General features: G+C 34.8%; 61 protein-coding genes (1 of these 61 cut by a window edge). 33 read left to right on the top strand and 28 right to left on the bottom strand.

Annotated features, from left to right (window positions below; genetic code table 11):
- A protein-coding gene (locus UH1x_RS00305) for a S41 family peptidase (RefSeq protein ID WP_482624192.1) crosses the window boundary here: on the bottom strand, nt 1–271 show its 5' end (the start). Its footprint begins 1,199 nt before the window's first position; the window shows 271 of its 1,470 coding nt (coding positions 1–271); the start codon lies at nt 269–271; the stop codon falls past the left edge of the window.
- Nucleotides 272–298: 27 nt separating this feature from the next.
- Complete coding sequence (locus UH1x_RS00300) at nt 299–1,816, bottom strand: S41 family peptidase (RefSeq protein WP_482624190.1); 1,518 nt, start codon at nt 1,814–1,816, stop codon at nt 299–301.
- 221 nt (nt 1,817–2,037) lie between these two features.
- Between UH1x_RS00300 and UH1x_RS00295 the strand changes: the two genes are divergently transcribed.
- The 6 genes from UH1x_RS00295 to UH1x_RS00270 all read left to right on the top strand — a co-directional run bounded on the left by UH1x_RS00295 (nt 2,038) and on the right by UH1x_RS00270 (nt 5,751).
- Complete coding sequence (locus UH1x_RS00295; RefSeq protein ID WP_036155039.1) at nt 2,038–2,547, top strand: RNA polymerase sigma factor; 510 nt, start codon at nt 2,038–2,040, stop codon at nt 2,545–2,547.
- Complete coding sequence (locus UH1x_RS00290) at nt 2,534–2,968, top strand: hypothetical protein (protein ID WP_482624188.1); 435 nt, start codon at nt 2,534–2,536, stop codon at nt 2,966–2,968. Before UH1x_RS00295 ends, UH1x_RS00290 begins: the two co-directional genes overlap by 14 nt.
- Nucleotides 2,969–2,973: 5 nt before the next feature.
- A complete protein-coding gene (locus UH1x_RS00285) occupies nt 2,974–3,528 on the top strand; it encodes a DUF4252 domain-containing protein (protein WP_036155035.1) in 555 nt (184 codons plus the stop codon).
- A 107-nt stretch (nt 3,529–3,635) separates the two neighbouring features.
- Entirely contained in the window at nt 3,636–4,178 is a 543-nt protein-coding gene (locus tag UH1x_RS00280) for a DUF4252 domain-containing protein (protein WP_482624186.1), read from the top strand.
- A 61-nt stretch (nt 4,179–4,239) separates the two neighbouring features.
- Entirely contained in the window at nt 4,240–4,779 is a 540-nt protein-coding gene (locus UH1x_RS00275; protein ID WP_482624184.1) for a DUF4252 domain-containing protein, read from the top strand.
- A gap of 162 nt (nt 4,780–4,941) precedes the next feature.
- A complete protein-coding gene (locus UH1x_RS00270) occupies nt 4,942–5,751 on the top strand; it encodes a mechanosensitive ion channel family protein (protein ID WP_482624182.1) in 810 nt (269 codons plus the stop codon).
- A gap of 76 nt (nt 5,752–5,827) precedes the next feature.
- Here the strand turns inward: UH1x_RS00270 and UH1x_RS00265 are convergent, their stop codons facing one another.
- The 3 genes from UH1x_RS00265 to UH1x_RS00255 all read right to left on the bottom strand — a co-directional run bounded on the left by UH1x_RS00265 (nt 5,828) and on the right by UH1x_RS00255 (nt 8,873).
- Nucleotides 5,828–6,709, bottom strand: coding sequence for a mechanosensitive ion channel family protein (locus UH1x_RS00265; protein ID WP_482624180.1), 882 nt, complete (start codon nt 6,707–6,709; stop codon nt 5,828–5,830).
- A 126-nt stretch (nt 6,710–6,835) separates the two neighbouring features.
- A complete protein-coding gene (purB, locus tag UH1x_RS00260; protein ID WP_482624178.1) occupies nt 6,836–8,179 on the bottom strand; it encodes an adenylosuccinate lyase in 1,344 nt (447 codons plus the stop codon).
- Nucleotides 8,180–8,309: 130 nt separating this feature from the next.
- Nucleotides 8,310–8,873 (bottom strand): adenylosuccinate lyase, encoded by a 564-nt coding sequence (locus tag UH1x_RS00255; RefSeq protein WP_482624176.1) that lies wholly within the window; start codon nt 8,871–8,873, stop codon nt 8,310–8,312.
- A 34-nt stretch (nt 8,874–8,907) separates the two neighbouring features.
- Here UH1x_RS00255 and UH1x_RS00250 point away from each other — a divergent pair, with 34 nt between their 5' ends.
- A complete protein-coding gene (locus UH1x_RS00250) occupies nt 8,908–9,381 on the top strand; it encodes a heme-binding domain-containing protein (RefSeq protein WP_482624174.1) in 474 nt (157 codons plus the stop codon).
- Here UH1x_RS00250 and UH1x_RS00245 read toward each other — a convergent pair.
- Nucleotides 9,350–10,036, bottom strand: coding sequence for an SIR2 family NAD-dependent protein deacylase (locus tag UH1x_RS00245; RefSeq protein WP_482624172.1), 687 nt, complete (start codon nt 10,034–10,036; stop codon nt 9,350–9,352). The two genes, UH1x_RS00250 and UH1x_RS00245, sit on opposite strands and share 32 nt — an antisense overlap.
- A gap of 49 nt (nt 10,037–10,085) precedes the next feature.
- Here UH1x_RS00245 and UH1x_RS00240 point away from each other — a divergent pair, with 49 nt between their 5' ends.
- From UH1x_RS00240 to UH1x_RS00230, 3 genes are read left to right on the top strand one after another with little or no spacing between them, the layout of a single operon-like run.
- Entirely contained in the window at nt 10,086–10,742 is a 657-nt protein-coding gene (locus tag UH1x_RS00240) for a TrmH family RNA methyltransferase (RefSeq protein WP_482624170.1), read from the top strand.
- 41 nt (nt 10,743–10,783) lie between these two features.
- Entirely contained in the window at nt 10,784–11,311 is a 528-nt protein-coding gene (locus UH1x_RS00235; protein ID WP_482624168.1) for an SRPBCC family protein, read from the top strand.
- Nucleotides 11,312–11,313: 2 nt separating this feature from the next.
- A complete protein-coding gene (locus UH1x_RS00230) occupies nt 11,314–11,679 on the top strand; it encodes a VOC family protein (protein WP_482624166.1) in 366 nt (121 codons plus the stop codon).
- 10 nt (nt 11,680–11,689) lie between these two features.
- Here UH1x_RS00230 and UH1x_RS00225 read toward each other — a convergent pair whose 3' ends face one another.
- The 5 genes from UH1x_RS00225 to UH1x_RS00205 form a co-directional block, all read right to left on the bottom strand.
- Nucleotides 11,690–13,381, bottom strand: coding sequence for an alpha-amylase family glycosyl hydrolase (locus tag UH1x_RS00225; RefSeq protein ID WP_482624165.1), 1,692 nt, complete (start codon nt 13,379–13,381; stop codon nt 11,690–11,692).
- A 51-nt stretch (nt 13,382–13,432) separates the two neighbouring features.
- Nucleotides 13,433–14,203 (bottom strand): carboxypeptidase-like regulatory domain-containing protein, encoded by a 771-nt coding sequence (locus tag UH1x_RS00220; RefSeq protein WP_482624163.1) that lies wholly within the window; start codon nt 14,201–14,203, stop codon nt 13,433–13,435.
- A 74-nt stretch (nt 14,204–14,277) separates the two neighbouring features.
- Nucleotides 14,278–16,092: a DEAD/DEAH box helicase gene (locus UH1x_RS00215; RefSeq protein ID WP_396634218.1), complete on the bottom strand. Its 1,815-nt coding sequence runs from the start codon at nt 16,090–16,092 to the stop codon at nt 14,278–14,280.
- Between the two features lie 160 nt (nt 16,093–16,252).
- Entirely contained in the window at nt 16,253–16,900 is a 648-nt protein-coding gene (locus UH1x_RS00210) for a DUF4337 domain-containing protein (RefSeq protein ID WP_482624162.1), read from the bottom strand.
- A complete protein-coding gene (locus tag UH1x_RS00205; protein WP_482624160.1) occupies nt 16,887–17,474 on the bottom strand; it encodes a non-canonical purine NTP diphosphatase in 588 nt (195 codons plus the stop codon). Before UH1x_RS00205 ends, UH1x_RS00210 begins: the two co-directional genes overlap by 14 nt.
- A 59-nt stretch (nt 17,475–17,533) precedes the next feature.
- Between UH1x_RS00205 and UH1x_RS00200 the strand changes: the two genes are divergently transcribed.
- The 6 genes from UH1x_RS00200 (at nt 17,534) to UH1x_RS00175 (ending at nt 23,206) form a co-directional block, all read left to right on the top strand.
- Complete coding sequence (locus UH1x_RS00200) at nt 17,534–17,986, top strand: methyltransferase family protein (protein WP_405414282.1); 453 nt, start codon at nt 17,534–17,536, stop codon at nt 17,984–17,986.
- 98 nt (nt 17,987–18,084) lie between these two features.
- Complete coding sequence (locus tag UH1x_RS00195; RefSeq protein WP_405414283.1) at nt 18,085–18,690, top strand: SatD family protein; 606 nt, start codon at nt 18,085–18,087, stop codon at nt 18,688–18,690.
- A gap of 2 nt (nt 18,691–18,692) precedes the next feature.
- Complete coding sequence (locus UH1x_RS00190; RefSeq protein ID WP_482624158.1) at nt 18,693–19,388, top strand: DUF3307 domain-containing protein; 696 nt, start codon at nt 18,693–18,695, stop codon at nt 19,386–19,388.
- Nucleotides 19,389–19,398: 10 nt separating this feature from the next.
- On the top strand, nt 19,399–20,187 hold the full coding sequence (locus tag UH1x_RS00185) for an alpha/beta fold hydrolase (RefSeq protein WP_482624157.1): 789 nt from the start codon (nt 19,399–19,401) through the stop codon (nt 20,185–20,187).
- A 140-nt stretch (nt 20,188–20,327) separates the two neighbouring features.
- A complete protein-coding gene (gene serA, locus UH1x_RS00180; protein WP_482624155.1) occupies nt 20,328–22,220 on the top strand; it encodes a phosphoglycerate dehydrogenase in 1,893 nt (630 codons plus the stop codon).
- 167 nt (nt 22,221–22,387) lie between these two features.
- Nucleotides 22,388–23,206 (top strand): type IV pili methyl-accepting chemotaxis transducer N-terminal domain-containing protein, encoded by an 819-nt coding sequence (locus tag UH1x_RS00175; protein WP_482624153.1) that lies wholly within the window; start codon nt 22,388–22,390, stop codon nt 23,204–23,206.
- 25 nt (nt 23,207–23,231) lie between these two features.
- On the opposite strand, the gene rlmH is transcribed toward UH1x_RS00175, so the two are convergent.
- Complete coding sequence (gene rlmH / locus UH1x_RS00170; protein ID WP_482624151.1) at nt 23,232–23,705, bottom strand: 23S rRNA (pseudouridine(1915)-N(3))-methyltransferase RlmH; 474 nt, start codon at nt 23,703–23,705, stop codon at nt 23,232–23,234.
- 65 nt (nt 23,706–23,770) lie between these two features.
- Between rlmH and nadC the strand changes: the two genes are divergently transcribed.
- From nadC to priA, 4 genes are read left to right on the top strand one after another with little or no spacing between them, the layout of a single operon-like run.
- A complete protein-coding gene (gene nadC / locus UH1x_RS00165) occupies nt 23,771–24,628 on the top strand; it encodes a carboxylating nicotinate-nucleotide diphosphorylase (protein ID WP_482624150.1) in 858 nt (285 codons plus the stop codon).
- Complete coding sequence (locus tag UH1x_RS00160; RefSeq protein WP_482624148.1) at nt 24,628–25,602, top strand: YihY/virulence factor BrkB family protein; 975 nt, start codon at nt 24,628–24,630, stop codon at nt 25,600–25,602. The genes nadC and UH1x_RS00160 overlap by 1 nt, the downstream gene beginning before the upstream one ends.
- The gene (locus UH1x_RS00155) at nt 25,592–26,032 is read left to right on the top strand and encodes a DUF2147 domain-containing protein (protein ID WP_482624146.1); all 441 of its coding nucleotides are present in this window, start codon (nt 25,592–25,594) and stop codon (nt 26,030–26,032) included. Before UH1x_RS00160 ends, UH1x_RS00155 begins: the two co-directional genes overlap by 11 nt.
- A 2-nt stretch (nt 26,033–26,034) precedes the next feature.
- The gene (priA, locus tag UH1x_RS00150; protein WP_482624144.1) at nt 26,035–28,491 is read left to right on the top strand and encodes a replication restart helicase PriA; all 2,457 of its coding nucleotides are present in this window, start codon (nt 26,035–26,037) and stop codon (nt 28,489–28,491) included.
- Between the two features lie 55 nt (nt 28,492–28,546).
- Here the strand turns inward: priA and UH1x_RS00145 are convergent, their stop codons facing one another.
- Nucleotides 28,547–29,239 (bottom strand): LytR/AlgR family response regulator transcription factor, encoded by a 693-nt coding sequence (locus UH1x_RS00145; protein WP_027067302.1) that lies wholly within the window; start codon nt 29,237–29,239, stop codon nt 28,547–28,549.
- A gap of 230 nt (nt 29,240–29,469) precedes the next feature.
- On the opposite strand from UH1x_RS00145, the gene rpsF reads away from it, so the two are divergent.
- The 8 genes from rpsF (at nt 29,470) to UH1x_RS00105 (ending at nt 37,204) form a co-directional block, all read left to right on the top strand.
- Nucleotides 29,470–29,811 (top strand): 30S ribosomal protein S6, encoded by a 342-nt coding sequence (rpsF, locus tag UH1x_RS00140; protein ID WP_036154980.1) that lies wholly within the window; start codon nt 29,470–29,472, stop codon nt 29,809–29,811.
- A 5-nt stretch (nt 29,812–29,816) separates the two neighbouring features.
- A complete protein-coding gene (gene rpsR, locus UH1x_RS00135; protein ID WP_027067300.1) occupies nt 29,817–30,113 on the top strand; it encodes a 30S ribosomal protein S18 in 297 nt (98 codons plus the stop codon).
- A 13-nt stretch (nt 30,114–30,126) separates the two neighbouring features.
- A complete protein-coding gene (gene rplI, locus UH1x_RS00130) occupies nt 30,127–30,579 on the top strand; it encodes a 50S ribosomal protein L9 (protein ID WP_036154978.1) in 453 nt (150 codons plus the stop codon).
- A 103-nt stretch (nt 30,580–30,682) separates the two neighbouring features.
- Nucleotides 30,683–33,784, top strand: a complete 3,102-nt coding sequence (locus UH1x_RS00125; RefSeq protein ID WP_482624141.1) for a TonB-dependent receptor — start codon at nt 30,683–30,685, stop codon at nt 33,782–33,784.
- A gap of 61 nt (nt 33,785–33,845) precedes the next feature.
- Nucleotides 33,846–34,322 carry a DUF6495 family protein gene (locus tag UH1x_RS00120; RefSeq protein ID WP_405414295.1) on the top strand — a complete coding sequence of 159 codons (477 nt, stop codon included), beginning with the start codon at nt 33,846–33,848 and terminating at the stop codon, nt 34,320–34,322.
- 82 nt (nt 34,323–34,404) lie between these two features.
- A complete protein-coding gene (hisS, locus tag UH1x_RS00115) occupies nt 34,405–35,784 on the top strand; it encodes a histidine--tRNA ligase (protein WP_036154974.1) in 1,380 nt (459 codons plus the stop codon).
- A gap of 137 nt (nt 35,785–35,921) precedes the next feature.
- Nucleotides 35,922–36,692, top strand: a complete 771-nt coding sequence (locus tag UH1x_RS00110) for an SDR family NAD(P)-dependent oxidoreductase (protein ID WP_482624139.1) — start codon at nt 35,922–35,924, stop codon at nt 36,690–36,692.
- A 77-nt stretch (nt 36,693–36,769) separates the two neighbouring features.
- The gene (locus tag UH1x_RS00105) at nt 36,770–37,204 is read left to right on the top strand and encodes an RbsD/FucU domain-containing protein (RefSeq protein WP_430425464.1); all 435 of its coding nucleotides are present in this window, start codon (nt 36,770–36,772) and stop codon (nt 37,202–37,204) included.
- Between the two features lie 28 nt (nt 37,205–37,232).
- Here the strand turns inward: UH1x_RS00105 and UH1x_RS00100 are convergent, their stop codons facing one another.
- Together UH1x_RS00100 and UH1x_RS00095 are read right to left on the bottom strand one after the other, a co-directional pair.
- Nucleotides 37,233–37,787, bottom strand: coding sequence for an NUDIX hydrolase (locus UH1x_RS00100; RefSeq protein WP_482624137.1), 555 nt, complete (start codon nt 37,785–37,787; stop codon nt 37,233–37,235).
- A gap of 42 nt (nt 37,788–37,829) precedes the next feature.
- Nucleotides 37,830–38,918: a M42 family metallopeptidase gene (locus UH1x_RS00095; RefSeq protein ID WP_482624135.1), complete on the bottom strand. Its 1,089-nt coding sequence runs from the start codon at nt 38,916–38,918 to the stop codon at nt 37,830–37,832.
- Between the two features lie 104 nt (nt 38,919–39,022).
- Here UH1x_RS00095 and UH1x_RS00090 point away from each other — a divergent pair, with 104 nt between their 5' ends.
- Nucleotides 39,023–39,715 (top strand): DUF4294 domain-containing protein, encoded by a 693-nt coding sequence (locus UH1x_RS00090; RefSeq protein WP_482624133.1) that lies wholly within the window; start codon nt 39,023–39,025, stop codon nt 39,713–39,715.
- Here UH1x_RS00090 and UH1x_RS00085 read toward each other — a convergent pair.
- From UH1x_RS00085 to UH1x_RS00040, 10 genes are all read right to left on the bottom strand, one after another.
- Complete coding sequence (locus tag UH1x_RS00085) at nt 39,712–39,951, bottom strand: DUF6095 family protein (protein WP_482624132.1); 240 nt, start codon at nt 39,949–39,951, stop codon at nt 39,712–39,714. The genes UH1x_RS00090 and UH1x_RS00085 overlap by 4 nt on opposite strands.
- The gene (locus UH1x_RS00080; RefSeq protein ID WP_482624130.1) at nt 39,938–40,858 is read right to left on the bottom strand and encodes a DUF4249 domain-containing protein; all 921 of its coding nucleotides are present in this window, start codon (nt 40,856–40,858) and stop codon (nt 39,938–39,940) included. Before UH1x_RS00080 ends, UH1x_RS00085 begins: the two co-directional genes overlap by 14 nt.
- A gap of 3 nt (nt 40,859–40,861) precedes the next feature.
- Nucleotides 40,862–43,261 (bottom strand): TonB-dependent receptor, encoded by a 2,400-nt coding sequence (locus UH1x_RS00075; RefSeq protein WP_482624128.1) that lies wholly within the window; start codon nt 43,259–43,261, stop codon nt 40,862–40,864.
- A gap of 113 nt (nt 43,262–43,374) precedes the next feature.
- Nucleotides 43,375–45,591 carry an NADP-dependent isocitrate dehydrogenase gene (locus UH1x_RS00070; protein WP_482624126.1) on the bottom strand — a complete coding sequence of 739 codons (2,217 nt, stop codon included), beginning with the start codon at nt 45,589–45,591 and terminating at the stop codon, nt 43,375–43,377.
- A 647-nt stretch (nt 45,592–46,238) separates the two neighbouring features.
- On the bottom strand, nt 46,239–46,589 hold the full coding sequence (gene rplS, locus UH1x_RS00065; RefSeq protein ID WP_036154956.1) for a 50S ribosomal protein L19: 351 nt from the start codon (nt 46,587–46,589) through the stop codon (nt 46,239–46,241).
- Between the two features lie 135 nt (nt 46,590–46,724).
- On the bottom strand, nt 46,725–47,399 hold the full coding sequence (gene trmD / locus UH1x_RS00060; protein ID WP_482624124.1) for a tRNA (guanosine(37)-N1)-methyltransferase TrmD: 675 nt from the start codon (nt 47,397–47,399) through the stop codon (nt 46,725–46,727).
- A 17-nt stretch (nt 47,400–47,416) separates the two neighbouring features.
- Nucleotides 47,417–47,878 carry a GNAT family N-acetyltransferase gene (locus tag UH1x_RS00055; protein ID WP_482624122.1) on the bottom strand — a complete coding sequence of 154 codons (462 nt, stop codon included), beginning with the start codon at nt 47,876–47,878 and terminating at the stop codon, nt 47,417–47,419.
- Between the two features lie 14 nt (nt 47,879–47,892).
- The gene (locus tag UH1x_RS00050; protein ID WP_036154953.1) at nt 47,893–48,516 is read right to left on the bottom strand and encodes a hypothetical protein; all 624 of its coding nucleotides are present in this window, start codon (nt 48,514–48,516) and stop codon (nt 47,893–47,895) included.
- A gap of 146 nt (nt 48,517–48,662) precedes the next feature.
- Complete coding sequence (locus UH1x_RS00045) at nt 48,663–50,111, bottom strand: glyceraldehyde-3-phosphate dehydrogenase (RefSeq protein ID WP_482624120.1); 1,449 nt, start codon at nt 50,109–50,111, stop codon at nt 48,663–48,665.
- 116 nt (nt 50,112–50,227) lie between these two features.
- Nucleotides 50,228–51,619 carry a S1C family serine protease gene (locus UH1x_RS00040; RefSeq protein ID WP_482624118.1) on the bottom strand — a complete coding sequence of 464 codons (1,392 nt, stop codon included), beginning with the start codon at nt 51,617–51,619 and terminating at the stop codon, nt 50,228–50,230.
- A 127-nt stretch (nt 51,620–51,746) separates the two neighbouring features.
- On the opposite strand from UH1x_RS00040, the gene dapF reads away from it, so the two are divergent.
- From dapF to UH1x_RS00020, 4 genes are all read left to right on the top strand, one after another.
- Entirely contained in the window at nt 51,747–52,523 is a 777-nt protein-coding gene (dapF, locus tag UH1x_RS00035) for a diaminopimelate epimerase (protein ID WP_482624116.1), read from the top strand.
- On the top strand, nt 52,517–53,041 hold the full coding sequence (locus UH1x_RS00030; RefSeq protein ID WP_482624114.1) for a GNAT family N-acetyltransferase: 525 nt from the start codon (nt 52,517–52,519) through the stop codon (nt 53,039–53,041). Before dapF ends, UH1x_RS00030 begins: the two co-directional genes overlap by 7 nt.
- Entirely contained in the window at nt 53,041–54,084 is a 1,044-nt protein-coding gene (gene mltG, locus UH1x_RS00025) for an endolytic transglycosylase MltG (protein ID WP_482624112.1), read from the top strand. The genes UH1x_RS00030 and mltG overlap by 1 nt, the downstream gene beginning before the upstream one ends.
- 147 nt (nt 54,085–54,231) lie before the next feature.
- Nucleotides 54,232–54,861 carry a hypothetical protein gene (locus UH1x_RS00020; protein WP_482624110.1) on the top strand — a complete coding sequence of 210 codons (630 nt, stop codon included), beginning with the start codon at nt 54,232–54,234 and terminating at the stop codon, nt 54,859–54,861.
- A gap of 55 nt (nt 54,862–54,916) precedes the next feature.
- Here UH1x_RS00020 and UH1x_RS00015 read toward each other — a convergent pair whose 3' ends face one another.
- From UH1x_RS00015 to dnaA, 3 genes are read right to left on the bottom strand one after another with little or no spacing between them, the layout of a single operon-like run.
- Entirely contained in the window at nt 54,917–55,639 is a 723-nt protein-coding gene (locus UH1x_RS00015) for an SAM-dependent methyltransferase (protein ID WP_482624108.1), read from the bottom strand.
- Nucleotides 55,640–56,092: a low molecular weight protein-tyrosine-phosphatase gene (locus UH1x_RS00010; protein ID WP_482624107.1), complete on the bottom strand. Its 453-nt coding sequence runs from the start codon at nt 56,090–56,092 to the stop codon at nt 55,640–55,642.
- A gap of 12 nt (nt 56,093–56,104) precedes the next feature.
- Entirely contained in the window at nt 56,105–57,529 is a 1,425-nt protein-coding gene (gene dnaA, locus UH1x_RS00005; RefSeq protein ID WP_036154940.1) for a chromosomal replication initiator protein DnaA, read from the bottom strand.

Below are 57,529 nucleotides of genomic sequence, written 5' to 3'. Positions count from 1 at the left end.
TATTATCAAAGAAAGCGGCAGGGTCATCTTCGGAATCAAGAAATGCGGTATATTCAGCTTTACCTTCATCTGTACTTTCAAAACGGTCATCTGCTAAATCATCAACACTTGTTTGCCAGAAATACCAAAAGTTCATGGCTTTCCACATAAAATCTTGTACTTCAACATCAACAGACCCATCAGGATCTACGGTGTTAGGTAAAGATAAATCATCATCTTTAGAACATGAAAATGCAATTGCAGCGACTAATAATACTAATATCTTCTTCATAGTTAGGGAAACTGAAATGTTTTAAATTTATTTCTCTTCAGTTACAGGAATTTTAGAAACAGGTACGCTGTTATTTAAAAGTAATGAAGTATTTCTTGGGTCGAAAAGCTTAGAACTGGAAACTAAGTTCGCAGGAATGACTACTTCAAAATTCCTTTTTGCGCCATTTCCATTTATTTCTTGAATAGCTCTAGCCAGCAATGGTTCGTTTTCATCTCCAAGTACACCTAAGTTAGTAACATCTTCACCTAGTTCAATATCTGGTACTAAACCATCTACATAATCAGAGAAACCAGCACTATTTTCAACTTGACTTATAATTGGCTGCAAGCCCCATTGAACATTTGGGTTGATATTTTCTACTCTCTCAGGGTCATAAACATTACCACCTTCTGGGTCGTCAACAAATAGAACTGAACCTTGGTTTTTGCCAACAGTAGTACCGCCAATATGAATAACATTCATGTAGGGTGCTAAACCTACCATTACCAATTCACTCGCTGAAGCAGAACTTTCTGTGGCAATGATGTAAACAGTACTAAGGTTTAATGTGTTTAGAGGTGCATCAGAATTTCCATCAAAAGTTCCTGTGGTATTAACAAAGTAATTCTCTGTAGAACTGGCGTCGAACTGCGCCTGTAATTTTGCGTTATAAACTGTTTTATACAATAAGTCTGAGGTATTAGTCCCTTTTATTAAACTTGCCAAAACAGCAGCCGTTGAACCTCTACCGCCAGGGTTGTATCTTAAATCTAACACCATTTCATTAACACCTTGTGATAAAAAGTCAGCGAAAATAGCGTTCATAGCATCTTCAGAGCCTGATACAAATTGGTTATACATTAAATAACCAATTTTTTTATCTCCAGAGGTTATAACATTACTTACGTGAATGGGGTCTTCAACCAAGCCTTCAGATTTGGTCAAAGTAACTTTTCTGTCACTCGGGCTAATGCCACCGTCAACAATTTCAGCCATATTCAAGGCATAGGTGTCATTGTCGCCAAAAAGTAATTCAATATAATTATCTACCGTTATTGTTTGGCCGTCAACACCAATAAACAAGTCACCTCTTTCAATGTCTTGATTAGATGCATCAGAATTTTTTACGATATATTCCACAAAGCCAAATAAATCATCAGTACCGCTTATACGACCTAAGCCAAATTGTAATCCGTTACTTTTAGATACCCCCGCAGAACTATTAACTAATTCGGTATAGTCATCACTATAAAAGGTAAATCGGTCTTCAGAAAACAATAGTTTATTCTCTAAAAAGGCTTCGGGGTCTTCATTTTCTGATAAATATTCTTCATACGCCGTCTGTGTATCAAAACGATCGTCTGCCAAATCTGGCACATCACCCTGCCAGAAATAATATAAATTTAAGGTTTGCCAAAAAAAGTTTTGGACTTCGATATCTACTTCTGCGATTTCTTCTTCGGGAATTTCAATTTCTTCTTCTTCAATATTAGTGTCATCATCATTATTACAAGAGGTAACAATAAATCCTAAACAAAGGAGGGACAAGAAAATTTTTTTCATAGCTTCTTTTTAAATTACATTTCAAGGTTATAAATACTCAAATAGTGGAGTATCAATTATTATGCTGAAAATAAACGTTTAAGTAAGTACGTAAATAATTAGTATAAGGATGTTAAATTTACTTACAAGTCGTTTAAATAAAAATTAATTGTAACAAAAATCGTTCAGTATCGTCTTCTTTTTGTAAACCGATAAGAAAGTTTACGAACAGCCAAACCAAAATGAAACAAGCGGAGTTTTTAAATACTGTATTACCATTTAAGGATAAGTTGTTCCGTATGGCCAAAAGATTGTTGGTTTCTACGGAAGAAGCCGAAGATGCTACACAAGAGATATTAATTAAGTTGTGGTCCAAGAAGAATAAGATGGAGAGCTACAAAAATGTAGAAGCGTTTGCCATGACCATGACCAAGAATTTTTGTTTGGATAGATTAAAATCTAAGCAAGCCGGTAATTTGAAATTGGTACATACAAATTATACGGATGCAAATACATCTCTTCAAGGTCAGTTAGAAGCAAAAGATAGCATCAATTGGGTAGAACGAATTATGGAAGAATTACCTGAACAACAAAAAATGGTATTGCAATTGAGAGATGTAGAACAGTATGAATATGAAGAAATAGAAAAATTGTTGGATATGAAACCAACGGCCATACGGGTAGCTTTATCAAGAGCTCGAAAAACCGTTAGGGAAAAATTAATGGAAAAGCATAATTATGGAATTGCATAAAATAGAAAAATTAATAGAAAAGTATTTTGAAGCAACTACAACAGTTGCTGAAGAAGAAACGCTTAGAGCGTATTTTTCAGGGGATGATATTGCTCCTCATTTAGAGCAACACGCACCTTTGTTCAATTACTTTACAAAAGCAAAAGAAGAACGCTTTACAAAGCAGGTGCCATTAAAACCTAGAAGAAATTATTTGAAATGGGTATCCGTTGCAGCAATAGCAGTCTTTATGGTAGGGCTTTATTTTTATCAGCCTACACCGGCTCCAGTTACTTTAGCAGATGAGTATACACCAGAGGAAATAGAATCTGCAAAAGAGGCATTAGCCTTATTAGCAATGAATTTCAATAAGGGTACGGAGCAACTAAACCATTTAGAGGAATTTGAAAAAACAACGAATAAATTTTTAACGAAAAAATAATTAAAATGAAAAAGATACTAGTATTAACACTTTTGGTGTTAGCCCCTGTAATAATTAATGCTCAAGACATATTTGAGAAATATGAGGATAATGATAAGGTAACCTTTGTTGCCATGCAACCAAAAATGTTTCAAATGTTAGGCAAAATGAGCGTAAGTTCAGATGATCCAGAGGCAAAAGAATTTTTTGAGCTTGTAAACTCAATTACCAGTTTTAAAGTAATTACTACAGAAGACGCAGCAATATCTAAAGATGTAGATGGTTGGGTGACGAATAGGCTTAAAAGCTCATCTTTTGAAGAGTTGATGAGAGTTCGTGACGGTAGTTCTAATGTAAAGTTCTACGTAAAGGAAGGTAAGGATAGTGATCATGTAAAAGAACTTTTAATGTTCGTTACCGGTCTAAAAGATATGGATATAGATGTCAATGGTAAAAAATTAGAAACAGTGTTACTGTCTTTGACCGGTGATATCAATTTAAGATCAGTATCTAAGTTGACCGACAAAATGGATTTACCAGGTGGTGATCAATTAGGTAAGGCGGCACAAAAGGGAAATTAAAAACAAAAGAGTGTTGTGTTTTATAAATTCTACACTCATATTAAAATAAATATCAATTCATCAATCGCCAAAACCAAAATTAGGTAGCGGCACTAAAATCAACAATCATGAGAAAAGTAGCAGTAGTATTTTTAATGGCAATTTTACCCGCACTGGGTTTTTCACAATCTGTATTTGATAAATATGAAGATATGGATAATGTTGGGTCTGTAATCGTCAACAAAAGTATGATAGACCTCGTTTCCAAATTTGGCGGAATGAGTGACGACGCCGAGGCTAAAGAATTTATGGAGGTAGCCAGCGGATTAAGAAACGTAAAGGTTTTTATGACCGAAGATTCATCAGTTTCTGCTGATATGTCTTCAACGGTTAAAAAATATCTTAAGTCTTCTAAGTTAGAGGAGTTAATGCGTGTTAAAGATGAAGATGTCAACGTAAAATTTTATGTTAAAGACGGTAAAAAGAAAGATCATGTATCAGAACTATTAATGTTTGTTAGTGGTTTGGAAAATGTAGAAGTTGGGCATAACGGAAGAAAATTGGAAACAGTCTTAGTAAGCCTTACCGGTGATATCGATTTAAATAAAATAGGAACGCTGACCAGTAAAATGGATTTGCCTAAAGATTTGAACAAGGCATCAGGAAAGTAATACAAAATTATAAAGGTCTTCTGTGAATAGGAGGCCTTTTTTCTAATTTTAAAAACATAGTATGAAAAATGTATATTGGGCAATAATGGTGGTAATTGGTTTAGCGATTACATCATGCTCATCAGAACAGAGTTTACAGCAATATTATATTGCAAATGCAGAAAACCCAAATTTTATGTCTTTTGATTTGCCTTCCAGTCTATTGGATTTGGAGACTGCAAATTTGACCGAGTCTGAGAGAGAAGCCGCTTCTTCTTTAAAAAAGTTGAATGTATTGGCATTTCAGAAAAAACCTGAAAACGAGGCAGATTATTTAGTTCAAAAAAAAGCGATCAAAGCCATATTAAAAAGTGATGATTTCAGTGAGTTAATGAAAATGAATACGCCATTTGGAAAAGCCACTATACAATTAAAAGGCGATGATGACTATATTGATGAACTCGTTATATATGGAGACAATGATGAAAAAGGTTTGGTATTAGTTAGGGTTTTGGGCGATAATATGAACCCGGCGAGTTTAATGCAATTAATTAAGGCAGTAGAAAAATCAGATTACAAAGGAAAAGGATTGGAGCAGCTTGAAGATTTAATTAAAAGTTAGATATAAGGTCTATTTAATTTAAATTCAACCCGTTACGTAAATGTAACGGGTTTTTTGTTTACTAAAATTATAATATACATCTGTTTTTATGTGACCAATCAATAAAATTGGTGTCATAATAAATGAGAATAATATACAAACAACCTAAACAAACATTAAAAAATGGAAAACGCAGAAGTATGGATTGACAAAGGAATCGATTTTATTGTAGAATTTGGACCTAAAGTTATTGGTGCAATAGTAATTTACATTATCGGTTCGTGGATTATCAAAAAATTGATTGGAGTTGTAAATAAAGGCATGACCAAGCAAAATTACGATGAGTCACTTAAAAAGTTTTTGCTTAACCTAGCAAAATGGGCACTTACAATCTTCTTGATTATAACAGTTATTTCAACATTGGGTGTTGAAACTACCAGTTTTGCAGCAGTTATAGCAGCAGCAGGTTTGGCAATTGGTCTTGCATTGCAAGGGTCTTTATCTAATTTTGCTGGTGGTGTTTTACTTATCATCTTTAAGCCTTATAAAATTGGAGATTTAATTGAAGCACAAGGTGTTTTAGGTAACGTAAAAGAAATTGAAATTTTTACTACTAAGTTAGTAACGCCAGAAAATAAGTTAGCAATCGTTCCTAATGGTGCAATGGCAAATGGTAACATTGTAAATTATACTGCAGAAGGTAAGATTAGAGTTGATACTACAGTTGGTGTAGATTATGGTTCTGATTTGCAAAAAACAAAAGATGTTTTATTGGCTATGTTGAAGGCAAATCCTCAAGTATTACAAGATCCTGCTCCATCAGTTAATGTTTCTGAATTGGCAGATAGCTCTGTAAACCTAGCTGTACGTCCTTTCTGTAAGCCAGAAGATTACTGGGATGTATACTTTGCAACTATTGAAGGAACTAAGAATGCATTGGATAGTGCAGGTATTGAAATTCCTTACCCACACGAAGTTAATATTAGTAAATAAATTAGTCTAGTTAGTTGATTAAAAGCCCGTTGAACTTGCTCAACGGGCTTTTTTAATTTAGCTCTATAATAGATGTTTAATCTTTAGCAATCTGTAGATTGTTTTTTCCAAAGTCCAATGTTCTGATTGGGAATGGAATATTGACATTGCGCTCATCAAAATGTTTCTTAATGATTTTAATGGCTTTGTGTCTTGCCGCATGTTCTTGTTTTATATTAATACAGTCTGCCCAAAAACGTACCATAAAGTTAATTGAACTATCACCAAATTCGGTAAAAAAGAATTCTACCTCTTCGTCATCGTTCTGTTTAAAATTATCCTTAATGATTTTTACGGTCAAGTCTTCTACCATTTGTAAATCGCTTTCATAACCAACACCACAATTCACAAAAATCCTGTTTCTTTTATTCATAGAGTAGTTGGTGAACGAGCCATCTATGAATTTAGAATTAGGTATGACCACTACATTGTTATCTGGTTGTTTTAATATAATGTTTCGTAGACTTATTTCGGTAACAAAGCCAGAAACGCCATCGGCATTAATAAAATCATTGATTTTAAGCTGCGGCATAAAGGAAAGTATTAGTCCGCCAAAAGTATTACTAAGTGTTCCTTGAAGAGCCAAACCAACGGCAAGACCTACTACACCTGCACCTGCTAATATACTTGTTAATACTTTATCTAAGTCTAGGACGCCAAGGGCAATGAAGAACCCTATTAAGATAATGGTAACGAATACCACCTTAGCTATGATTTCTTGAATGGAAACCTGATGTATTTTTTTTAATATCGTTCTTTTAAGAACTTTGCGTATCCCTCTTGCTAGAAAATAGAAAAGAATCATTACCAAAATCGCCATAGCGAGATTTGGTAATTTTAAAACAATAGATTCTAACCAACCATCTAGTTTTTCCCATAGATTACTAACTGATTCTTCAACTGAGAAATTTGTTTGCATGCAATTTTAGTTTTGTGTTCACTTGTAATATATATGATGAGTAGCACAATCTAAAATGCATATCGCCCAAAACGGGCGATATGAAGTATATGGACTAAAGAAAAGTTTTAATGCATTAAAACAGGCTTAAATACCAGTATAGTTACTAGGGGATATTTGTTTTAGCTCATTCTTTATTTCGTCAGAAACTTCTAATGTATCTATGAAGTTTGCTATAGAATTTTTATTGATTTTCTCGTTGGTACGTGTAAGACCTTTTAAAGCCTCATAAGGGTTAGGGTAGCTTTCACGTCTTAATATCGTTTGAATGGCTTCTGCTACAACAGCCCAATTATTCTCTAAATCTTGTTCAAATTTCTCTTTGTTCAAGAGTAGCTTGTTCAAGCCCTTTAAAGTAGATTGAAAAGCGATAATTGTATGTGCAAAAGGAACACCTACGTTTCTTAATACCGTACTATCGGTTAAATCTCGTTGCAATCTAGAAACCGGAAGTTTAGCGGATAAGTGCTCAAAAATAGCATTTGCTATACCCAGGTTACCTTCAGAATTTTCAAAATCTATTGGGTTAACCTTATGTGGCATTGCCGATGATCCAACTTCACCTGCTTTAATTTTTTGCTTGAAGTAATCCATTGACACGTATGTCCAAAAATCTCGATCTAAATCTAAGATAATGGTGTTGATACGCTTAAGACCGTCAAATAAAGCAGCCAAATGATCGTAATGTTCTATTTGAGTAGTTGGGAACGAATGTTGAAGTCCTAATTTTTCTTGAACGAATTCTTGTCCAAATGCTTTCCAATCTATAGATGGATATGCAACTAAATGAGCATTGAAATTACCTGTAGCTCCACCAAATTTAGCAGCACTAGGAATATCGTTCAATAAATTAAACTGCTCTTTTAAACGCGCAACAAAAACCATAACTTCTTTTCCTAGGCGAGTAGGTGAAGCTGGTTGGCCGTGTGTTCTTGCCAACATTGGTATATCTGACCATTCTAAAGTTAATACATCTAGTTTTTCAACTAGCTCGAAATATTGAGGGACATAAACATCATTCATTGCTTCTTTGATAGAAAGGGGAATAGCGGTATTGTTTATGTCTTGAGAAGTTAATCCGAAATGGATAAACTCTTTAAATTCAGAAATGCCTAATGTGTCAAACGCCTTCTTTATAAAGTACTCAACAGCCTTAACATCATGATTGGTGGTTTTTTCTATTTCTTTGATTTCTTGGGCCTCGGCAGTAGAGAAATCGGTATATATTTTTCTAAGTGTTTCGAACTTTGAAGTATCGAAATTAGAAAGTTGTGGTAATGGAATCTCGCAAAGCGCAATAAAGTATTCTATTTCTACTCTAACCCTATATTTTATTAAAGCTTCTTCAGAAAAGTAAGCAGATAATGATTTGGTTTTAGAGCTATAACGACCGTCAATAGGTGAAATGGCATTTAATGCATTTAGAGACATAGTCAATGGTTAAATTATTAAGGGGCAAATATACCTAAACGCATTAAAGTTTAAAACCTTATTTGCTTTAAGTTATGGTCAAAATATGGCATTTAATGAACAATGAGAGCTGGCTTTTTAATTCCTTTACTTATTTCTCTAAAACCTTTAAAGTCATTCTGGCGCGTGCCTTATATGCGGCACTACCACATTCGTAACTTTGTTTGAGTATTTGACTAAGTTCTGGGTGAATCCACTTTATCCTTTTTCCTATTAAAAGTAACGTAGTCATAGAATAAGCTTTTGGTGCAACTTTGTGCTCCCCAATAAGCCAATCGAAGGCAGATTCTGTAATTATATTTAATTGACTAACAGATAAAGTTTGTAGAGTTGTTTTAGATTTTTTGGGAAACTCATTTAAAGTAAGAAGTTGACAAATTTTTGAAGCGGGACGAATAGAAGATTCTAAAGAAATATGTTTTAGGGAATTAAGGAAAGGATCAATATGTGTATATATGAGCTGCAAATCTTTTTTAGCTACATATTCTAGCACCCATGCGGCTTTACATGAAATTGGCTCTATATCATCTTTGATAATCTCAATGAGAATAGGAATTAGCTTTAAATTTTCTTCAATTTTAGATGCCATTTTACTACGGTTTTCTCTAGAAGCACTAACATAATTCAGTGCTTCTTTAAGCTCTTCCTTTGTCATAAAATTGTATCTTTATTTTTCATTTCCCCCAAATATGAAATTACTAAAAAAAATTAGCCTAGGTGTAGTTGTTGTGTTTATTGCCATGCAATTTTTCAGTCCTACCAAAAATATTGCTACCGGTAACCATACAGAGGCTTTTGTAAAGCAAACAAACCCTACGCCAGAACTTAAAAACCTATTTGAAACTTCCTGTTATGATTGTCATAGCAATAATACAGAGTACCCGTGGTACAACAATATAGCGCCTATTTCATTTTTGTTAGCGGATCATGTTAAAGAAGGTAAAGAACACTTAAATTTTTCTGAGTGGGAAAATTATTCTATAGATAAGAAAGATCATTTGTTGGAAGAGATAGAGGAAGAAGTAGTCAATGGTAATATGCCGTTATCTCAATATACCCTATTCCATAAAGATTCTGAACTTACCGCCAACGAAGAAGTCAAATTAGTTGAATGGGTAAGGCAGACTAGAATCATCTATCAATTAGGGAAGCAACCAAATTAGGAGTTCCTGCTACTGCAGTTTCAGGTATAATGGTCAAATTGTTTTTATGGGTTTTTGATATGGCAGGTTTTGGGTCAATAAAATAAATGGGCGTTGCGCTGTCAACAAAATCTATTAAACTTGCTGCGGGATATACTTGCATAGATGTACCTATAATAATCAAATAATCTGCTTTTTCGGTGATAGAGATTGCGTCTTCTAAAAGAGGTACGGCTTCACCAAACCAGACAATGTGTGGTCTTAATTGATATCCGTTTTTACAGGTATCGCCTAATAATAAATCATTTTTTTGTTCAAAGATTTCACTGGTAGAATTCATACTTCTAGCTTTCAATAATTCTCCATGTAAATGAAGTACCTGTGAACTACCTGCGCGTTCATGTAGATCATCTACATTTTGGGTGATAATATGTACATTAAATTTTTCTTCTAGTTTAACTAAAGCCTTGTGTGCGGCATTAGGTTCAACGGTAAGTAATTGTCTTCTTCTTTGATTGTAAAATTCTAAAACCAGTTCCGGATTTTTTTGAAAACCTTCAGGTGTGGCAACTTCCATAACATCATGGCCTTCCCATAAACCGTTGGCATCCCTAAATGTTTTTAATCCGCTTTCGGCAGAAATTCCTGCTCCTGTTAATATGACAATGTTTTTCATGGCAAAGTTCTAAATATGTATAAAAATATACTTTTCTTATCTTGGGCGTATGATTGATGTGAAGCTTTTAGAGTATTTAGAAGAATTTATTTCTGAAAACAGAAAACAACGGTTTGTTGATATATTGGCAGAACGAACAAATTATTTAACCGTTGCTGTTGAAGATGTGTTTCAAATGCACAATACCAGTGCGGTGGTAAGGAGTTGTGAATCTTTTGGTGTGCAAACCGCTCATTTAATAGAAGATAGAAACGGTCAACATTTAGATGAAGAAATTGCTATGGGAGCTCAGAAATGGGTAGATATAAAACGGTATCAAAATTCAAAACAAACAATTAATTCGTTACGGGAAACGGGATATAAAATCGTCGCTACTAGTCCGCATGCAGATAGTTCATTATTACAAGATTTTAAGTTAGATGGTAAAACAGCATTGTTTTTTGGTACCGAGAAAAGCGGGTTAAGCGATTATGTGCTAGAAAATGCAGATGCTTATTTAAAAATACCGATGGTAGGTTTTACAGAGAGTCTTAATATATCTGTTTCTGCGGCTATTATTCTACAACATTTAACCTCTCAATTAAAAGCATCAGATGTAGCATGGAGACTAACAGAAGAAGAAATGTTGGAGAGGCGGTTGGATTGGACAAAAAAGTCAATTAAAAGTATTGATGACATTTTAGAAAGATATAAGTCTGATAATTAATTTTTGTTTAACTTGTTCATCAACAACTAATTAACTAAAATATGTATACTGTAGTCATAATTCTAGGAGTAATTGTGGTATTGATTATTTTACTGGCATTAATAGCTCCCAAAAGTTATCATGTCTCTAGAAGTATAGAATTAGAACATCCACCGGAACAAGTATGGAGTCATTTAAAGTATTTAAAGAAACAGCAAGAATGGTCGCCATGGGCTAGAAAAGACCCAAATATGGAGCTTAGTTTTACCGGAGTTGATGGAGAGGTAGGAGCTACCAGCCATTGGAACGGTAATAAGGATGTAGGTGAAGGGGAGCAAGAAATTACTAGAATAGTGGAAGGTGAGCGCATTGAACAAGATTTACGATTTTTAAAGCCCTATAAGTCTCAATCTGATTGTTACATGAATCTTGAAAAACTTGAAGCCAACAGAAGTAAGGTGACTTGGGGATTCACAGGAAAAAATAAGTTTCCTATGAGTATTATGATGTTGTTCATGTCAATGGATAAAATGGTAGGCAAGGATTTTGAAGCAGGACTGGAGAATCTAAAAACTAATTTAAATAAATAGATATGATAGCATGGTTTGAAATTCCCGTAGCAAATATGGAACGAGCTCAAAAGTTCTATGAATCCATCTTAGATGTTTCCATTACGGTAAATAATTTTGGGGAATTTGTAATGGGATTGTTCCCGGATAAACAAACTATTGGTCAGGCAAACGGGGCTTTGGTACAGCATGAGCAGTATGTGCCTAGTTTAACTGATGGCGTGCTAGTATATTTGGCATGTGAAGATGCTGCAACTGTTTTGGGCAAGGTTGAAAAAGCAGGCGGACAAGTATTACAGCCCAAAACCGAAATAGGCGAAGGACACGGATTTATGGGTCTATTAAAAGACACGGAAGGAAATAAAATTGCCGTACATTCAAATTCCTAGTAAGTGACCCTTAGTTTTTTAGCTCCAGTAAGGCAACTTCAGAATCGTTATCTAAAACAACTTTAGAATTTTCTACTGTAACTTCGGTATTAGAGTAGCGGTCATATAGCTTTGTGCCATCGCCAAAAGTACCTTTTACTAAAATTGTCTTTTTCCCTTTTGGAAGGTCTAAACCAATAACCACCTTATCAACATATTCATCTTTAGCGAAATACCTGCTAAAAACGTATGGGGATTTTGAGATTCTTTTGTGAGTACCTGCGCCTATTGCTGGGTGGTCATTTCTAAAAGTTCCAAGTTTTTGCCAATAGGTAAGCGTTTCCTTTACTTTGGGTATACTGTCTAATTCTTCCCAATTCATGAAAGAGCGTAATGTTGCATCACCTTCTGTGCCTTCAATGATTAAACTACGGGCAGTTTCATCGCCATAATAGATTTGTGATGCACCAGGAGTAAGTAACAGTACATTAGCAGCCCTTTTTGGGTTGGCTCTTTCTTGGTCAAATGGCTGACCGTCGTCATGAGAGGTAAGGTAATTTAATACACTTTTGTCTTTAAACTTAGTATGTAGTAGTTTGCTATATTTTGTGAAAATAGTTTCATAATCTTTTTTAGCATCGATCTTTAGTTCAAAGTTGATAAGACTTTTGAAGCCGTTATCAAAGTAGTTTACTTTTTTGTCGCCAAGGTCAAATTCCTGTCCGCCAGAAATCCCATAATTATAAACTTCGCCAACCATATAAAAAGGGTTGTTGTCCAAAACCTTGTCTTTATTCTTCTTTTTCCAAAGTTCAAATGCCAGTGAAGCTTCTTTGTACAGCTCTGCCCATGAGTTTTCATTAGCGTGCTTTACGGTGTCTACTCTAAAACCGTCTACACCGTATTTATTAACGTAATCGGTAAGCCATTTAATAATATAAAAACGAGGAGCTCTAGGGTAATCAGTCCGGTCAAAAAATAATTCAAGTTCATCTAGCTCTTCGCTTAATCTACCTTCAGATTTCCATTTGGCAAGTAAGGCATCCGGTAAATTTACGGCAGCATCAGATTCGGTCCGTATATCTGGTAAGTTTGCTACCAATGTGCAGGCTGTAGTATTTTCATAAGTAGTGAATTCACAAGTAGGAGAGGTGCGTACCCATTCATCTGGCCAAACGGGATCTTCTTCAGTAACAGGACCAGTGTGATTCAAAACAACATCCAATAAAATTCTGATTCCGTTTTCGTGAGCTGTTTTTATTAGTGTGTCTAAATCTTTGTTAGTTCCAAAATTGGGATCTAGGGCTGTCCAATCTTTTGCCCAATAGCCATGATACCCATAAGTGTTTCCAGTGCCTTCATCAGTCGCGCCATGAATTTGTTCTACTACGGGAGTAAACCAAATAGCATTAACACCAAGATTTGTGAAATATCCCTCTTTGATTTTATTGGTAATCCCTTGAATATCTCCACCTAAAAAACCTCTTAGTTTTCCGGTTTCTTCATCACGTTCAAAATTTAAATCGTTTGCTGTATTTGCATTATTGAAACGGTCTGTAAGAAGAAAGTAAACGGTAGCGGCTTCCCATTGAAAATTGGGATTTTTTTTGGGGACTTCAACGGAATCTTTAGCTACGGCAATTGTTTCTGATTTTTCCTTGCTCTTGGGTTGGCAAGAAACCAATGCTATAAAAAATAGCCCTAGTAAGAATACGTTTTTCATTTCCCTATTATTTGCAATAAAGCTATAACAAGGAATTCACTTTAAAAAATATTATTTCTTTCTATTGAGAACTTTGTATTCCTCATAGCAACTACTTATAGCGTCAAGTATCTGAAGATCATTGGCTGTAGTGATAAAAGATTTAGAATAATTACAGTTATTTAGTATATCTTGAATATCTACTTTTTCCAATTGAAGGAACTCGGTAAGTGTTTCTCTGTCAAATTTAGAGGCGAGAAGGTTTCTAATGTCTTCATCTTCCCTCATTTGTCTCAGTTTACGCATTTGAGCAGGTTTTTTTCCAAAGAGATTTCGCAATAAATCCGCCGGGTTTAGTATGGCCCCCAAAACCTTTGTAACTGCACTTGGGTTTTTATTACCACCTTCATAGCTCACTCCTAAGCCAGAAATGCTATACTGATAAGCATTATTTATAGGCAAGTTCTTAACATCAATTTCAAGATACCCGGTAAGCTGATATGGTCTAACAATAACCTCTTCAAGAGCATAAGCAAGCTCTGTCAATGCTATTTCGGTATTTTCAAATTTGAACATATCATTCGTTACCCTGATTTTTTGAGACTTAAAGCCCAAAAAGGAAAAATATAACGTATCGTTTACTGCTGCTGTAATTGAAAATTCACCTTTCTCGTTGGTAATTGTTCCAAAAACTTGGTTAAGATTTACAACGTGAACACTCTCTAGTGGTTCGTTAGATTGTGCGTTTATAACAACGGCATTAAGACGTTGACCTTCTTCGGTTTCTTGTGAGAACCCTACAAAAGATAACATTATAAATGTGAGCGATAATAAGTATTTCATTGTACTAACTGCGTAATTAGGTTGCAAACAAAACAAAAAAAATACGCCGAAGCGTATTTTTAATATACAATTAACTAAAAGAAATCTCCCTTTCTTTTGTTGCTACGTCTTTTTCCGGAGTTAGGACTGCTAGATTCGCTGCGGTCACGTCTTCTTCCTTTAGACTCGCCGCCACCATCTCTTCTGCCTCTTCCGCCACGGTCGTCATCTCTTCTGCCGCCACTTCTTTTTCCTCTAAAGCCACCGCCACCGCCGCTTCTTCGTCGGTTACCGCCACCACCAGGGTTTTTAGAAACTTCAACGTTTACGAATCTACCGTCAACTTTAAAGTCCGTGAATTTATCTAGAATTTTTTGAGTTACTTCAGCCTCTGTATTAAAGAAAGAAAAACTCTCTTTTACGTCAACTTTGAAAACATCTTCTTGACCCAGGCCTACAGTATCTCTAATGAAGTCTTTTAAGGACATCCAATCATAACCATCTCTTTCACCAACATTAACAAAGTAACGAACAGCACCGCTAGTAGGTATTTCTGCTCTACCATTGTCACGGTCTCTACCGTTATCTGAAGAATTTAAGTCTTTAGATTTGTTGTAATAGTTGAAGAATCTTGTAAACTCAACAGAAACTATTTTTTTAATCAGTTCTTCACGATCAATACCTTCTAAGACATCATTGATTGCAGGTAGGTAGGCATCAACATCATCGTTAATTTTTGTATCCTTGATCTTATTTGCTAAATGATATAATTGAATCTCGCAGATTTCCATTCCCGTAGGAATCTTTTTAACTAGAAATTTCTGATTGATTTTATTCTCAATTGCTCTGATCTTACGTTGCTCGCTACGTGTAACGATAACCATAGAGATACCAGATTTACCAGCTCTACCGGTTCTACCACTACGGTGAGTGTATGTTTCAATCTCATCTGGTAATTGATAGTTTATAACGTGTGTAATATCATCAACATCAATACCACGTGCGGCAACATCAGTTGCAACAAGCATTTGAATCTGCTTTTTACGGAAAGAGTTCATTACCAAATCTCTTTGGTTTTGACTTAAATCTCCGTGTAATGCACCGGCATTGTAACCGTCTTCTATTAATTTTTCAGCAACTTTTTGAGTATCGCGTTTTGTTCTACAGAAAATTACAGAAAAAATATCTGGGTTGGTATCTGCCAATCTTTTTAATGCAGGGTAACGATCTCTACCACCAACAACATAATATTCATGTTGTACAGTAGATGCACCAGAATTTTTAGCTCCCACTGTAATTTCTTGCGGCGAGTGCATAAATTTCTTTGCAATGGTAGCAACCTCTCTAGGCATTGTTGCAGAGAACAACCATGTAGATTTATCATTAGGTGTGCCAGAAAGAATTTCTTTAATATCTTCCATAAAGCCCATGTTAAGCATTTCATCTGCCTCATCAAGAACACAATAGTCGATTTTAGAGATATCAACAAGACGTCTGCTGATCATATCTTTCATTCTACCTGGGGTAGCTACAATAATTTGAGCACCTCTTTTAATTTGTCTTGCTTGTTCTGTAATACTTGCACCACCATAAATGGCAACTACATTGACATTACGTTCGTATTTAGAATACGCTTGCATTTCTTTGGTGATCTGTAAGCAAAGCTCACGAGTAGGGGATAGTATTAAACCTTGTGTGGTTCTACTATTACTATCAATTTTTTGAATTAATGGAAAACCAAATGCTGCGGTTTTTCCCGTTCCTGTTTGCGCTAGCGCAACTAGATCGGTTTCACTTTCCAATAAAATTGGGATTGCTTTTTCTTGTACTTCTGATGGGGTTTCAAAACCCATATCAGTAATAGCATCTAATAAGGACTTTTCTAGTCCCAGTGCTTCAAACTTTGTCATAAATATGTTATACTAAATCGCAAATATGAATGTTGCATAGAGCGATTATCGTATATAACCTATTTAGACTCAGGGCAACACATGCTATACCAGCGGCGTTAATTAAGCTGCAAAGGTACTGCTAATAATTGAATCAGTATAATTTAATTGAAAAGTAATCTTATGACGGGGCCAGTGTATAGCCATATATAGAAAGAAAAGTACCTGTAATGCCAAAAATGATCATTAAGACTATAAGTCCCTTTTGTAATACAGGGCTGTCGTATATGATAATACATACGGCACCAAGAACGATGCAGATTTGATAAAACAGTAGTGCGTAGTCAAATTTTTTAGTGGCGTAATCATAGGTTTGTGTCAATTTTTCCCATTGTTTTACTCCGGTAATCTTCCCCATTTTGCCTTCTATATCTTGTACCCAGTTTTCTTCGCCTACTTCAGAAGATCCTAATAAAATTTCTGTTTTCTCAGATTCATATTTAGATATCTTTTTTTCAACATTGACCATTTTAAGTTCAATTGCGGCAATTTTGTCACCAGTGACAATACCACTTTCAATTAAAGCCTTTAGATAGTCAAGTTCACTTTCCTTAAGACTTTCTTTTATACTTTTAGATTGGTACCAACTAGAATAGCTTACAACATTGTTGTGCGCGATCATCATTTCTTCTTCTAGCTCTCCATTTACCATTTGTGATATTGCCATAAGAGCGGCAAATAGTGCTATAAGTACACCGCCAATTGCTTCTGCTCGTTCAGACGCAACCGATACTTCTACCGTTTCGTTATTTTTTTTACCCTGTAACATGAATACTGTTTAAATATGCAATCAGTTTTTTAAATGCTTGTGCCCTATGGCTTATTTCATTTTTAATGGATAACGGTAATTCTGCAAATGTTGCTGAATAGCCGTTTGGTTGAAAAATGGGGTCATATCCAAAACCGTTTTCACCTCTTCTGGTTTCTGTTATTATACCCTCTATTTTACCCTCAAATATATGTGTTTTACCATTTAGGTTTAATGCAATTACGGTTTTGAAGTGAGCGGACCTATCTTTTTTACCATTTAGATTAGTCAACAGCTTGTCCATATTGGCATTAGAATCATTGGTGGGGCCTGCATAACGTGCAGAGTACACGCCAGGTTCTCCGTTAAGCGATTTCACTAGAAGTCCTGTGTCATCTGCAAAACAAGATAGTTCATAGTTATTGGTTACAAAATCCGCTTTAAGTTTGGCGTTGCCCTCAAGGGTTGTTGCGGTTTCCGGTATATCGGTAGTACAACCTATAGTTTCTAAATTTATGAGTTCTATTTGGGAAGGGACCAAAGGTTGAACTTCTTTTAATTTGTTGGGATTGTGAGTAGCAAAAACTAGCTTCATGGGAACAATTTGGAATCTGGTTTGTGAATTTACAGCAGCAAAAGTAGTAATTTTATAAAATGGAGTTAAAAGTACCACCTGCTTTAGTTTTTTTATGTTTTGGATTAATGATGTATTTGTTGGCAAAATTTTTACCGATTGGTTATTTCGATTTTTTTGGTAGGTTATTACTAACAAAGATTTTAATTGGTTTGGGAATAGTAATCGCACTTTTTGCTTTAGTTCAATTTAGAAAGGCAAGTACAACCATAGATCCAACAAAACCAGATAAAGCATCTAACTTAGTGGTTAACGGCATCTTTAAATTTTCTAGAAATCCTATGTATTTAGCGCTACTTCTTTTGTTATTAGCTTTAGGAGTATTTTTGGGTAATGCTTTTAATACCTTGATAGCTGCGGGGTTTGTAAGCTATATGAATCGTTTTCAGATTATACCGGAAGAACGAATTCTATTAGATAAATTTGGGCGTTCCTTCAAAGATTATTGTATATTAACCAGGCGCTGGTTTTAATTTAAGTTTTGTTGGTTCACATTATCGACTACGCTTATAATTATAAATATTATCTATTTTGCTTATAATTTAATATATTAGCGTTTTAACTAATAATCATGATAGCTATAATCACCGGAGATATAATTAATTCTGAAAATCATCCTAGTGCTCAATGGATGGATTTACTAAAAAATTATTTCAAACAATTTGGAGCATCGCCAATGAATTGGGAGATTTATCGTGGTGATGAATTTCAGTTAAAGGTTACGGAAAAAAATGCCTTATTCACAGCTATTCGTATAAAAGCAATGCTAAAAACAATTAAAGGCCTAGATGTAAGAATGGGTATAGGTATAGGTTTGGAGACCTATATTGGCACTGGTGTAACAGAATCTAACGGACCTGCATATCAGCGTTCTGGGCGTAATTTTGAAACACTTAAAGAAAGTAAAGTCAACCTAAGTATTGCAACCGGAGAAAAGGAACATGACCGTACATTAAATTTAATGTTACGATTAGCTTTGGATTTTATGGATGATTGGAGCGTTGTTTCTGCAGAAATTGTAACATTGTCGTTAGACTATCCTCATTATTCACAAAAAGAAATTGCACAACAGTTGGGAATTAAACAGTCTGCTGTAAGTCAGCGTTTAAAAAGAGCAAGATTAGATTTGGTTTTAGATGTATTGTCATATTATAAAGAATTAATTACCGGTAAATAAATATGTTGATTTTCATAAAACTAGTATTGGCTCATTTAATTGGAGACTTTGTTTTACAGCCTACAAGATGGGTACTTCACAAACAATCAAATAAGATAAAATCTAAATTTCTATATCTGCATGTACTATTGCATTTTACTTTATATATACTTCTTTTATGGGACTTATCACTTTGGAAAATAGCATTGACCGTTACCGTAGCACATTTTGGTATAGATGTGCTAAAACTGTATGCCAATGAATGGTTCAAGAGCAAAAGTGTTCCGTTTTTTATAGATCAAGTATTACATATTCTTGTAATTTATTGTTGTGCTTTTTATACCGATTTATATGCTCATACTTTATCGCTATTCGAAAATTTAGATTGGTATTTAGTTACGGCAATTGTATTTGTAACCTATCCGGCAGCAATTATAATGGGTATGATTTTAGAAGGAATGTCTAATCAGATCGAAACAGATCACAAATCGCTCCCCAATGCCGGTAAGTATATTGGTATAATAGAACGTTTATTTGTTTTAATTTTCATAGTGCTTGGTAGGTGGGAAGTTATCGGTTTATTGATAGCTGCAAAATCAGTTTTTAGATTCAATGACCTAAAAGAACGCAATAATAGAAAGCTGACAGAGTACATTTTAATAGGAACTTTAGTGAGTTTTGGTTTAGCTATATTGGCTGGTCTTCTGTATATATCTTAAATAAGAAATAATGTCCACAAGATATTTTTTACTCTGTTTTTTACTGATAATCTTCTCTCAAGCAATTAACTCTCAATCAAACAAATTTAAATCATTTGATAGTGTACAAATTGTCTATACAGATGAAGGTAAAGGTGAGGTGGTATTATTGTTACACGGATTTATAAACTCTAGAGAATCTTGGGAAAAAACAGCTCTAAAAAAAGATTTGATTGATGCCGGTTACCGAGTAATCATTCCTGATTTACGTGGTAATGGAGATTCTGATAAGCCGCAAAGCGAAGAAGCATATCAAAACAATGCCGAAGTGAAAGATTTGATCCTGCTGATGAATCATCTAAATATTGATAAGTATAAGGCTGTAGGTTATTCTAGAGGAAGTATTGTTTTGGCAAAATTACTTACAGAAGACTATGATATAGAGAAAGCGGTTTTAGGTGGTATGGGTATAGATTTTACAAATGCCGATTGGGATCGAAGAATTATGTTTGCAAAAGCTTTTAATGGTGATGTAAATGAAATAACCAAAGGTGCTGTAGACTATGCTAAATCTATTAATGCAGATTTACAATCGTTGCACTTACAGCAAAAGTACCAACCGGTAACAGCAATAAGTGAGCTAAATGAAATTGAAATTGATGTATTGGTTATTTGTGGAGATGATGATAATGATAATGGAAACGCACATGAATTAAGTAATGCCTTTAGAAACGGTAGCTTAAAAAGAGTGCCCGGTGATCATAATGGTACATATAAAACAAAAGAATTCTCATTATCGGTTCTTCAATTTTTGGACTAAAAGTTTGTCATTTTGTCAATTTACATCATAACATAACCTTTTTGTTTTATTTACAAGATATCATTTATCAGGATAAATTAAATTTTTACTTTTGTTACTTATTTTAATAACAAAAATTCTTATCCACCCAAAAGAGAATAATGGTAGAAGTTAGTAGAAAATACGTTTTTGATTTTGACAGTACGTTGACTAGGGTAGAGGCATTAGATGTTCTTGCCGAAATGACTTTAGAAGGAAAATCCAACAAAGACGAAGTTATTAAAGAAATACAGAAAATTACCAATTTAGGTATAGACGGTGATATTTCGTTTACCGAGTCTTTGGAACGTCGAATTAAGTTATTACATGCTAAAAAAGAAGATTTAGACGATTTGGTAGAAAATCTTAGAAACAAAATTTCTAAGTCAATCGCCGCTAATAAAGAGTTTTTTGAAAAGTATGCGGATGATATTTATGTAATATCTTGCGGTTTTAAAGAGTTTATTGATCCTATTGTAAAAGAATACAATATACCATCTGATCGAGTGTATGCAAATACTTTTAAATTCGACCAAGACGGAAATATCATCGGTTTTGATGAAAAGAATGTACTATCTCAGCATAACGGCAAGATCGATTGCCTAAAGCAGATGGATTTGGACGGTGAAGTTCAAGTAATAGGAGATGGTTACAGTGATTACGTAATGCGCGAAGCAGGTATTGCAGATAAGTTTTTTGCATATACCGAAAACGTACATAGAGAAAAAGCCGCTAACAATGCGGATTATGTTACACCAAGTTTAGATGAATTTTTATTTGTGAACAAGTTGCCAAGAAATATCTCGTACCCAAAGAATAGAATTAAGGTTCTATTATTAGAAAACGTGCACACCGCTGCATTTGATAATTTATCAGAAGACGGTTTCTCCGTTGAATTGATTAAACATAGTTTATCTGAAGAAGAGCTGTTAGAAAAAATTAAGGGCGTTCACGTTCTTGGTATTCGTTCTAAAACACAGGTTACACAAACGGTTTTAGACGCTGCCGATAAATTATTGGTAGTCGGTGCCTTCTGTATAGGTACCACTCAAATAGATTTAGAGACTGCTAAGAAAAAAGGTGTAGTAGTTTTCAATGCTCCTTATAGTAATACCAGATCTGTAGTAGAATTGGCTATAGGTGAAATTATTATGTTAATGCGTAGTGTATTTGATCGTAGTAGGGAAATTCATGAAGGGCAATGGCAAAAAACTGCGGCAGGATCAAGAGAAGTTCGTGGTAAGAACTTGGGTATTATTGGTTATGGTAACATTGGTAAGCAATTATCAGTTTTAGCAGAAGCTATGGGTATGCGTGTGTATTACTATGATGTAGATGATAAATTGGCTTTAGGTAATGCCGTTAAATGTAATTCGTTAGAAGATTTATTAAATGTATCCGATGTCGTTACGTTGCACATAGATGATAATAAGGCAAACAAAAATTTCATTGGCGAGCGTGAAATAAAGCAAATGAAAAAAGGTGCCATGTTAATTAATCTTTCAAGAGGTTTCGTTGTAGATATCGATGCCTTGGCAGATGGTTTAAAAGATGGTCATATAGGTGGTGCAGCGGTAGATGTTTATCCAGATGAGCCAAGAAGTAATGGTGAGTTTCAAACAAAATTACAAGGTTTTCCTAATGTGATTCTTACACCGCATGTTGGTGGTAGCACAGAAGAAGCACAGCGTGATATTGCTGATTTTGTTCCTAATAAAATAATGGATTACATTAACTCAGGTAACACGGTAGATGCGGTTAATTTCCCGAATATTCGTTTGCCAAAACAAAATAAATCTCACAGATTCTTACATATCCATAAGAATGTACCGGGTATTATGGCTAAAATAAACAAGGTTTTGGCAGAGTATGAGTTAAACATCTCAAGTCAATACCTTTCTACGGATAGTGAAGTGGGTTATGTAATTACGGATTTAGATAAAGAATATAATAAAGATGTAATCAAGGCTTTAAGAAAAGTGGAGAATACTATTAAGTTCAGAGTATTGTACTAGTTTTCTTTTTATAAATATGATTTAGTATCCAAAAAAAATATTTCTAAAGTGCAAGTTGAGAAACTTGCACTTTTTTTGTTCAATTTTTTGTTAGTTGTTACAACATTTCTAATTCTTAGAGGTTATGATAATAATACAATTATTGTTTGTAGGAAATATCTTTAAGTATGTGGAAAAAGATTTTATCAAAATTAAAATCTGGTAAAAGTTTCAATAACTATTATCTATTGGTTTTTACTGTAATTGTATTAACGATAGTTATACAGTCTATAATACAGTATTCTCTAGCTAGACAACAGCAAGATGCTTTAAGGATAAATGTAGCAGGTAGACAAAGAATGTTGTCACAGTCAATTGTTAAGAGTGTTTATGAATGTAGATTTAGTACTTGTGATTATGGACAGCTACGTCTAGCGATGACAAAATTTTCTAATGCGAATAGAGCATTACAAAAAGGCAATAATGCAACGGGTATTCCAAAATTGGATAATGATGAAATTCAAAAAAACTTTGATAAGTTACAACCGCATCTAAACTTTATTCTAGAATCAACAAATGACTTCAATAAATTAGAATTGGTTGATTTGGAAAGGTTGTCTGCTGAAGCAGATAAATTTCTTATAATCATGGATACCATTGTAGGTCAATTTCAAAAAGCTTCAGAGGAAGATATTAGTACATTGATGATTATAGAACTGGAACTGGCCGTTTTTTCTTTATTGATTTTAATATTGGAGATATTCTTTTTTATCAATCCATCCATCAAGAAAATTACCATTCAAAATCAGAAATTAAAAGAAATTGCGTGGCACCAAACACATGCTTTCAATGGGCACATGAAAAATATTAAGAATTACAATCACGTGCTTAAAATTGAAAAGAATGTGGAGCATAAAGAAGAGCTTATCTCTTTTCTAATGGAAGAACTTACAGATTTAGAGGGAGTTTCTGAGAATATGGTGAAATCTCTTGAAAAGCAAGCCTAAGCAGGAATAATGCGCATTAAGGATCCTATTGATGGTGGTAGGGTTCATTTTTTAAAATGGTATACGCCCTGTAAATTTGCTCAGTTATAAATAAGCGAACCATTTGGTGAGAAAAGGTCATTTGAGATAAACTTATTTTTCCAGAGGCTTTCGCATATATTTCGTTACTGAAACCATAGGGACCTCCAATTAAAAATACCACTTGCTTAATGCCAGAATTCATCTTCTTTTGTAAAAAGGTGGAAAATTCAACAGAAGTATATTGTTTTCCTTTTTCATCAAAGAGAATTAAAACATCTGTAGCAGATAGTCTTTTAAGAATAAGCTCGCCTTCTTTATTTTTCTGTTGATCTTCCGAAAGGTTTTTTGTCTTTTTTAAATCAGGTATCAATTCAATTTCAAAATTGATATAATGTTGTAATCTCTTTTGATATACTTCAATGAGCTCTTGTAATTGAGAACTATCGGTTTTGCCAATGGCTAAAAGTTTTATAGTCATATGCCAAAAGTAAATCAATTTCGCAAATGGATTTGTAAATTAGCAATACAATAGATTTAATACATATGATTTCAGAAGAACAATTTAAAGAAGAAATAAAATTAATCATAGCAAATGCCATTAGAGAAGATGTAGGTGATGGTGATCACAGTTCATTGGCGTGTATACCGGATACAGCAACAGGTAAAGCTAAGTTGTTGGTAAAAGATGAAGGTATAATTGCTGGGGTAGACTTTGCTGAACTTGTATTTTATTTTGTTGACCCTAATTTAAAGATAGAGAAATTGATAGAAGATGGTACACCGGTAACTCACGGTGATATCGTGTTTTATGTGGAAGGTAGTTCTCAAAGTATATTAAAAGCAGAACGTTTGGTGTTAAACGCCATGCAGAGAATGAGCGCGATTGCAACGAAAACAAATATGTTCGTTAATCTTTTAAAAGGTACAGGTACAAAGATTCTGGATACTAGAAAAACTACACCAGGTATACGTGCGCTAGAGAAGTGGGCGGTTAAAATTGGAGGTGGCGAAAATCATAGGTTTGCGTTGTATGATATGATCATGTTGAAAGATAATCATATTGATTTTGCAGGCGGAATTACCAAAGCAATCAATAAGACAAAGAACTATCTAAAAGAAACGGGTCGTGATTTAAAGATTATCGTTGAAGCTAGGAACTTAGATGAGATCAAAGAAATTTTAGAGTCAGAGGGCGTATATAGAATATTGATTGATAACTTCAATTATGAAGATACGCGTACGGCGGTAAATTTAATAGGCAATATCTGTTTTACTGAATCTTCTGGAGGTATCAATGAAAAGACGATACGCGAGTATGCAGAATGTGGTGTAGATTATATTTCTTCAGGTGCATTAACACATTCGGTTTATAATTTGGATTTGAGTTTAAAAGCTGTTTAATGTCTTTAGAGGTCGAAGAAAAGCTAGAGAAAATACCTATTGTAAATTGGTTCGTCAGGTTTTTAAAACAAATCAGGCTACCCGGTTTTGAGGGGCTTTCTGTTTATGACCTTATTGAGATGTATGTGGTTGGTATATTAAGGGGTACATTGTCTACGCGTGCAAGTGCTATTGCTTTTAGTTTATTTATGGCGCTGTTTCCATTGATCATTTTTATGGTAACGTTAGTTCCCTTCTTGGTATCATATATTAGTATTGAGCATGGCGATTTTGATGTGCAGTTCCAGTTGTTTTTAGAGTCCTTTTTACCGAGTGCTACAGGTGACTATTTTGGTGAAGTATTTACACAGATAAAAGATCAGAAGCGGGGTGGCTTGCTGTCATCGGCATTTTTATTGTCTATATTTTTAATTGCGAACGGGGTTAACTCTATATTCGGAGGTTTTGAAACGTCGTATCATATAGATTTAACGCGCCATTTTTTTAGACAGTACCTGTATGCTTTGATGGTGGGTTTAATTTTAGCCATTCTAATTATAGTAGGTTTTGTAGCGTATATATACTTTGAATTTTATGTGCTAGGATATTTATCTGAGTTTGCTGCCAAGCGAGGTGGTTATATATTAGGCGAAGACGAAGTAGTTGGTGTACAAATAGCAAAAGTATTGTTCTTTATAATTCTGTCTTATTTTACAACTGCTATACTTTATTATTTTGGAACTAGTGAAGGTAAGCAGGCTAAGTTTTTTTCTTTTGGTGCTTTAATGACAACGGTATTGTTTTTGTTGACCTCATATCTATTCGGTATTTATGTTGAAAAGTTCGCTAGATACAATGAATTATATGGGGCATTAGGAGGATTATTGATTTTAATGGTCTACATATGGTTAAATTCTAATATATTGCTACTTGGGTTTGAGCTGAACGCATCTCTCAATACACTACGAAAAATCACTAAAAAGAATGATAAATAAAACAATACAACTAAGTATTCTCTTTACATTATTTATTTCAATGAGCATTTCTGCACAGTCAGTTTTTGGCACGTGGAAAACTATTGATGACCGCACCGGTCTGCCTAAAGGCGTTATTGAAATCTATAAAAAAGATGGATTAATGTATGGCAAGGTTGTTAAGATTTTGGAAGAAGGGCAAGAAGATAGAATATGTGATAAATGTGACGGAGACTTAAAAGATAAACCTGTTACCGGTATGGAAATTATTACCGGTGGTGAGTTACACAATGATGGGGAATGGAAAGGAAAGCGTTTATTTGACCCAGAACAAGCAATGACTTTTCGTTTTAAGATATGGTTGAACCCAGATAATCCAGATGAGTTGAAAGTCCGTGGTTATTTGGCATTTATCTATAGAACCCAAACATGGCTACGGGTGGAAGGATAACTATGGCGAACTTTATTAATGTAATATTACCCATTCCTCTAGAAAAAAGTTTTACATATAGTGTAACTGCTGAGGAGGCGGCATTACTGCAACCGGGAATGCGTGTAGCAGTGCCTTTTGGTAAATCAAAAATATATACCGGTGTGGTTCAAAGTATTCATCAGAATCCGCCAGAAGTCTATGAGGCAAAGGAAATTCACCAATTATTAGACGATTACCCAATTGTAAACCCAACTCAATTAAAACATTGGGAATGGATAGCGTCTTATTACATGTGTACGTTAGGCGAAGTGGTACGCAGTGCACTTCCTAGTGCATTTTTATTGGAGAGCGAAACATTGGTACTTCGAAATACAGAATATGAAATAGACGAAACCAATCTTTTAGATGATGAGTTTTTGGTGTTCGAAGCTTTACAACATCAAACTATATTGAAAGTTCAAGAAGTTTCCGCTATAATAGAACGTAAAAATGTGCTACCAATTCTTCAGCGATTATTGGAGAAGAAAGTAATCGTTTTAAAAGAAGAGGTGTATGAGCAATACAAGCCAAAGTTGGTTAGGTATGTAAAATTAGGTGCAGAGCATACATCTGACGAAAAACTAGAAGAACTTTTAAAAACATTGACCAGGGCGCCAAAGCAAAGTCAAGTTGTACTTTCTTTATTTCAGTTACAGGGTAGAAGTCAGCATCCAATCAAGGTTACTGAACTTGAAGCATCTAGCAACACCTCTAAATCAGTGATAAAATCATTGATAGATAAGGGTATTTTAGAAGAATATTACATAAAAACCGATCGGGTAAATTATGACGGTGAAGCAGATAATTCTGAAACTAAAGAATTAAATGAATACCAACAGGCTGCGCTGATAGATATTAAATCTTCATTCAAAACTGGGAAAGTTACCTTGTTAAAAGGAGTGACATCTTCTGGTAAGACCGAAGTTTATGTAAAGCTGATAGAAGAATGTTTGGAAAAAGGTTTGCAGGCTTTATATCTCTTGCCTGAAATTGCTTTGACCACACAGTTGATTAGTAGACTGCAAGAGTATTTTGGTGAAAAAATCGCTATTTACCATTCTAAGTATAATGTACAAGAACGTGTAGAAGTTTGGCAAAATGTTTTGCAAGCAAAACCTAAGGCCCAATTAGTTATTGGGGCTAGATCGGCAATGTACTTGCCATTTAGTAAGTTGGGGTTGGTCATTGTAGATGAAGAGCATGAAAGTTCTTTTAAGCAATTTGATCCAGCTCCAAGATACCATGCAAGAGATGCGGCAATAGTTTTAGGGCTTCTACATAAAGCAAATATTCTGCTGGGTTCTGCAACACCAAGTGTAGAGAGCTACCACAATGCGCAGACAGGTAAATACGGCTATGCAGAAATAACCAGGCGTTATGGTAATGTGCTCATGCCAGAGATGGAATTGGTTGATATTAAAGAAGCATCGAGAAAAAGGAAAATGAAAGGTCATTTCTCTGAGCGTCTTTTTATGGAAATGGAAGAGACCTTGCAAGAAGGTGCACAAATCATACTTTTTCAGAATAGAAGGGGTTTTGCACCATTGATGGAGTGTTTAACCTGTGGTCATACGCCGCAATGCCCAAATTGTGATGTTAGTTTAACCTATCATCAATATAGAAAACAATTACGTTGCCATTACTGTGGACATCATACGGCATTGCCAGAAATTTGTTTTGCTTGTGGTAGTCCAGATTTGGATACCAAAGGTTTTGGTACCGAACAAATAGAAAAAGAAGTATCTGGATTATTTCCCGAAGCTAAAGTAGGTCGAATGGATTTGGATACTACGCGAGGAAAACACGGTTACGAAAAGATCATTACCGCTTTTGAACAGCAAGAATTGGATATTTTGGTAGGTACCCAAATGGTAACTAAAGGGCTTGATTTTAGAAACGTGAATTTGGTGGGTGTAATGAATGCCGATTCACTTTTGAATTTCCCAGATTACCGTGCTCATGAAAGAACCTATCAATTGTTGACGCAAGTATCGGGTAGGGCAGGTCGTACTAAGAAAAGAGGTCGTGTAATTATTCAGACCTATAATCCGTATCACCAAATATTAAAACAGGTAACCACCGGTGATTATGAGGGTATGTATACAGAACAATTATATGAAAGGGAGCAGTTTAAATATCCTCCGGTAAATAGAATTATCAAAGTTACATTTAAACATAAAAATTACAATATTCTAAATGAAGCTGCAGATTGGTTTGCAGGTGCATTACGTACTAATTTTGGAGGTACCGTACTAGGACCGGAATATCCGCCGGTAGCAAGAATTAGAAATCAATATTTGAAACATATTGTAATTAAAGTTCAAAAAGCACATTCACTTGCACAAACAAAAGCGAATATTAGACGAATAGAAAAATCGTTTAAAGCCGTGGCAATGTATAGAAGTGTAAGGGTCATATATAATGTAGACCATATATAAACTAAAAAAGACCGCTAATTAGCGGTCTTTTTTGAAAGTAAAATTATACCATATATTATACGTTACTTAGCGCTTCGGCTAGTTCTGTCTTTTTATTTCTACTTAGAGGTATTGATCTACCGCTAACTTCAACATTCTTACTGTTGAATTTTTCAACCTTTTCTAGGTTAATGATATATGATTTGTGAATTCTTAAAAACTTATCTTCTGGCAATTGCTTTTCAAAAGATTTCATTGTTGATAAGATTACGATATTAGCTTCGTCAGTTACTAATTTTATATAGTCACCAAGTGCTTCTATCCACTTAATATCATTCAAGATAACCTTTCTTTTCTTTAGGTTACTCTTTACAAAAATATGCTCTTCGTCTTCATTGACTCTGTGCAGTTGTTCGTAATTTGCTACAGCTCTTTTAACAGATGCGTCAAAACGTGCCATGGTAATCGGTTTATGTAAATAATCCGTTACATCATAGTCAAATGCTTTAAGTGCATAATCTGGTTTACCGGTAATCAAAATTACCTGAGGACTGTTTTCTAGGGACTCCAGTAGGTCGAATCCTGTAATGATTGGCATTTCAACATCAAGAAAAATAAGATCTATCTCATGGTTCTTGATTCCGTTTTTAGCCTCGATAGCATTACTGTATTCAGCTACCATAGTCAAATTCGGATGATTGTTTACCAACTTGGCAACGGCCATCCTTTGCATGGATGAGTCGTCAACGATGATACTTCTTAACTTCATAAGGGTTGATTTGTGGGGTTAAATCATCGACAAAGAACCGAAAAAACATGCTGAACTGCAACAAAAGATGTGAACAATGCGCTGTTGATCGTGTATTTGGTAATGATATAATATTTAAGATTTGGATTAATTTTATATGTTGTTACCATTCAATAACGAAGAATATTCATATTTCTTATAATTATTTTAAAAAAATATCTATTTTTGCACTCCTTAAAAACAAATATAATATGAACCATTACGAAACTGTTTTCATTTTGAATCCCGTTCTATCTGATGTTCAGATAGAGGAAACAGTTAAGAAATTCGAAGATTTCTTAATTAACAATGGCGCCAAAATGGTAGCTAAAGAGAATTGGGGGCTAAAGAAGTTAGCTTATCCTATTCAAAACAAAAAAAGTGGATTTTACCACTTGTTTGAATTTACTAACTCTGGTGAGGTAGTTACACCTTACGAACAAGAGTTTAGAAGAGATGAACGTGTTATGCGTTTCTTGACCGTTAAATTGGACAAGCACGCAATTGCATGGGCAGAAAAAAGAAGAACAAGAAACAAAACCGCTAAAGCTTAAGTATTATGGCAACATTACAACAACAGGCAAAAGGAAAGAAAGATGGAGAGATCAGATATCTTACTCCATTAAACATTGAGACCAACACTAAGAAGAAGTATTGTCGTTTTAAAAAATCTGGTATTAAGTACGTAGATTATAAAGATGCTGATTTTTTATTGAAGTTGGTAAACGAGCAAGGTAAATTGTTACCTAGAAGACTTACAGGAACTTCATTGAAGTATCAAAGAAAAGTGGCACAAGCCGTAAAGAGAGCTCGTCATTTGGCGTTAATGCCATATGTTGCTGATTTATTAAAATAATAAGAAAAGAATCATGGAGCTTATATTAAAAGAAGACGTACAAAATTTAGGTTTTAAAGACGACGTAGTAAATGTTAAGAACGGTTACGGAAGAAATTTCCTTATACCTCAAGGCTTAGCTACTATGGCTACTGTTTCTGCTAAAAAAGTTTTAGCTGAGAACTTAAAGCAAAGAGCACATAAAGATAAAAAAGTTGTTGATGCTGCTAAGAAAGTAGAAGAAGCATTAAAAGCTTTAGAATTAAAAATCACTGCTAAGACTGGTGCAGCCGATAAATTATTCGGTTCTGTTACTAATGGTGATTTAGCTGATGCAATTGAAAAAGAAGGTCATTCAATTGACAAAAAATTCATTAGCATTCAAGGTGGTGCAGTTAAAAGAACTGGACCTTACAATGCACAAATTAGATTACACCGTGAGGTGATTGTTGATTTTGGTTTCGAAGTAGTTGCGGAACAGAAATAATTAACTATCTAAGTTGATAAATTTAAAAGAGCTATGCGTGCATAGCTCTTTTTTTATTGGTATTTTTGTTAAAGAACTCATAAATAACTCAAAACCAATTAAAATGAAAAACAGCTTGCTTTTTCAATTGTTGTTGCTACTTTTTGTAAGTGCAACCTATGGTCAGGTTACTACCTCTAATATTAGAGGTTTAGTGATGGATGATCAAGACCAACCACTATTTGGCGCTAATATTGTCGCTATTCACACCCCAACAGGTACTAAGTATGGATCAATTACCAATGAAGATGGTAGGTTTAACCTTTTAAACCTTCGTGTTGGTGGTCCTTACACGGTTGAAATTTCTTATGTAGGTTTTAAGCCTTATTTACTTACTGACGTAGATTTATCATTAGGTCAAACATTTAATGTAGATATTAAATTGGCAAGTGAAAGTCAGGCATTAGACGAAGTTACGGTTGTTTCTGATCGCTCAGGTACTTTTAGTAGCGATAGAACAGGTGCGGAAACTAGTGTAGGTCGAAGAGAATTAACTCGTTTACCAACTATTTCTCGTTCAGCACAAGATTTTACACGTCTAGAGCCTACCGCTAGTGGAAATTCTTTTGGAGGTAGAAATGACCAGTTCAACAACTTTTCATTGGATGGAGCAATTTTCAACAACCCATTCGGTTTAGATGCTGCTACACCAGGTGGTCAAACAGACTCGCAACCAATATCTTTAGATGCAATTGAGCAAATTCAAGTATCTACGGCACCATATGATGTAACTCAATCAGGATTTACAGGAGCTTCTGTAAATGCGGTTACAAAGAGTGGTACTAATGAATTTCATGGTACGGTTTATGGCTTTTTCAGAAATGAGGATATGACTGGTGGTAAAATTAAAGGCGATGACATCGTTAAGCCTAAACTTGATCAAAGTCAGTACGGAGTTAGTATTGGAGGACCAATTGTAAAAAACAAATTATTCTTTTTCGCCAACTTTGAAAGAGATGAACGTACAGATTTAGGTACTAACGGATGGGTGCCAAATACAGGTTCTGGTGCAATTAACGAATCTAGAGTATTGGAAAGTGACTTAATTAATGTACAAAATCAGTTATTGGCGGTGGGTTATGATCCAGGTGCTTACGAAGGTTTTACACATGATGCAGAATCTACAAAAGGTCTTTTTAAGCTAGATTGGAATATTAATGATAACAACCGTTTGGCTGTTATTTATAACTTTTTGAAATCTTCAAAAGAGAAACCTGCACACCCAACGGCAATACAATTTAGAGGTCCTAATGCAAACACATTACAGTTTCAGAATTCAGGATATGAAATAAATAATGACCTAAAGTCTATTCAAGTTGAATTGAACTCGACATTATCGGAAACGGCTTCGAACAAGTTACAAGTAGGATATACCCACTTTGACGATTATAGAAATCCGTTTTCTACTCCGGCACCTTCTATAAACATAACAAAAGATGGTTCTAACTATATTATTGCCGGTCATGAGCCATTTTCCGCAAATAACAGATTAGATCAAAAAGTATTGCAGATTACAAACAACTTAAATTTTTATAAAGGAGATCATACGTATACAGTTGGTTTTTCTTTGGAGAAATTTATGTTCGATAATTCATTTAACCTAACCGCTTATGGTTTTGATTTATTTGGTGGTGTAGATATTGCAGATTTTGATGCAACTACCTATGATTTTGCTGGTCCACAAGCAACATTTAATGCAAATAATGCAGTTCCAGATGGAGAAGGTTGGGCATTGGCAGAGACTAACGTGGGTCAATTAGCTTTTTATGTTCAAGATGAATGGAATGTAAATGAGAAATTCAAATTAACATATGGTGTTCGTTTTGATAAGCCTTTGTTCTTTGATTCTGCAGAGAAAGCACAAGATGTTATTGATAGAGGTTTTGTTATAGCTGATCAGCCATACCAAAATCCTAATACAGGTGAAACTGTATTTATAGATAACACGCAAATGCCTTCTAACGATTGGTTGATTTCACCAAGAGTTGGTTTTAACTATGATGTTTATGATGATAAATCATTACAATTGCGTGGTGGTTCTGGTTTGTTCACCGGTCGTTTCCCATTCGTATGGTTAGGAAATCAGATTTCTTCTCCAGACGTATTTTTCTTGCAGGCTGTTGACCCAGATTATAAGTTTCCACAAGTATGGAGGACAAATTTAGGTGCAGATAAGCGTTTGGATAATGGTATGGTGCTTACTGCAGATGTATCATATACAAAAGATATCAATGGTCCTCATGTACAAAACTGGGCATTGACTTCACCATCAGGTAATTTATCTGGTGTAGATACAAGAGCAACATATACTGAAGGAGATTTATTAAACAGCTTTGGTTTAGGGGCTGGTCCTTACGTTTTTACAAACTCTAATAAAGGAAGAATTTGGAATGCATCTTTAAAAGCTCAGAAAAACTTCAGCAATGGTTTGTATGCTATGATGGCGTATAGTTATTTAGATGCTAAAGATGTGAATTCAATTGAAGCAGAGATAACATCAGATGCTTTTGCAGGTAACCCAATTATCAATGATGCCAATGCAGATGTACTAGCGCCATCAAAATATGGAGATAAGCATAGGTTCATTGGTGTAGCTAGTAAAAACTGGCAATACGGTAAATGGGCTACTACACTTTCTACGTTTTTTGAATATGCTCAAGGTGGTAGATTCAACTATACTTATGGTGGTGATATTAATGGTGACGGTTCTGGTATCAATGACCTAATTTATGTGCCTACATCTGCAGAAATAGGACAAATGCAATTTTCTGGTGCCGGTCAAGGAACAGCTTTTGATGCATATATTGCTCAAGATGATTACTTAGGTGGTCGCAGAGGTCAATATGCAGAGCGTTACGGAGCTTTAGCGCCATGGAGAGGGCGTTGGGACGTTAAGTTCTTACAAGATTATAAAATCAATGTATCTGAAGGCAAAACCAATACCATTCAATTTAGTGTAGATGTGTTGAACATAGGTAACTTGATCAGTTCTGATTGGGGCTTGGTACAACAGCCTAACGCAGTACAACCTATTGGTGTATCTGTAGATTCGGATACAAACGTACCTACGTATACGTTTAGTTCTGATTTAACAGAAACTTTTGGGTACGATGCTAGTTTATTATCTAGATGGCAAGCACAAGTAGGATTGAGATATATCTTCTAAGTTTTTAAAATTAAGTTGTAAAAGCCCTAACAAATATGTTGGGGCTTTTTATTTTTGCAAAATGAAATATACGAGGCTAACAAAAGAACAATTAGAAGAGTTGCATCCAGAATTTATTAATTTTCTGGCAACACAATCTATAACTGGCGATGAGTGGGAAACTATAAAAAAAGATAAACCAGAAGTAGCAGAGGAAGAGTTAGATGTTTTTAGCGATTTGGTATGGGAAGGAGTGCTGACTAAAGTTTCTTATTTAGAGAATATTTCAGACAAGCAAATGCACCTTTTTCATTTAACCGAAAAAGAAATGAAATTGATATCGGTAAAAGTGATGAATCCTGAGATTGACTTAACTACGCCAATAGGTTTTGACTGGTTCAAGAGAAATTGGCAATCAGATTTCGTAGAATATTTGACCGCTGCAAAAGCTTATACTGATGATAAAAATGTAGACAAGTTTTTGTTACTTCAGCAAGGAGCGGTTATAACAAAAGGAGAATTGTATAAATGGTTCGAAAAAGTAATCGTTACCAAATAAAACAATAATAATCTAGTATTCATACTATTGAAATATTGTCTTAGTTATTTGAAGGCTATATTTGTAATACAATAAAAAATTAATGGCACAGAAACCATCTATACCAAAAGGAACCCGCGATTTTAATCCATCAGAAATTGCAAAGCGTAATTATATATTTGACATCATTAAAAGAAATTTTCAAACATATGGCTTTCAGCCTATTGAAACCCCTTCTTTTGAGAATTCAGATACGTTATTGGGTAAATATGGAGAAGAAGGTGATCGATTGATTTTTAAGATATTGAATTCTGGAGATTTTCTTAGAAAGGTAGATGATGCTACTTATGCGGATAAAAATTCAAACAGTATTGCTCCAAAAATTACTGAAAAAGCCTTGCGTTATGATTTAACCGTTCCCTTTGCACGGTACGTAGTAATGCACCAAAACGAGTTAGATTTCCCTTTTAAGCGTTATCAAATTCAACCCGTTTGGAGGGCGGATAGACCTCAAAAAGGTCGGTTTAGAGAATTTTTTCAATGCGATGCCGATGTAGTGGGATCAGATTCCTTATTACAAGAGGTGGAATTGATTCAGTTATATGATGCCGTATTTTCCGATTTAAAATTGGAAGGGGCAACCATAAAAATGAACAATAGAAAAATATTAGCAGGTATAGCAGAAGTTATAGGAGCTAAAGATTTACTTATAGACTTTACCGTTGCTTTGGATAAGCTGGATAAAATAGGGGAGGACGGAGTTAAAAAAGAAATGCTTGCAAAAGGGATTTCTGAGGAAGCAATTGAAAAGGCATCTCCATTATTTTTACCTCAAGGAAGTAACGATGAGCAATTAGAGCGTTTAGATGCCTTATTGAAAGATTCTGAAGAAGGTAAAAAAGGCTTGGAAGAACTTCGTTTTATTTTAGAAACCATAGCTGTTTTAGGCTTGCAATCCGCTAATTTATCTATAGATGTTACTCTTGCACGCGGGCTTAATTATTACACAGGAGCTATTTTTGAGGTTGCAGCGCCAGAAGGTGTGAAAATGGGATCAATAGGCGGTGGCGGTCGCTATGATGACCTTACCGGTATTTTTGGTTTGAAGAACGTAAGTGGAGTAGGAATATCGTTTGGTCTAGATCGTATTTATTTGGTTTTAGAAGATTTAGGGCTCTTCCCAGAGGCAATTGACCAATCTCTACAAGTATTGTGTGTCAATTTTGGAGATAAAGAAGCTATGGCTGCCTTAAAACTGGTAAGTCAATTACGTAAGCAAGGTGTCAAAGCCGATATCTATCCATCTAGTGCCAAGATGCAAAAGCAAATGAAATATGCCAATAATCGTAATGTACCTTATGTAGTTTTAATTGGGGAACAAGAGTTGGATGAGAATTCATTCGTTGTAAAAAACATGAAAGAAGGTACACAAGAAAAGTATAGTTTAAACAAAGTTGCAGACTTTGTAAATTACTTGAGCTAACTACTTTAAAATCAGATAAAAGTTTACTGAGTCATTTTTGATTATATTTGGTTAACCAATTTGGTTGTGCAATTCTACATTGTATAATTGATATAGGATTAAATCAAAATTAAATCAAGTTTTATAATTACAACATCATGACGAACAGTAACAAATTATCTGGAAAAAATATACTCATAACAGCCGGAGCTCAAGGAATTGGAGAAGCAATTACCAAGCATTTTATTGATAGCGGTGCCAATGTTGCTATTCATTATTTTTCTAGTGCAGATACTGCAAATGAATTGGTAAAGTACGCGACAGATAAGGGTTTAAAAGCAATTTCAATATCTGGAGATTTAACTAAAGAGGAAGATGCAAATGCATTAGTTGAAAAAACGGTTGAAGCTTTAGGCGGTCTAAACATTCTTGTAAATAATGCCGGGTCTTTAGTGGCTAGAAAGTTACTAAGCGAAATGGAAACAGAATTTTGGCACAAGGTGATGGATATTAATTTGACTTCAATGATGTTCGTTACACGAGCAGCAGCACCATATTTGGCAAAGAATGAAAATAGTAGCATTGTCAACTTGGCATCTTTAGCTGGGCGTAAAGGCGGTCACCCTGGATCATTGGTGTACTCTACCAGTAAAGGAGCTATTTTAACCTATACAAGGGCACTTGCATCAGAATTGGGACCTCAGGGAACAAGAGTTAATGCAGTTGCACCAGGACTTATATTAGGTACCTCATTTCACAATACACATACCACCAAAGAATCTGCAGCAGAAACTACAAAAGGTATTCCTATTCAAAGAGCTGGTAATGCAGATGATGTTGCCAGAGCTGTGCTGTATTTAGCCTCTGAATATGATGGCTTTATTACTGGAGCTACGCTTGATATAAATGGCGGAGTTTACAACATGTAATATTCGATAAAATCATTGTAAAACTAGTCGCTTTAGGGTGACTAGTTTTTTATTCTCATACTTATAAAAATATAATTATGCTTAAGACTCCGGTTATTCATCCTACAATTATGGAAGCGCTTGGGCGCTCAGGTCATTTTGCGCAAGTGGTTATTGCAGATGGTAATTTACCTGTTGGTGCAATGACAGGTCCTAATTCTACAACAGTTCATTTAAACTTTCGCCCTGGATTGTTAGATGCACTTACTGTGTTGGAAGGTATATTAGAAGTTTGTCCTGTACAAGGTGCTATAGTAATGGAAAAGCCTGCGGAAGCAAATGCAGAAATTCATGATGCTTATAAAAATTTGTTGGGAGATGTGACTTGGGATGAAATGGAACGTTGGGCTTTTTATGATAAAATTAGAGATGAAAATACCACGCTGATTATTCAAACAGGTGAGCAACGACGTTTTGCTAATTTAATTTTAACCGTTGGCGTTGTAAAAATGGCTGAAGAATCTGGTTTTTAATTGAACATTTTATAGAAGAACATAAAGGCTATACATTGTTTTTTCTACTGGATATTTCTTTAAGTATGGTCTTATAATAAGAAATATCATGAGGAACATAATTGTATTTTGAAGTGTCCATCACTGCTTTGCTAAATTGTTTTATCGACTCTAGTTTTAATGCCTCAACTTCACTGTCTTGTTTTTGAAGTGCACTAAAAGGTAATTTTAGCTTAGTAATAAATGTATGATGAAACTCGTAGTCCTTTAATATTTCAGAATGCTTTTTTACGGATTTAAAAATGCCTATTTTTTCTAAATCAGAAGGTAGAATTGTCAAACCTATTTCTTCTTGTACTTCACGTAATGCAGATGTTATGATGTCCTCTCCAGCCCCAATATGTCCGGCAACGGATACATCCCACAGTAACGGATATACATCTTTGTCTTTACCACGTTGTTGGATTAGAATTTTTCCATCTGAAGTATAAAACCAAATATGAACAGTTTGATGAAACCAACCGTTTTTATGCGCTTCGGATTTCATGGCGGTTGTATCGGTCATATTACCTTCAGCATCTAAAATGTCTATTAATTCATCCATAGAAATAAAAAATCCCTCCGATAAAAGAGGGATTATATAAATTTAATCGAAGTAGCTAAAAGTTTCTCCGTCTTTAATTGTTAAGAGTGTTTCGTAGATTAAACGAATTACATTTTCAACATCATCTTTATGAACCGTTTCTACTGTAGTATGCATGTAGCGTAGCGGCAAAGAAATCAATGCAGAAGCAACTCCGCCATTACTATAGGCAAAAGCATCAGTATCTGTACCTGTGGATCTAGAAGCGGCCATTCTTTGAAATGGTATCTTATTATCTTCAGCTGTTTTAATGATACGTTCGCGCAACTTGTTTTGAACTGCAGGCGCATAAGAAATTACAGGACCAGCACCAATTTCTGTATGACCTTGTACCTCTTTTTTAATCATAGGTGTGGTGGTGTCATGACAAACATCTGTTACAATGGCAACATTAGGTTTAATAGTCTGTGTAATCATTTCTGCACCACGTAAACCTATTTCTTCCTGTACAGAATTTGTTATATAAAGTCCAAATGGCAACTCAACTTTATTCTCATGTAATAAACGAGCAACTTCGGCAATCATGAATCCGCCAGCTCTATTGTCTATAGCTCTACAAACGTATTTGTTTTTGTTAAGAATTTGAAATTCGTCTGGGTAAGTGATTACACAACCTACGTGAACCCCAAGCTTTTCTACTTCTTCTTTATTTGTAGCACCAACATCAACCGTAATATTCTCAATTTTTGGAGTTTCCTCTTTGGGTCCTTTTCTGGTATGTATTGCCGGCCAGCCAAAAATACCTTTTACAATTCCTTTGGAAGTATGGATATTAACCCATTTAGAAGGAGCTATTTGGTGATCACTACCACCATTTCTAATGACATGAATTAAACCGTTATCTGTGATATAGTTTACATACCAAGAAATTTCATCAGAATGTCCTTCAATAACTACTTTATATTTAGCATCAGGGTTTATAACGCCCACAGCAGTACCATATGTGTCTGTAATAAATGTATCTACATAAGGTTTTAGGTAGTCCATCCATATTTTTTGCCCTTCCCACTCATATCCTGTAGGGGCAGCATTATTAAGGTATTTTTCAAAGAAGTCTTCAGACTTTTTAGTAATTATTTTTTTATTAGCCATTAAAATAAGTTTAGAATACAAACTTAAGAATATTAGCGTTGTATAAGTAATAACCTTCTTTAATAATCGTTAATTTTGGCAGGACTTTTGTTAAGCCTATGGTAATGAAATATAACTTTTTACTTCTTTTTTTACTATTCAGCGGCATGACCATATGCAATGCCCAGGTTGAAGAACAGGAACTTGATTCCATTACGGAAAAGATGATTATTGTTGCCGGTGATTCTTTGGTTCAAAGTTCAATAGCCTTGCAAGAAGCTTATGTATTTGGTAAACTTAAATTCTCATCTTACGACGAAAAGTTACGGTATTACATTTTACGTAGAAAAACACAAAAAGTATATCCGTATGCAAAAATGGCGGCAGAGCGTTTGGTAGAGTTGAACGATAGTTTATCGAATATGAAGAACAATCGTAAACGTAAAAAGTATACTAAAAAAGTACAGAAATTTATTGAAGAGGAGTTTTCTGAAGAGTTGAAAAAATTAACGCGTACAGAGGGTCAAATTTTAGTTAAACTAATTTATAGACAAACAGGTACTACGGCTTTTGATTTGGTAAAGGATTTAAGAAACGGATGGCGTGCATTTTGGTACAATACCACGGCAAAGCTTTTTAGTATTAGTATCAAAGAAGAATTTCACCCAGATCTAATTGAGGAAGATTACTTGATTGAAGATATTTTACAACGAGCTTTCTCTAAAGGTAAATTAGAGCGGCAAGAAACTGTTTTAGATTACGACTATGATAAGTTGTATAATAAGTGGAAGAGAACTACAAAAATACCTCAAGATTAAGATGATTTTTGTTTCTTTCCGAACATGGAGTCCATTATTGTCATAATACCTTTAAAACCTGTTCTAACTGCAAAGAACGCCAGGATTACACCAATGATACAAACGGGCCAGAACATAACATTTTCTTGATTTTTAAATGCTTGCCATAATATTATAGGCGCCGTAAACATTAGAACTACGGTAATCGCCAATTTTTTTAAACCTGTAACCAGTAAATCTTTATCAGTTCGTTTCATTTTCTGTTATGGTTATACTGTCTTTATATTCTTCTACAATAGCAAAGTAACCTAATGCATAATTATCTGTGCTGTCAACATTATCAACTATTTCGTCATTATCAATATCGGTAATATTTATGATATTACCACGAACCGTAGCTGCTGGCGTTTGAAAAGGACCTTGGTCACCACCGGATTGTACTATAATCTGGTTCATATAATTGTAAAAAGGCTCATCCACCCCAATAAGACTAACATCTACTACAGAGCTGGTGTTTAGTTCAAGTTCATTGTCATAGAAATAAGAGAAAACAAATGTCTGCCCCTGGTAAAATTCATCTTCTGTCACAAGAAATTCTCCAAAATCTAAATCTAAAAGATAAAAATCATCACTATCCCCAGGATCGGTAAATGTTACGATAACTTCTGTTTCATCTCCTGAAAAAAGAGTTTCATCACCTTGCTCTAAAGAGTCTATTGGTACCGATTTTACATACGTGGTAGTAGCTAAATATTGCTCATCATCTGTTGTGATTATCAGTTGAAAAACATCACCTTCATTGATATTACCAACCCTAATTTTTTGGTCGCTATCAAATGATGGGTCCGGAACCCATTTTCCGCTTCCAGGTTCAACTTCCGCTAAATTAGATACTCCGCCACCTTCCAAAATTTCTGGAGCATCTTCTCTGGGAGTACCGTAATAAATGATAGCGCTTTTAATGCTTGCAACTGTATTTTCTTCAAAGAAAGAACTACTCTCAGAAACCACTATTTCAATTGGTAGGTATTCTTCATTTTCATCAACTCTGATTACCCCGTTAACAATGAGTCTACTAACATTATCTGGTAGCTCAACGTCAACAACATCTTCGCATGATGCAAAGATTGTTATTATCAGTATACATATTAAATAGCGTTTCATAGCTTATAATTTAAAATTGTAGGTAACAGCGGGTACAATGCCGAATATAGATGTACGGACCGCTTCGTTTACACCTGTGTCATCATTCTGTCTAAAGCTAATAGAAGCAGCATTTCTTCTATTGTAGACATTGTATAGGCTGAAAACCCATTCCCCTTTTATTTTTCTGGTTTTATTCTTTCTAGGAGTTAATGTGGCCGAAAGGTCTAGGCGATTATATGCCGGTAATCGCTGTGTATTTCTAAGACCGTAATATGGTACGGTTAAGTTTTGAAACTGAAATTGACCGATTGGATAGTTGGTAGGTTGCCCGGTTTGGTAGGTGAAATTACCGCTAAAATTCCATTTGTCATTTGCATCAAAGCTTATGAACATAGAGATATCGTGGGTTTTATCATATGGAGTGTTGTACCAATTTCCAAAATTTATTCCAGTTTCAATATTGCTACGACCATTATCTGTAGAAGATGTTCTTCCTGGTGTTCGCTGCTCTGATTTAGATAAAGTATATGCTAACCAGCCTTGAAGTTTACCTTCGTTTTTCCGTAGTAAAACTTCTAGTCCGTAGGCTCTTGCTTCACCATTTAAAATAACCTGTTCAATGGCATTATTGGCAATTAAATTAGCGCCATCTATATAATCTATTCTGTTTTGAACGTCCTTATAGAAAACCTCTGTTTCAAAAGAATAATCCCCTTCGTTTATATTTTTAAAATATCCCAAGGCATATTGATCTAATAACTGTGGTTTTGTAAAAGGTCCGCTGGGCGTCCATACATCTAAAGGAGTAGGGGAGCTTGTATTCGATAATAAGTGTAAATATTGAGCCAATCTTGTATAGCTAGCTTTAATGGAGCTGGTCTCGTTTAATGTGTATGATAAAGATGCTCTTGGTTCAAAATTACTGAAGTTGGATAATGTGGTTCCTTTACCGGGATTAATAACATCAATAGGTTCGGCTTCCTTATAAATTAATAACAAAGGGTCAAATTCAACAGGGTTGTTATTTGCGTATACATTTAACTCATCCTGACCCAGTCGCATGAAATGGCTAAAGCGTAATCCATAGCCTAGACTTAGATTGTCCGTTACTCTGTGTTCAAAATCTACATATGCAGCAAATTCATTAGCATATTTTTGGATGAGCTGTTCTTCAATAATTCCTGACTCGGCATTACTGGGCTCAATTTTTCCGGGGTTGAATTGATAGTACACGTTATTAACACCGTAGTTTACTTGTAATTTATCTGTAGCATAGTGTTTAAGGTCATATTTTATATTGAAATTTCTAATACCGGAATTCCAATTAAAACCTACGAAATCTAATTTTAGTCCGTAATAGTAATCAGAGTAAATTAAAGATAGGTTAGAGAAAAGTTTGTCAGAAAATAAATGATTCCATCTAAAGTTACCTACGGTGTTGCCATACGTATTAACGAAACTATCATTGATTCCAAAAACATCGCGACCAAAATAACCGGACAGAAAAATATTATTCTTATCGTTTAATCTATAGTTTAACTTTGTGTTCAGGTCATAGAAATAGGCGGTGTTGTCCACATCAAAAAGAGGTAGAAAAAGATGCGCGTATGAAGCTCTACCACCAATAAGAAATGCAGCTTTATCCTTTTTTATAGGACCTTCAATTAAAAGTCTACTAGCAACGGCGCCAATACCACCGTTCATTTTAAATTCTTTGCTATTACCTTCTTTTTGAAATATATCTAATACCGATGACACTCTGCCGCCATAACGCGCAGGTATACCACCTTTATAGAGTTTTACATCTTTTATGGCATCGGGATTGAAAACAGAAAAGAATCCGAATAAGTGTGATGAATTAAAGATGATAGCTTCATCTAGCAAGATTAGATTTTGATCAGCTGCCCCTCCACGAACATTAAACCCAGATGCACCTTCACCTGCATTGGTAACACCAGGTAATAGCAATATGGATTTGATGACATCGGCTTCGCCAAGAATTACCGGTATTTTTTTTATGGTGCCCACAGAAAGTGTGTTAACGCTCATTTGTGGCTTCCTAATATCCATCTTTTCCACATTTTCGGTAACCACTACTTCCTCTAACTGTTCGGCTTCTTCTTCTAATAAAAAATCTATACGTCTATTTTCGGTAAGTTCAATTTCTTTAATGATATCTTCAAAGCCTAAATAGCTAACAAGAACCTTATAAGTACCTTCAGGTAAGGATATAGAATAAAAACCATATTCATTGGTAGTAACACCGGTGCTTAATTCAGGTATGGCAACCGTAACTCCTATAAGTGTTTCGTTACTGCTAGATTCAGATATAGAACCACTTAAAGTATATTTTTGTTGGCTCCATGAAGAAAAGGAGAAGCAAAGCAATGAGATAAGAATAAACGGTAAATATCCTTTCATCAATTTTTTTAGTAAAAATACTTAGAAATAGGGGATACTCCTACAACTAATTAAAAGACAAAAAAAAGACCCTTAACTAAAGTTAAAGGTCTTTTGTAAATATTCTTATAAGATTAAATGGAGTTTAAAATACCATTTAAAGTTTTACTAGGTCTCATAGCTTCAGCAACAAGAGCAGCGTCTGGCTTGTAATAACCACCTATGTCTTGTTTAGAACCTTGAGCATCTATTAATTCCGTAAGAATCTGAGATTCCTTAGAATTGATTTCTGAACTTACTTTAGAAAATATAGCTTTTAACTCAGCATTGTCATCTTGTAATGCTAAAGCCTCTGCCCAATATTTAGCTAAGAAGAAGTGACTACCTCTTGTATCAATCTCTTTTACTTTTCTAGAAGGTGACTTATCATTTAGTAGAAATTTCTCAGTTGCGCTATCTAAGCTATCGCCTAGGACTTTAGCTGCTGGATTGGAATTTTTCTCACCGAAAAATTCTAATGATACTCCTAATGCCAAAAACTCACCTAAAGAATCCCATCTAAGATGACCTTCTTCTATAAATTGCTCTACGTGTTTTGGAGCAGAACCACCAGCACCAGTTTCAAAAAGTCCCCCACCGTTCATTAAAGGTACAATAGAAAGCATTTTTGCACTTGTACCAACCTCTAAAATAGGGAAAAGGTCAGTAAGGTAATCACGTAAAACGTTACCGGATACCGATATAGTATCTTTACCGGCCTTCATTCTTTTTAAAGTAAATTCAGTAGCTTTAATAGGAGACATTATTTGAATATCTAAACCAGCAGTGTCTTCGTTTGCTAAGTAAGTATTTACTTTTTTGATTAGTTCAGCATCATGAGCTCTGTTTTCATCTAACCAGAAAATAGCAGGATCATTAGTTGCTTTAGCTCTTGATACGGCTAATTTTACCCAGTCTTCAATGGGTGCATCCTTAACTTGACACATTCTCCATATATCACCATCATTAACTTCGTGTTCTATTAGTACTTTTCCGGTTGCTATATCAATTACTTGAACTTTTCCGTCTTGTTTAATTTCAAAAGTCTTGTCATGAGAACCATATTCTTCAGCCTTTTGAGCCATAAGTCCTACATTTGGTACCGTGCCCATAGTAGTTGGTTCAAAAGCACCATTTTCTTTACAGAAATCTATAGTTGCACTGTATATACCTGCATAACTGCTATCTGGAATAACTGCTTTAGTATCTTGAGCTTTACCTTCTTTGTTCCACATTTGACCAGAATTTCTGATCATTGCAGGCATAGAGGCATCGATAATTACATCACTAGGAACATGAAGGTTGGTAATTCCCTTATCAGAATTTACCATAGCTAAATCCGGTCCGTTTGCTAGAGCATCATCTAAATCTTTGTTGATGGCATCTTTTTCATCTGCAGGAAGTTTATCGATTTTCTGGTATAAACTAGCTAAACCATCATTAGGGCTAACACCTAAAGTGTCAAAAGTATCTGCATATTTTTCAAAGACAGGTTTTAGAAAAGTTTCTACAACATGACCAAAAATAATTGGATCGGACACTTTCATCATGGTAGCTTTTAAATGCACAGAGAAAAGAACACCTTTATCCTTAGCATCTTTGATTTCTTTCTTTAAGAAATCCAATAAAGCAGTTTTATTCATTACCGTTGCATCGATAATTTCACCCTTAAGCAAGCCAAGGTTATCTTTAAGTATCGTTTCAGAACCCTCTGAAACTAATTTAATTTGTACAGAAGTGGCATCGCTCAATGTCAATGACTTTTCATTGGCTTGAAAATCGCCGTCGCCCATAGTGGCAACATGCGTTTTAGAGCTAGAGCTCCATGCACCCATACTATGTGGATTTTGCTTTGCATAGTTCTTTACGGCTCTAGGTGCTCTACGGTCAGAGTTACCTTCACGTAATACCGGGTTTACCGCACTACCTTTAATTTTATCGTATTTCGCCTTAATTCCTTTCTCTTCATCATTCTTAGGCTCGTCTGGGTAGTTAGGTAGTTTATAACCTTTAGACTGTAATTCTTGAATGGCTTCCTTTAATTGAGGAACAGAAGCGCTAATATTAGGTAATTTTATAATGTTTGCTTCTGGCTGTTTAGCCATGTTGCCCAATTCTTCCAAATCATTGGACACCTGTTGTTCTTTCGTTAAAAGTTCAGGGAATGTTGCGGCAATTCTACCGGCTAAAGAAATATCTTTAGTTTCAATTTCAATTCCTGATGATTTAGTGAACGCTTTTACAATAGGTAAAAAAGACTCCGTTGCCAAAGCTGGCGCTTCGTCTGTTTTAGTATAAAAAATTTTGGACATTTGCGGTTTGTTTTAATTTAAGCGGAACAAATATACGATTTTCTAAAAGTTTGAAAGCGGGGAGAGGCCTTAATATTTCAGCCTGAAGAAGAAGATTTGTTAAATAACAAAAGCCATATCAATGTACGCATACAATGATATGGCTTTTTAGAAAAAGTTTACGGACAGTTTGTTCCAATTTTTATTAGAACGGCAACCCTTGATTGCACCCGCTTTACTAATTCAACGTTGTAAAATGTTTTTCGATTCTCAGGTACGTAACCTGACATCTACACATCATTTCTTCTTTGCCGTCTTTATTGTAAAATAGAAACCTAGTATATAGTTTTTCTATAATTCAATTCATTTTAAGTGCTATAAGCGACAGCTTATAGTTTTAAAAATTACTCCATTCAATATTAATTAAATGTTTAAGTAGAACAGCAATACGTAAGAACGTAAACTTCGTAGTAATTTTAAAATTGGTTTCTTCGTCACTCCAATTTCTCGATTACACTACAATTTACAAAAAAATACAATTCAAATGTAAAATTTATAAATATTTATTAATCAACACTTTATGAACAGGTGTTATTCACTTTTGTTCATAAAAAAAGCACTGTCTCAAAAAAAATGAAACAGTGCTTAATATTATAATGGAGAGAAATTTATCCTCTTACCTCTTTAATTCTAGCTTTCTTACCAGTTAACTCACGGAAATAGTAAATTCTAGATCTACGTACTTTACCACGTTTATTAACTTCAATTTTTTGTAATGCTGGTAAGTTTACAGGGAAGATACGCTCAACACCTACTGTACCTGACATTTTACGGATAGTAAAAGTTTCCGTTGAACCAGAACCTCTACGTTGTATTACAACTCCTTTAAAGAACTGAGTTCTTGTTTTTTCACCTTCCTTAATTTCATAGTATACTGTGATTGTATCACCAGCAGAGAATTTTGGAAAATCTTTTTTAGCTACGAACTCGTCTTGTACAAATTTTATTAATGATTCCATTGTCTATTTAATTGGAATTAAATTAAAGCAACATTCACGATTATCGTCAGAGGTTGTTCTAACAGGGTGCAAAAATAATATTTAAATTAAAACCCACAAGTATTTATATGGTTTTTCTTTAATATTAAAAATTGGCTACTCAAGTAAGTCCGGTCGTAGTTTTTCAGTACGCTCGTATGCCTTGTTTTCACGCCACTCTTCAATTTTTCCGAAATTACCGCTTAATAGAATTTCTGGAACCTTCATCCCATTATATTCAGCAGGTCTAGTGTATACTGGCGGTGCTAAAAGTCCATCCTGAAAGGTATCCGTCAGGGCAGAAGTTTCATCGTTCAATACACCTGGTAGTAATCTAATAATAGAATCGCACAGAACTGCAGCACCTAATTCTCCGCCGGAAAGTACGTAATCTCCTATGGATATTTCTTTAGTGATAAAAGCATCTCTAACACGTTGGTCAACACCTTTATAATGCCCGCAAAGAATTATAATGTTCTCTACCATGGAAAGTGTATTTGCCATTTTCTGATTTAGAGTAGCGCCATCCGGCGTCATGTAGATAACTTCATCATAGTCTCGTTGCGACTTCAATTCGGTAATACACTTATCTATTGGTTCTATCATTAAAACCATACCTGCGCCGCCGCCAAACTGATAGTCATCAACATTACGGTATTTGGTAGAGGTGTAATCCCTAATATTATGAAAGTGGACTTCAACCAATCCTTTATCAATGGCTCTTTTTAAAATGGAGGCTTCAAACGGGCTGGTAAGTAATTCAGGTAATACGGTAATAATATCTATTCGCATCTTTTAATCTTGCATCATCATTTAACCTGCCAAAAGTAATGAAAAGCATGGTAATCTTTTTCCCATCCTAATTTCTCATATAATTTTTGCGCAGGATTATCAATAGCTGTTTCCAATGCTAGTCCTTTGTAGCTATTCTCTTTGCAAAATTCTTGCGCTTTTAAAAGTAATTGTTCACCAATAGATTTTCCTCTATAATCCGCATGAACAAACAAATCATTTAAAATGAGGGATTCTTGTAAACTTACAGAAGAGAAAGTATAATATAATTGTGTAAAGCCTACGGCTTTATTGTTTTCGTATGCTGCAAATATGATGGATTCCTCTTTTGTAATTCTACTTTTTAAAAACTTGGTTGCAGCATCAATATCAGATTCCATTTGATAAAACACTCTATACCCATCAAAAAGAGGTAAGATGTCGTTAATGTCTGTTATTGTAATTCTTTTTATTTGTATCATATCAAAAAAAAGCTCCATAAAGGAGCTTTTAATTATTTAGTTTTTTTCTGCTTATTTATTTCATCTTGTAGTTGCCTACTTATTTTTTGCTCTCGCTCTAAAGCTCTTCTTCTATGGTCTTCGTATTCAACTTCTAGTTCAGAAAGGTTTTGTTTTGCCTCTTGGGTTAAAATATTACTATTTCTAAATTTATAGATAAATAAACCTAGCGTTAAAAACAATGCTCCAATTATTGTCCAAAGAACAAAATTATAAGTCCCTTTAGAAACAGGTAGACCTAAAAAAGACATGCTATCTTTTTCTTCGGTAACCGCGCCTAAATTTGTGGTTGTCTCTTCTAATTTTTTATTTAAGGATGTAATTGTAGTTTCATGTTCAGCAATAGTAGATTTTAGCTCGCCTGTCTTTTTATTCATGGCAGCAATAGAATCCAAAACATTCTTTCTAATCTTAAATAGATTAGTTTCTTTAACCACTTCATATCTAACACCGTCTGCCCTATAATTTCCAGAACGCTTAGCAATATAATCGAACTGATTGCTGATCGGACCTTCGTCTAAAGATAATTTATCTTCCTCTTCTTCAGTATCTTGAGCAAATTGCACGTTACTAGCTAAAAGAAAGGCCAGTAATAATAGTATTCGATAAAACTTCATGTAATAGATTCTTAGGTTAATTTGAATAATTTAGAGTTGACTAAAGTACTTTATAATTATTGAATTATAAAAAAAAAGTATAAAGCTTGAACTAGTTTATTTAACTACGTTACTAATTACCAAATAGATGTTTTATTTATAGCTTTTTAATAATAAGTAAAACGACGTACTTTGGCAATATACTTTGCTAAACGAATAACTTGGTGAGAATAGCCATATTCATTGTCATACCATATATAAAGAACAATATTTTTTCCTGACTCCGATACTATAGTTGCCATACTATCATAAATAGATGGGGCAGAAGTACCTATGATATCCGATGACACCAATTCTTTATCTAATGAATATTTGATTTGTTCTACCAAATCACCTTCAAGAGCGTATTTTTTAATCATGCTGTTAACACCTTCAAGAGATGTCTTTTGGTCAACATCAAGATTTAAAATAGCTAAAGAACCATTAGGTACTGGAACGCGAATGGCGTTAGAAGTCAACTTCCCTTTCAAAGATGGTAGCGCTTTTGTAACTGCTTTTCCGGCTCCTGTTTCGGTAATGACCATATTAAGTGCGGCTGCACGACCTCTTCTATATTTGCCATGCATATTGTCCACCAAATTTTGATCGTTCGTATATGCATGAATAGTTTCTAGGTGTCCTTTTTCAATACCTAAAGTTTCTTCAATAGCCTTTAGTATTGGTGTAATGGCATTAGTTGTACAAGAAGCAGCTGAAAAAATCTCAGTATCGTCTGGGTCATATTCTAAATGATTAACCCCGTGGACAATATTAGCTACCTCTTTACCTGGTGCTGTTAATAGCACTTTAGATGCTCCTTTAGCTTGTAAATGTCTTTCTAATTGTTCTTTGGTTCTGAAGGCACCAGTGTTATCTATGACCAAAGCATGATTAATACCGTATTCCGTATAATCAATCTCTTCTGGCATGTTAGCGTAAATAACATGTACCGTTGTACCGTTAATAATAAGCTTTAGGTTGGCGTAGTCAACTTTTACCGTACCATTAAAGATTCCATGAACCGAATCCGTTCTAAGTAAACTAGCTCTTTTTTCAAGATTTTCTATGCTGGGTTTTCCTCTTACTACAATTGCTCTTAATCGTAATTGGTTTCCTTTACCTGTTTTGGACATTAACTCTCTGGCAACTAATCTGCCAATTCGCCCAAATCCGTATAAAACAACATCTTTGGGTTCTATACTTTTAAAATCTTGTGCAGATTGTAATTTATCTATTACAAAAGACTTTACATTGTTTAAAATGTTGGTGTCAGAATGATATTCATACGTTAATTTTCCAATATCAAGTTTAGATGGTGGCAACGACATGTCTGATATTGAACGAAGTATTTCAACCGAATCAAAAATCGATATCGGTTTCTGTACAAATTCACCAGCGTATTCGTGCAAGTGAATAATATCACTTACATTTTTGTCAATAACCTGATTTTTAAAAAGGACAATTTCAATAGATTTATCATACCATAAATCGCTCACGATTTTGATAAATTCAGTCGTAGCTTTTCTACGGTCTGCTTGGAATGCCAGCTCTTTTTCAAATGTGGTCTGTGGAGCCATAATTAGTTGATTATTTTTAGAATTCGCACAAAACTAGAAAAATTAAGCGCTTTAAATAAATATTTTTCAAAAAAAAGCCTTCGTTTTTACGAAGGCTGTATTTTTTATTCTGTTTTTTATTGAAAGATCAATCGGTCTCGTTCACCGTTTGAGCCTACCATAACAATAACCGTTTTTCCATATTTAGAAATACTACCAAAGGCTGTATAGGCATCGTCAATATTTCCAATTTCGTGATCGTCAACCTTGACAATTACTTTTTCAGATAAACCATAACCTCTGTATCTTTCGGGTACGCCCGTGATTTTTACACCAGATGTTGTTTTGTACACCTTCTTGTCGTGTTCGGTTAAGTTTCTTACTTCTAAGCCCATTTCAGGAACAACCAAAGATTGTCTTTCTTTTAAAACTAACGGTAAAGTTAATAGCTCTTTGTCTCTATCAATAACAAAAGCTAAAGTATCTCCAGGTCTTTTTGTGGAAAGATATCCAGTTAAATCGGGATATTTATGCACATCTATTTCATCGACTTTTTTAATAATATCACCGACAACAATACCGGCTTCTTGTGCTGCAGACTCTTCTTCTACTAATTCAATAAAGACTCCGTCAATATTATTGATACCTTTTTCTATAGCATCTCTAGTGTTCACCGGGGCAGGACTTATGCCCATAAATCCTTTTTGAACGTTACCGTATTCCAATATGTCTTGAACAACCTTTTTTGCAATATTACTAGGTACGGCAAAAGAGTACCCAACATAAGAACCTGTTTGTGATGTAATAGCCGTATTGATACCTACTAAATCTCCATTGGTATTTACTAATGCACCACCAGAATTGCCAGGGTTTACAGCGGCATCGGTCTGTATGAAAGATTGGTTTTTTCCAAGATTACGAGCTTTAGCGCTAACTATACCTGCGGTAACTGTGGAAGTTAGGTTGAAAGGATTACCTACGGCTAACACCCATTCGCCAATTTTAGTATGGTCAGAATCGCCAAAAGCTAAATAAGGTAGCTTTTCATTAGGGTCAATTTTTATTAAAGCAATATCAGAATTAGGGTCGGTGCCAATCAATTCAGCATTGTATGTTCTATTGTTGTTTAAAGTGACCTGTAATTGAGTAGCTTTATTGATAACGTGGTTATTAGTGACAATATATCCGTCAGAAGATATAATTACCCCAGATCCTGTTCCTACCTGTGGTACCGCACTTCTGCTGGTTCCATAAAAAACATCGAATATAGTGGTAGGAGCCTTACTTATGGTAATATTCTTAACGTGGACTACGGCATTAACGGTATTCTCGGCCGCAATGGTAAAATCCACTTCATTGATACCGGCACCTCTAGCAGAGGTTGGAGTGTAGCTTGCATTTACAACAGCACCATTGCTTTCTTGGCTAATGATAGTGAAATTTTCCTTCTCGAAAAATAGTTTGTAAGCACCCAATGTAATTGCACCGGCAAAAACGGATACAAACAAGAGACTTGCTATTCTTTTCATATTCATTAAAGATTTAACGTATTCTACACAAAATTACTCGTTTTTATGCTATTTCATAAGCGTTTAACTACTTTTTAACTACCAAGCAAAACGTAATTATGTGCTATCTTTGAGACTTTATTATAGCATGGAAAATACGTTTTATAAATATCAGGGTACAGGTAATGATTTTGTGATGATTGACAATCGTAACAAAGAATTTCCAAAGGATGATACAGAATTAATAGCTAAAATTTGTCATAGAAGATTTGGGGTAGGTTCTGACGGACTTATTTTATTGGAGAATGATGAGGCTACCGATTTTAGAATGGTATATTATAATGCCGATGGAAATGAAGGGAGTATGTGCGGTAATGGTGGAAGATGTATTGTTGCTTTTGCCCATTTTTTAGAAATCATAAAGAAGAATACGGTTTTTATCGCTGTAGATGGTCTTCATGAGGCAACTATTGCAGGTGATGTGGTAAGTCTTAAAATGACAGATGTAAGCGAAATTAAGGAAAAGTCAAATGCCCTCTTTATGAATACGGGTTCACCGCATCATGTACAAATGGTAAAGGAGTTAAAGTCGTTTGATGTTGCAAAAGAAGGTGCACGTATGCGATATGGTATCTATGGAGAAAAGGGTAGTAATATCAATTTTGTAGAGGCAAATACGTCAGGTGGATTTGATATAAGAACCTATGAGCGTGGAGTGGAAGATGAAACTTTGTCATGTGGTACAGGGGTAACTGCAGTTGCATTAAGTATGTATCATCTGGGTAATACAAAAAATAAGGTCATTGCGGTAAATGCATTAGGCGGTCATTTAGAAGTGACCTTCCAAGAAGAGGACGGTGTTTATAGCGATATCTTCCTTAAAGGAGAGGCGAAACAAGTATTTAAAGGAGAACTAACGTGGTAACATTAAAAGGAGAACAAATATATCTAAGGGCTTTAGAACAAAGGGATCTCGATTTTTTGTACGAACTTGAGAATAATACCAGTGTTTGGGAAGTGAGCGGTACGGTTACGCCGTATTCTAAAGATGTGTTGCAACTTTATCTGGATAGTGCTCACAGAGATATTTATGATGTAAAGCAATTAAGGTTGGTTATATGTTCAAAGGATCATAAAGCTGTCGGTTTAATTGATGTTTTTGATTTTGAGCCAAATCATAATCGGGCAGGTATTGGAATAATCGTTTTAGATGAGGGTCAAAGAAATAGGGGGATAGGTTCAGAGGCTATTACTCTATTGTGTAATTACCTATTTAATGTGTTAGGATTAAAGCAGATTTACGCAAATATTTTAGAGGAGAATGCACCAAGTCTGCATTTATTTAAAAAACTAGGATTTCAAGAAATTGGAGTTAAGAAAGATTGGGTACGTTTTAAGGATACCTATAAGAATGAAGTATTATTGCAAAAAATAAATAATTAATGTACATCAAGCGTATTTTACTGGGCGTAGTGCTCTTAGGTTTAATTGGAGGCGGAATTTTTGCTTATACGGTTTACGGAACTTTTTTTACTCCAAACACTAGTTTTAATAATGAAGAGGCTATAGTTTTTATACCTACGGATGCTACTATTGACGATTTAAAAGAACGACTTTCTCCGGTATTGGAAGATTTTGATTCATTTGAGTCAGCTGCAGATAGAAAAGGATATTTAGATAATATTAAGGCAGGAAGGTATAGAATAGGTAAGGGGATGAACAATAATGAGATTGTGAATTCCTTGCGAAGTGGAAACTTACCTGTTAAAGTGTCATTTAACAATCAAGAAAATATCAATGATTTAGCGGGAAGAATTGCAAGTCAGATCGAGGCGGATAGTGTTTCATTGGTCGCGGCATTCAATGATAAAGATTTTTTGAAGGCAAACGGATTTGACGACGCAAATAAAATATCATTATATATCCCTAATAGCTATGAGTTCTTTTGGAATACATCTGCAGAATCATTTAGAGGTAGAATGTTAAAAGAATACAATCGCTTTTGGACCGATACCCGTAAGGAAAAAGCGAGTGCTCTTGGTTTAAAGCCAAATGAGGTAATTGCCTTAGCTTCTATTGTTCATAAAGAAACTGCAAAAGTTGATGAAAGACCTACGGTTGCAGGGGTTTATTTGAATAGATTGAGGAGGAGAATGTTGTTACAGGCAGACCCTACCGTTATTTATGCAATTAAGAAAGAAACCGGAAATTTTGATACTATAATTAAAAGAGTGCTTTACAGGGACTTGGAAATGGATTCTCCATACAATACGTACAAATATGCCGGTTTGCCACCTGGCCCTATTGCAATGCCTGATATTACTGCAATAGATGCTGTTTTGAACCCTAAAAAGCACAATTATTACTATTTTGTAGCAAATGTAGAAAAGTTCGGTTATCACATGTTTGCAGAGAATTTAACGCAACACAACCGAAATAAAGCGCAGTACATCCGATGGATTAACGCTCAGAAAATCAATAGATAAGCTTTCATCCGAATTTTAGAACTTCTTAACTAAATCTGTATTCTTTTAACAGAACCTTCTTAAACTCTTATAAATTCAGGTCTACCTTTGCCGCAGAAATTTAAGCAAGCAAATAGTAGTCGCCGTAAGTCTTAAGAAATATATGATATGAGAAGATGGATATTAGCAAGTTGTCCTCTTATTGTGATTTTTATTTTATCTGGTTATGGATTCAAGTCATTTAGTGTTGAAGTGCCTAAGCAGTTAAAAGTGAAGGAATCTTTTTTGGTTTCTTATCCTCAGGAAGAGGCTTTATTGGCAAATTATCAAATCGCTCCCCCTTTTCTTGGTAGTCAATTTATAGGCTTTAAAGAAGCATTGGCTTTTAAAGAGTCTCAAGGCAATTATTTTGTGATCAATACTTTTGGTTACTTGGGTAAGTATCAATTTGGTCTAGGTACGCTAGAGTTAGTTGGTGTTTATGATGGCAACCAATTTTTGAGCAACCCTGTGTTGCAAGAAAAAGTATTTCAGGTGAACACGTCACGAAACAAATGGATCTTAAGAAGAGATATTAAACGTTATGTTGGTGTAAAAATGAATGGCATTCAAATAACGGAATCCGGTATTTTGGCTGCTGCACATTTAGCAGGACCTGGTAATGTAAAGTTGTATCTAAGATCCCACGGTCGTATGGAGCTTTCAGATGGTTACGGAACCAGTATTTCTAATTATATGAAAAAATTTGCTGGTTATGATGTTTCTATGGTAGAGGGAAAGCGTAATCCTAGAATATAAGAGTTTAAGTAGATATGAAAATGGGAAACCTTGGCATTTATTTGTCAAGGTTTTTTTATGACTGAATGATAAAGATAGCAGGTCTTTTGTGTAAATCTACATTCTCTTTTTTCCAATTTATAGCCGTCTTGGTTTTAATATATTCCGTAGGTAATGTGATATCGGCAGCTACGCATATTCTTGTGCTTGGAGCTAATGTTTTAATCAGCTCTTCTAGCATTTTGTTATTACGGTAGGGTGTTTCAATAAATATTTGAGATTGGTTTTCTTCTTTAGACCTGCGTTCCAAATTCTTGATATACTTTTTACGGTCAGAACTATCAATAGGTAGATAGCCATTAAAAGCAAAATTTTGACCGTTCATACCACTTGCCATCAAAGCTAATAGTATGGAAGAGGGACCAACCAAAGGTATTACTTGAATATTTTTATCATGTGCAATTTTAACTACTGCAGCTCCTGGATCTGCTATACCTGGGCAACCGGCTTCAGAAAGTATTCCTACATCAAAACCTTCTAAACATGGATTCAAAAAAATTGGAATCTCAGCAGGTTCCGTAAACTTATTTAAAACAAATAGTTTTAAATCTGGTTGCGATTTTCTAGGGCTGATTTTTTTGATAAAACGACGAGCGGTTTTTTCATTTTCAACCACGTAGTGGTCTAATTTTTCAATTGTTTGTTTAATTGAGATTGGTAAAACCTCTAAAGGTGGCATATCGCCTAATGTTGTAGGTATTAAAAATACTTGTCCTATTTTTCCGTTTTGCACACTCATTTATTTACTTTGTAATCTTGCGGCTATCCTATCGCAAGCTTGGTCGATCATTTGAAATACTTGTTCAAATCCGTCTTCAGCATCATAATATGGATCTGGCACTTCCTTATCAGAAGAACTTATTTCATTTAAAATAAGCTTCACTTTTTCTACCTCATCATTATTTCTTGCTAGACTTATGATATTGGCGTAGTTACTTTTGTCCATGGCATATATCACATCAAAAGCATCAAAATCAGAAACAGTAAATTTTCTACAAACTTGGGAGCTTATGTCCAAACCATGTTCATGGGCTACTTTAATCGATCTTGGGTCAGGAGCATTACCAATATGGTAACCTCCGGTACCTGCCGAATCTACATAAATTTTGGTGGCGTCAACTTTGCTTTTTAGAATGCCCTCTGCTAATGGAGACCTACATATATTACCCAGGCAAACCATCAACACTTTCATGTAACGTAAGTTTTAAGAAAATTTCTTAGTAAGGTCATCTATGTATTTGCGAAACTGCTTGTCCGTTTCGGCAAGATTATCTACTGTTTTACATGCGTGTAAAACAGTAGCATGATCTCTTTTTCCAATTTGCGAACCAATACTTGCTAATGAAGCTTTGGTAAACTTCTTGGCAAAGAACATTGCTAATTGTCTAGCCTGTACAATGTGTCTTTTTCTTGTTTTAGACTGTAACGTGGCAACATCCATTTCAAAGTAATCAGAAACTACTTTTTGTATGTAGTCAATAGATACTTCGCGTTTGGTGTTCTTTACAAACTTTTCTACAACCTGTTGAGCAAGCTCAATAGTAACCTCTCTTTTATTTAGAGTAGACTGTGCTATTAGGGAAATAATGGCACCTTCTAATTCTCTAATATTTGTTTTAATATGTTTAGCAACATATTCTATGATGTCTTCAGGTATTTCAACACCATCTCTATATAACTTATTCTTTAAGATGGAGATTCTTGTCTCGTAATCAGGACTCTGCAATTCTGCTGATAATCCCCATTTGAAACGAGAAAGTAAACGTTGTTCAATATCCTGCATATCTACAGGCGCTTTGTCTGAAGTTAAAATAACTTGTTTTCCATTTTGGTGTAAATGGTTGAAAATATGGAAGAATACATCTTGTGTACCAGATTTACCTGATAAGAATTGTACATCATCAATAATCAATACATCTATTAACTGATAGAAATGAATAAAGTCATTTCTGGTATTTTTCTTAACGGATTCAATATACTGCTGTGTAAATTTCTCAGCGGAAATATATAAAACAGTACGTTCAGGATATTTATCTTTTATTTCAACACCAATAGCATGAGCTAAGTGAGTCTTTCCAAGACCTACACCGCCAAAAACCAATAGCGGATTAAAAGATGTACCACCAGGTTTATTAGCAACAGCCATACCGGCAGATCTTGCCAATCTGTTAGAGTCACCTTCAAGGAAGTTGTCAAAGTTATAATTAGGATTTAACTGTGATTCTATTTTAATATTTCTAATACCTGGAATTACGAACGGATTACGTAATTCTGGATTTTTAGATTTAATTGGGACATCCATTTCTTGAGCGGCCATTGCACCTCTGTTGGAACTTGGAATCTTTTCTGTAAAAGGCTCTTTGTTGCCATAGGTGTTTTCCATTCTAATGATATAAACCAACTTTGCAGATTCACCTAACTCTTTGGTTAAAGCAACTTTTAAAAGTTTAACATAATGTTCTTCTAGCCACTCGTAAAAGAATTTACTTGGCACTTGAATACTTAATGCGTTTTCTGAAAGTTTAATAGGTTTAATGGGCTCAAACCATGTTTTGAATGCCTGCGGTTGGATATTATCCTTAATAAACACCAAACAGTTTTTCCATACGGAATTTGCAGTAACACTCAT

The organism is Maribacter sp. UH1, from assembly GCF_056839145.1.
The sequence above is the reverse complement of the archived record's forward strand: the minus strand, read 5'-3'. Positions and strand labels throughout refer to the sequence as shown.

Bases quoted from the DNA above. Each gene is read 5' to 3' on its own strand.
- UH1x_RS00300 (WP_482624190.1), bottom strand. From the start codon at position 1,816: ATGAAAAAAATTTTCTTGTCCCTCCTTTGTTTAGGATTTATTGTTACC.
- UH1x_RS00295 (WP_036155039.1), top strand. From the start codon at position 2,038: ATGAAACAAGCGGAGTTTTTAAATACTGTATTACCATTTAAGGATAAG.
- UH1x_RS00290 (WP_482624188.1), top strand. From the start codon at position 2,534: ATGGAATTGCATAAAATAGAAAAATTAATAGAAAAGTATTTTGAAGCA.
- UH1x_RS00285 (WP_036155035.1), top strand. From the start codon at position 2,974: ATGAAAAAGATACTAGTATTAACACTTTTGGTGTTAGCCCCTGTAATA.
- UH1x_RS00280 (WP_482624186.1), top strand. From the start codon at position 3,636: ATGAGAAAAGTAGCAGTAGTATTTTTAATGGCAATTTTACCCGCACTG.
- UH1x_RS00275 (WP_482624184.1), top strand. From the start codon at position 4,240: ATGAAAAATGTATATTGGGCAATAATGGTGGTAATTGGTTTAGCGATT.
- UH1x_RS00270 (WP_482624182.1), top strand. From the start codon at position 4,942: ATGGAAAACGCAGAAGTATGGATTGACAAAGGAATCGATTTTATTGTA.
- UH1x_RS00265 (WP_482624180.1), bottom strand. From the start codon at position 6,709: ATGCAAACAAATTTCTCAGTTGAAGAATCAGTTAGTAATCTATGGGAA.
- purB (WP_482624178.1), bottom strand. From the start codon at position 8,179: ATGTCTCTAAATGCATTAAATGCCATTTCACCTATTGACGGTCGTTAT.
- UH1x_RS00255 (WP_482624176.1), bottom strand. From the start codon at position 8,873: ATGACAAAGGAAGAGCTTAAAGAAGCACTGAATTATGTTAGTGCTTCT.
- UH1x_RS00250 (WP_482624174.1), top strand. From the start codon at position 8,908: ATGAAATTACTAAAAAAAATTAGCCTAGGTGTAGTTGTTGTGTTTATT.
- UH1x_RS00245 (WP_482624172.1), bottom strand. From the start codon at position 10,036: ATGAAAAACATTGTCATATTAACAGGAGCAGGAATTTCTGCCGAAAGC.
- UH1x_RS00240 (WP_482624170.1), top strand. From the start codon at position 10,086: ATGATTGATGTGAAGCTTTTAGAGTATTTAGAAGAATTTATTTCTGAA.
- UH1x_RS00235 (WP_482624168.1), top strand. From the start codon at position 10,784: ATGTATACTGTAGTCATAATTCTAGGAGTAATTGTGGTATTGATTATT.
- UH1x_RS00230 (WP_482624166.1), top strand. From the start codon at position 11,314: ATGATAGCATGGTTTGAAATTCCCGTAGCAAATATGGAACGAGCTCAA.
- UH1x_RS00225 (WP_482624165.1), bottom strand. From the start codon at position 13,381: ATGAAAAACGTATTCTTACTAGGGCTATTTTTTATAGCATTGGTTTCT.
- UH1x_RS00220 (WP_482624163.1), bottom strand. From the start codon at position 14,203: ATGAAATACTTATTATCGCTCACATTTATAATGTTATCTTTTGTAGGG.
- UH1x_RS00215 (WP_396634218.1), bottom strand. From the start codon at position 16,092: ATGACAAAGTTTGAAGCACTGGGACTAGAAAAGTCCTTATTAGATGCT.
- UH1x_RS00210 (WP_482624162.1), bottom strand. From the start codon at position 16,900: ATGTTACAGGGTAAAAAAAATAACGAAACGGTAGAAGTATCGGTTGCG.
- UH1x_RS00205 (WP_482624160.1), bottom strand. From the start codon at position 17,474: ATGAAGCTAGTTTTTGCTACTCACAATCCCAACAAATTAAAAGAAGTT.
- UH1x_RS00200 (WP_405414282.1), top strand. From the start codon at position 17,534: ATGGAGTTAAAAGTACCACCTGCTTTAGTTTTTTTATGTTTTGGATTA.
- UH1x_RS00195 (WP_405414283.1), top strand. From the start codon at position 18,085: ATGATAGCTATAATCACCGGAGATATAATTAATTCTGAAAATCATCCT.
- UH1x_RS00190 (WP_482624158.1), top strand. From the start codon at position 18,693: ATGTTGATTTTCATAAAACTAGTATTGGCTCATTTAATTGGAGACTTT.
- UH1x_RS00185 (WP_482624157.1), top strand. From the start codon at position 19,399: ATGTCCACAAGATATTTTTTACTCTGTTTTTTACTGATAATCTTCTCT.
- serA (WP_482624155.1), top strand. From the start codon at position 20,328: ATGGTAGAAGTTAGTAGAAAATACGTTTTTGATTTTGACAGTACGTTG.
- UH1x_RS00175 (WP_482624153.1), top strand. From the start codon at position 22,388: ATGTGGAAAAAGATTTTATCAAAATTAAAATCTGGTAAAAGTTTCAAT.
- rlmH (WP_482624151.1), bottom strand. From the start codon at position 23,705: ATGACTATAAAACTTTTAGCCATTGGCAAAACCGATAGTTCTCAATTA.
- nadC (WP_482624150.1), top strand. From the start codon at position 23,771: ATGATTTCAGAAGAACAATTTAAAGAAGAAATAAAATTAATCATAGCA.
- UH1x_RS00160 (WP_482624148.1), top strand. From the start codon at position 24,628: ATGTCTTTAGAGGTCGAAGAAAAGCTAGAGAAAATACCTATTGTAAAT.
- UH1x_RS00155 (WP_482624146.1), top strand. From the start codon at position 25,592: ATGATAAATAAAACAATACAACTAAGTATTCTCTTTACATTATTTATT.
- priA (WP_482624144.1), top strand. From the start codon at position 26,035: ATGGCGAACTTTATTAATGTAATATTACCCATTCCTCTAGAAAAAAGT.
- UH1x_RS00145 (WP_027067302.1), bottom strand. From the start codon at position 29,239: ATGAAGTTAAGAAGTATCATCGTTGACGACTCATCCATGCAAAGGATG.
- rpsF (WP_036154980.1), top strand. From the start codon at position 29,470: ATGAACCATTACGAAACTGTTTTCATTTTGAATCCCGTTCTATCTGAT.
- rpsR (WP_027067300.1), top strand. From the start codon at position 29,817: ATGGCAACATTACAACAACAGGCAAAAGGAAAGAAAGATGGAGAGATC.
- rplI (WP_036154978.1), top strand. From the start codon at position 30,127: ATGGAGCTTATATTAAAAGAAGACGTACAAAATTTAGGTTTTAAAGAC.
- UH1x_RS00125 (WP_482624141.1), top strand. From the start codon at position 30,683: ATGAAAAACAGCTTGCTTTTTCAATTGTTGTTGCTACTTTTTGTAAGT.
- UH1x_RS00120 (WP_405414295.1), top strand. From the start codon at position 33,846: ATGAAATATACGAGGCTAACAAAAGAACAATTAGAAGAGTTGCATCCA.
- hisS (WP_036154974.1), top strand. From the start codon at position 34,405: ATGGCACAGAAACCATCTATACCAAAAGGAACCCGCGATTTTAATCCA.
- UH1x_RS00110 (WP_482624139.1), top strand. From the start codon at position 35,922: ATGACGAACAGTAACAAATTATCTGGAAAAAATATACTCATAACAGCC.
- UH1x_RS00105 (WP_430425464.1), top strand. From the start codon at position 36,770: ATGCTTAAGACTCCGGTTATTCATCCTACAATTATGGAAGCGCTTGGG.
- UH1x_RS00100 (WP_482624137.1), bottom strand. From the start codon at position 37,787: ATGGATGAATTAATAGACATTTTAGATGCTGAAGGTAATATGACCGAT.
- UH1x_RS00095 (WP_482624135.1), bottom strand. From the start codon at position 38,918: ATGGCTAATAAAAAAATAATTACTAAAAAGTCTGAAGACTTCTTTGAA.
- UH1x_RS00090 (WP_482624133.1), top strand. From the start codon at position 39,023: ATGAAATATAACTTTTTACTTCTTTTTTTACTATTCAGCGGCATGACC.
- UH1x_RS00085 (WP_482624132.1), bottom strand. From the start codon at position 39,951: ATGAAACGAACTGATAAAGATTTACTGGTTACAGGTTTAAAAAAATTG.
- UH1x_RS00080 (WP_482624130.1), bottom strand. From the start codon at position 40,858: ATGAAACGCTATTTAATATGTATACTGATAATAACAATCTTTGCATCA.
- UH1x_RS00075 (WP_482624128.1), bottom strand. From the start codon at position 43,261: ATGAAAGGATATTTACCGTTTATTCTTATCTCATTGCTTTGCTTCTCC.
- UH1x_RS00070 (WP_482624126.1), bottom strand. From the start codon at position 45,591: ATGTCCAAAATTTTTTATACTAAAACAGACGAAGCGCCAGCTTTGGCA.
- rplS (WP_036154956.1), bottom strand. From the start codon at position 46,589: ATGGAATCATTAATAAAATTTGTACAAGACGAGTTCGTAGCTAAAAAA.
- trmD (WP_482624124.1), bottom strand. From the start codon at position 47,399: ATGCGAATAGATATTATTACCGTATTACCTGAATTACTTACCAGCCCG.
- UH1x_RS00055 (WP_482624122.1), bottom strand. From the start codon at position 47,878: ATGGAGCTTTTTTTTGATATGATACAAATAAAAAGAATTACAATAACA.
- UH1x_RS00050 (WP_036154953.1), bottom strand. From the start codon at position 48,516: ATGAAGTTTTATCGAATACTATTATTACTGGCCTTTCTTTTAGCTAGT.
- UH1x_RS00045 (WP_482624120.1), bottom strand. From the start codon at position 50,111: ATGGCTCCACAGACCACATTTGAAAAAGAGCTGGCATTCCAAGCAGAC.
- UH1x_RS00040 (WP_482624118.1), bottom strand. From the start codon at position 51,619: ATGAAAAGAATAGCAAGTCTCTTGTTTGTATCCGTTTTTGCCGGTGCA.
- dapF (WP_482624116.1), top strand. From the start codon at position 51,747: ATGGAAAATACGTTTTATAAATATCAGGGTACAGGTAATGATTTTGTG.
- mltG (WP_482624112.1), top strand. From the start codon at position 53,041: ATGTACATCAAGCGTATTTTACTGGGCGTAGTGCTCTTAGGTTTAATT.
- UH1x_RS00020 (WP_482624110.1), top strand. From the start codon at position 54,232: ATGAGAAGATGGATATTAGCAAGTTGTCCTCTTATTGTGATTTTTATT.
- UH1x_RS00015 (WP_482624108.1), bottom strand. From the start codon at position 55,639: ATGAGTGTGCAAAACGGAAAAATAGGACAAGTATTTTTAATACCTACA.
- UH1x_RS00010 (WP_482624107.1), bottom strand. From the start codon at position 56,092: ATGAAAGTGTTGATGGTTTGCCTGGGTAATATATGTAGGTCTCCATTA.
- dnaA (WP_036154940.1), bottom strand. From the start codon at position 57,529: ATGAGTGTTACTGCAAATTCCGTATGGAAAAACTGTTTGGTGTTTATT.